Origin of the sequence: Planctomicrobium aquicomposti (assembly GCF_051466325.1) — a bacterium.
In the GTDB taxonomy this organism is placed as follows: Bacteria; Planctomycetota; Planctomycetia; order Planctomycetales; family Planctomycetaceae; genus Planctomicrobium.
Window position 1 is genome coordinate 2,683,601 of the sequence record NZ_CP195792.1, and the last position, 57,671, is coordinate 2,741,271.

Below are 57,671 nucleotides of genomic sequence, written 5' to 3' on the forward strand. Positions count from 1 at the left end.
CCCCTGCTTTCGGAGCGATGGGCAACCCGTTTGCCGCGAGCTTCAGGTTGACATATCTCAACAACTCAGAACGTTGCAGAGCCAACTGGGAAGGATCTTGTGACTGCTGGAAGCCGAGAGAAAGCTGAAGGTCCATGTCGTGCGTTGGGCTCAAGGAGGTCCGCAGGTTGAGCGCGGCTTGGGAGGGTGGCAAGCAGTCGCATCATACCTCGCCAGCCATCTGCTCAAAAGCGACCCGGTTTCGGATCCCCTCGAGTTTTTCTGATTAGGAGGATTTGCCCAGAATTTTCAGCGACGCTGCGCGATGGTTTGACGCATCCACCGGTCGGGAATGGGAATGACGCGATCAACTCACACGCGATCCAGAAAGGCTCACGCTGCGGCTTTTGAGATGGCGTTCTTATTCACACGGTTTCGTCGCAGCAAAATGCACCACGGTCCGACGGACGGTCACGGGAAACGTCTGCAGCAGAAGCGCAATCGGTCCGTAGAACAGGAAGGCCATGACACGCAGCGCCCTCTGGCCAAACATGATGTTTCCGTTCCTGATGCGGCGTTCCCCGACTTCAGGAGGAAAACGTTCTTTTATGAACCTGGCTGAGTCGTACGCGTCGTGCAGATCGGTGAAACTGGCAAACGGGTAAATTGCTTCGGCAAGTGGGGCGTCAGCGGAACTCCAGGGCTGTGGTCTGAATTTCGCAATCAGCCACGCCGCGAGCCCTGCGATTCCGGCCAAAATCGGCCAGTACCTCCAGCCTCCCAAGCAGCACCACGTTCCGATTAACAGCAGGCAACATCCTGCACACAGTTGACTGACCGACCAGATCCGGGTCGAAGTTTTTTTGACCACACAATCAGATTGAAGAATCAACAGCAGCCTTTGGAGGAAACCCCAGCCTTGCCGGGAGAGGGCCACTCGATGGTCCACGCAGTCGTCATAGAAATACCAGACGATGCCGGCAACGTATCGAACAACAGGATCAGCGGAACAACGCGATTCGTCGAGTAACTCGTCGAACTCGAAGGCGGTGATTTCGCTTCGAAGAAATCGTTGAATATTGGCGGCGATTTTGAACCGGTCAGGAATTTCCACAGGAATCTCCACAGCAACCTCCGTAGTGTGGAAGTCGTGCTGCGTTTTTCACCTTATTAGACACAGGAAGATCAACATCGTTGACTGTTCCTGCGATGAGTTTCGCCCAACACGACAGGCTCAGTGGATGATCCCACATCTCACGACTTCCATCAATTGAAGTGGCCTCGCTCCGTTGAAAAGTCTTTTTGAACCGGTGTGGCGAATGCACTAAATCCGGATTACGAGTAAGCTGCCGCGCACGAACATCCTGTTGGAAGTCACCCCTCTCTCTCTCTCTCTCTCTCTCTGCGGATTGCGCGGAGGTCTGTGGCGCCGTATTCACATCGTAACAGCCCTCAGAAGTTCACGCAGGAGCAACTCCTCACGTGCCTGATTCTGCGGGCTTAACTCAAAACCACCTACCGGGGATTGATTGAGTTCCTGGAAGTCTCCGAGGCATTGCAGGTGCGGATCGGGCTCAAGTCGTTGCCGCATTATTCCACGCTCAAGAAGTTTGCCGACCGCTCCAGCGTGCTGGAGATCGTCGACGTGATGCTGCATGAACTGGTCCAGAAGTTTGCCCTGGACGAGGAAGAAGCGGCCCTGGATTCCACCGGCAAGGAGACCAGTTCAGCGAGTACCCACCTTCAGTCTTGTAGCGGAAAACAGCGGACGAAATACGTAAAACTCTCCAACTGCGTGCTGGTGGGGTTGTTGCTTCCCAGTGGACTGGCATTGAGCTGGGCGCCGGGAAACGACAAGGCCGAAGCTCCCAATGTGCTGGCCAAGGCCGCCACGAGTTCGCAGCCCAAACGGCTGTTTGCCGATGCCGACTACGATGCGGAATGGGTGCATCGGTGCTGCCGTGAGGACTGGCAAGTGGAAAGTTCATCAAACCCGCAGTGCATCGCACGGATGGGCGCCTCGATGGAACCTACCGCTCGCAGATGCCCCAGGCCACGTTGCAGGAAAAGAATTACGGAAAGCGGTGGTTGGTGGAATCATTCCTGAGTGGCCTGAAGCGCACGACCGGAGCGACACTCTCCGCCCGCGACAACCGGAGCCTGTTCATGGAAGCCGCCATCAAAGTCCGGGCTTACGTCCTCCGGCGTTAGGTTAAATCCAATAAACCAGATACCTTTCAACAGAGGAACCTCTCATCTCTTTTTCCAATTATGGATTCTTTTTCCAGTTCATCTCAGCTGCGGGCCGGTCTGTTGAGATGACGTGGGAAACCGAAAGGCACCGTCCGACAGCTTGCCAGACGGTGCCTTCAGAACCCAGGGATGAGTTTGCCGTACGAATAGCAGCCTTGCCGCTTCGACCGCACTCACCGCGACCGGGATTAACTGGAGCAGCCACGGATCAGGAGGAAGAGCAGGACGGATCCGATGAGGGAGACGACAATCGACCCGAGGCAGCCCGCCCGATTGGAATAGAACGCAAACATTCAAGTCGACTCCTGTCAGATTTCCGGATGTCGATCACGAAGGCAAATCACGTGCCGTTGCGACGCCCCCCCGTTGGTGCGAGCGAATCCGAAACGACTGAGGCCTTGATTGTCGGCTCAGGGACCAGATGGGAGCCAACCCGCCCATCTCTGCCAACTGAGGATCCCGTGACTCCACCAGCCCTACCAATCGACCTCTTTGTTTGGAAACAAGCATCTTGACGGACTGACACTCTGCAAGAACATAGGGCTTGTGCGATTGGAAAGAGTCAACTGCCGCGGAGAGGCAAACGCCTGCTGCGGCCTGGTCCCTCGAAACACATGGCCAGGCAGATGCGTGCTGCGGAACAGATTGAAGGGGGATCTCGGAAATAAGAGATCTCCGGAAAAAGCGGCAGAAAGCCTCGCCGGGGACACGGTGAACAGGAAGGAGGCTGGTGGAGAGAGCCAAGGGCGAAAGAAGAAGTCCTCTTAAAACCAGTTACCTTTCATTTCTTCCACCTTCAGCGAAAGACACCCGTGAAAAAAGCATCGAACCGCAAACGGTCCGCGAAATCCCCCGTCAAACCCTTGAATGCAAAGACCGAGCAACTCGCACAACAGTTCGAGTCGGACGACGGTGGTTATCTTTCCACGAACCAGGGGCTGCCGATCAATGATAATCAGAACTCGCTGAAGGCTGGTGAGCGCGGCCCGTCGTTGCTGGAAGATTTTATCCTACGGGAAAAGATCACACACTTTGATCATGAGCGCATCCCGGAGCGGATCGTCCACGCACGCGGGAGCGGGGCACATGGTGTGTTTCAGGTGTACAAGTCGATGGCCAAGTACACCCGGGCAGGCTTTCTCCAGGATCCGGACAGGCAGACTCCGGTCTTCGTGCGATTTTCCACCGTGGCTGGATCGCGTGGCTCTACCGATCTGGCCCGGGATGTACGTGGTTTCGCGGTGAAGTTTTATACCGACGAGGGGAACTTTGATCTGGTCGGAAACAACATGCCGGTATTCTTCATCCAGGACGCGATGAAGTTTCCCGATCTGATTCACGCCGTTAAACCCGAGCCGCACAACGAGATTCCGCAGGCGGCGTCGGCTCATGACACTTTCTGGGACTTCATCTCTCTCACGCCGGAGTCCGCCCACATGATCATGTGGGTCATGTCCGACCGGGCGATTCCCCGCAGTTACCGCATGATGGAGGGATTTGGGGTTCATACTTTCCGGCTGATCAACCAGAAAGGTGAGTCGCACTTCGTAAAGTTCCATTGGAAGCCGCTTCTCGGAATTCATTCGGTGCTGTGGGACGAAGCCTTGCGGATCTCCGGCTGCGATCCGGATTTTCACCGCCGAGACCTGTGGGAGGCGATTGAAAACGGCGACTTCCCGGAATGGGAACTGGGAGTGCAAATTGTGCCGGAAAAGGACGAGAACAAGTTCGATTTCGATCTGCTCGATCCCACGAAGCTCATTCCGGAAGAACTGGTGCCGGTGGAGCGGGTCGGCAAGCTGACCCTCAACCGCAATCCGGACAACTTCTTCGCTGAGGTCGAACAAGTCGCTTTTCATCCGGGGCATCTGGTTCCGGGAATCGATTTCACCAACGATCCGCTGCTGCAGGGACGACTGTTTTCCTATACCGATACGCAATTAATCCGGCTGGGCGGTCCGAACTTTCACGAGATTCCGATCAACCGTCCGATTGCACCGTTGCACAATCATCAGCGCGACGGCTACATGCGGCAGATGATTAACCCCGGCCGCGTGGCCTACGAACCGAACTCCCTGAACGGCAATGCGCCGTTGCAGGCACCCGCCAGCGCGGGGGGCTTTGTCAGCTATGCGGAGCGGATTGACGGGGCCAAGCTGCGAGCGAAGAGTCCGAGTTTCGCGGACCATTTCAGCCAGGCGGCGATGTTCTTTCACAGCCAGGCTCCGCATGAGCAGAAGCACATCGTGAACGCACTCCAGTTCGAACTGGGAAAGTGCGAGACACCCCACATCCGCGAGCGGATGCTGTTCATTCTTTCGCAAATTGATCCGGGGCTGGCCGAAGACGTGTCTGAGGGGCTGGGAATGCCCGTGCCGACCAAGGTGGAGGGACCGATTAATCAGGCGATTCCCGCAGATGCGAAGGCGGGTGAACAACAGCCCAGGAAGTTCACCGGCGAACCGGTCATCTCACCGGCGCTCAGTCTTGCGAACTCACTTACCGGGGGGATCGAGACCCGGAAAGTGGCGGCATTGGTGGCGAACGGCTTTGATGAAGCTTCCCTCAACGCGATGAAAAAGTCTCTGACCGCCGCGGGAGCGATGCTCAAGGTGATTGCTCCACACGGAGGGACCGTCACAGGAGCGGGAGGGACGGAAGTGCAAGTCGACTTCGCCCTGCCGACGACCGCTTCAGTGCTGTTTGACGCGGTCTACGTTCCGGGGGGCGATGCCAGCGTCAAAGCTCTCCTGGCGCTTCCCAAGGCGATCGAGTTTGTGGAGGAGGCATTTAAACATTGTAAGCCGGTTGCCGCCACGGGGGCGGGGGTCGAGTTCCTGCAGAAGACCCGTGTTTTAATCGAGGGGCATGATGCCGGCGGCGTCATCGTGGGTCCTGACAACCGAGCTGGAAAGGTTGCTGCCGAATTCATCGCCCAGCTGAGCCAGCATCGCATCTGGGACCGCGAAGATCTCGTGAACTGATCACTCGGACGGTCGCAAGTGTCGCCGGCTCCTCTGGCTGTGTTCTACGAAAGCGCCGCATCATGAGGCGCGCCGTACCAAGGCCAACGCAGACAATCGGTAGTCGGGCGGCGGCTTCATCATGACAGGGGAACGTCATACCGACCGAGCGGGGCACGGCACAGTAGCGAGCGTTCGTTCCAAGAACGTCTCTTCGTCCACAACATCTGAACCAGCCAATCGCGCGCAGGCTCCCGACACGCGGCACATCCGCGTGGCTGGTCAGAAATTCTGGCATTCGTACCGCCTCCGCAGGTAGGACGTCCCCTGTGCCCCGCATCACTCGACGGATTCGGTATCCAAAGTATTACTTGGCCGGGGAAGAAATGACGTCGACCGGCTTCCCCCTCCTCTGGCTTCCCGCACCGGCCAGAACCACCAGAGCCCGTTCACTCACTCCCGCAACGACTTCGCAGTCAACTCCCACGCCGTGGCCCACTCCGACTGGCCGGTGGTGAATGCGACCGTGCACATCGAGGCAGCAGAAATTCTGCTCAGACCGGTGCAGACGGTGTGGCCAAGGCTATCAGGGCGTAGAGTGGATGGAAAATCAGAGAAATTCGGCTATTGTCGCAAGCGGTCATCTGAAGGGCCTCGAGATCTCCGTTCGTCAACGTTTGATGACGAGCTTGCGAGGGTCACTGCACTCATGGCCACGAAATAACTTCTGGAAAGTGGCACTTCAACGCGCGGTAAGCTGTAATTGTCTTGGGATCTGAAACTGATGAGAAATCCATCTATGCGCGAGCGTTTCTATGTCGGCGTGAGATTGTCTGACTTCAGTCGATTGCTCATCGCGGCTTGCCTCATTACGTCTCTACTTTCCTCGAAGTCCGAAGCAGCGATTCGAATCAATGACGTGGTTTTTGCCACCGTCGATTCGAAGACACTCTCCCTTGACTTGCTGTTACCGGAAAACGTGGTGAAGCCGCCGTTGGTCATCTTCATTCACGGTGGCAGCTGGAGCCAGATGACCCGCAAACAGAATATTGTGCCCTGGCTGGCGGACCATGGGTTCGCCGTTGCCAGCATCGACTACCGGCTGGTTCCGGAAGCGGTTTTTCCCAGTCAGGTGCACGATTGCAAAGCAGCCGTCAGATGGCTTCGTGCTCACGCAGAGGAATACGGTTTTGACGCCACTCGCATTGGGGTGGCGGGGGAATCGGCTGGCGGGCACCTTGCCGTCATGCTCGGTGTCACGGGAGACATCAAGGAGCTTGAGGGGAGTGTCGGGGGGAATCTCAACATGAGTTCCCGCGTCCAGGCCATTGTCGATTACTATGGTCCGACAGATTTCATTCTCCGCTCGGAGAATCAGCCCGAGAAAACAGAGAAGCCGGGCTCTCCAGTCCATCTGTTACTCGGTGGGCCGGTTAAACAGAACGAGGGTTTAGCGAGGTACGCGAGTCCTGCGTTCCACGTGACAGACAATGATGCACCACTTCTGATTTTCCACGGCGACGAGGACAACAAGGTGTTGCTTGATCAGTCGCTGCGAATCGTTGATGAGTATCGCAAGGCGAATCTTGAAGTCACACTCGAGGTCGTCAAAGGAGGACGGCACGGCAGCAAGACCGATGAACCTTACTCCACACCCGTCAATCGCCAGAAAGTCGTTGATTTTCTCAATGCCCGTTTGAGATGAGTTTTTATCGCTCTCCGGCTCCTCACACCATGATGAAACGAAGTGCAACGGTGTCTCTCCGGACTGATTTTCTTTCTGCATCGATGGCACATGGGGCCCCCAGATTGTTGGATGCCGAGCGAACCTGTTATCGCCGATAGAGCATTTTGAATTGTGATTGCCCCGTTCTCGCCACGCGGATGTCAGCACTTCACCCCATGAATCGCTTGCTGCGAGGGCACTGGAAAGAGCAACCTGCTCTAGATCGAGATTCTCGCACATGAATAGAGATCGTTCCCTGCTCTTTGCAGCACTCTGCCTTCAGACGGGAAGGATCGATAGCGACCAGTTCGCGATGGCCTTTCGGGAATACGCTGTCCGATCGGAGCAGTCTCCCGGGGACATCCTTGAGGAACGGGGCTGGATTCAGCCAGCGGACCGTCCGCATCTTGAATACTTGTGCCTGCGATGTCTCGACGACCATGCGGGCGATGCGAATGCGGCTCTGAGCCGCTTGGTCGCCTCAGCCCAGACGTCGGCGCCTGATCTGGCGGGACTTTTATCTGACGCAACCGTGATTCCTTCGTTGCCGGCGAATGAAGTCTCGCAGCCCGACGGGGCGAATGACATTGAAGCGATGGAGCGAAGCTATTCCTATATGAGCGTACATGGCACCGGGGGCATGGGGCGCGTCTGGCGGGCACGCGATCGGCAATTTGGCCGTGAAGTGGCGCTCAAGGAACTGCGCCCGGAACTGGCGGGCAATGGCAAGACGAAGGCGCGCTTCGTTCGGGAGGCGCGGTTAACTGGACGACTCGAGCATCCGGGCATTGTGCCGGTCTACGAACTCGCCGACCGGACGGACACTGGCGGGCCTTTCTACACGATGCGGTTTGTCAGGGGAGGGACACTCACCGAGGCCATTCGCGCCTATCACGCCAGGCGGCGCGACGGGCAAGCAGGACCGCTGGAACTCGTGAGACTGCTGACGGCCTTCGTTTCGGTCTGCAATACCATCGCCTACGCCCACTCCCGTCGGGTTCTCCACCGCGACCTGAAGGGGGATAATGTGGTGCTCGGGGATTTCGGCGAAGTCATCGTCCTCGACTGGGGCCTGGCCAAGCGTCTGGATCACATCGACGAAGAGGACGCCGACGTTCCCGAAGATCTCTGCCTGGAGACTCACGATGCGGGGCTGACGATCCAGGGAGAGATCATGGGCACACCAGCCTACATGGCTCCCGAACAAGCAGAGGGCCGTCTGGAGCAAATCAACGAGCGGACGGATGTGTATGGGCTCGGAGCGATGCTGTATGAAATCCTGACCGGAAAGCCACCCTTCATCGGTTCCAACACCATTGAGGTTCTCCAGAAAGCCATTCGTGGCAATCCTCCGCCGCCCCGGGAGCTGTGCACCGACGTTTCTCCCGCACTCGAGGAGATCTGCCTCAGGGCGCTGGCGAGAGATCCGGCCGACCGCTACGCCCGGGCTGAAGACCTCGCCCAGCAGGTGCTGCACTGGCAAGAGGATCAGCGCCGCCGGGCTGAAGACGCGTTGCGCCGCCAGACCGAAGTCCTGCGTTCGATCCTGAACAGCATGAGTGAGGGGGTCCTCGTGTCCGACGAGACGGGTCGAATCATGCTCGTCAATCCGGCTGCCGAGAACATCTTTGGTTCGATCACCGAAACAACCATCGCCGAGTCGCACAGCGTCGCTGAATTCTATGGGCCGGACCAGGTCACTCGCTTCGAAGTCGGCGACCTGCCCTTGGCCCGGGCCATTCGTGGCGAGGAAGTGAATGATGTCGAGATGTTTATTCGTCTACTTGCGAGCGACAACGGATTCTGGGCCAGCGCCAACGCGCGTCCCCTGAAAGACGAAACCGGCGCACTGCGAGGCGGCGTCGTTGTCTTTCGCGACATCACGGAACGTAAGCGAGTCGAAACGGAACTGATCCGCAGCCGCGAACGATTCGAACTTGCCGTCCAGGGGTCGCAAGACGGCCTCTGGGACTGGGATCCGCAGACGGGCGAGATCTATTACTCCCCGCGCTGGAAGAGCATTCTCGGCTATGAGGACGACGAAATCGAGGCTCGCATCGAGGAATGGGAGAGAAGGATTCATCCCGACGATCGCGAGCGTGTGCTACAAGCGAATCAGGCCCACATCGACGGCATCACTCCGCATTACGATTGTGAGTATCGGCTCCAACACAAGGACGGGACTTACCGTTGGATTCTCGCGCGTGGCGTGGCGCTGCGCGATGCGGACGGGAAGGCATTTCGAATCGCGGGCTCGCACGTCGATATTACGGATCGCAAACAGGCGGAGGAACTCCGCGGCACGTAACACGAAAGCAACTACGCATCCCCTGCAGCCGATTCGAAAAAGATCGACGAAGGTCTTCACACCAACTGAATCAGGTCGTGCTGGCACTCATCTCACCTGACATTTGGATGGGGGAGAAACCAGTGTCCGCTCGTGGTTCCGATTTGAATCCTGAAGGAATCTGCAGAACGACGCAGCGCGAAGTGTTGCCTGAAAAGGAGTGGGTGCGTATCGAGGCACTCCTTCCCGACGGTTACGTAGCCCGGACACTCATTCTGTCGTGAAATGAGTTTTTCCTCGCGACTGTGCGGACTCAAAGAGGAGCAGGAAATGAAGCGTCGACGCCATGAACTGACCGATGCCCAGTGGGAGAAGGTCAAGGACCTGCTCCCGGGCCGACGCCAGCCCGACGCAAAAAATGAGACGCCTACGCCCGGCGGTGTCTGGGACGCAGTCGTGGAGGATTCACCACCAAACTGCACTACGTCGTGAGTGGCTGTGGACGCCTCCTGCATCTGCTCTGACGGCAGGCCAACGAGGAGATGCTCCTCAGGCCAAGGTACTGCTGAACCAGGTGTCTTCCGGAACGCCCCGGCACACCGTGGCGGATGCAGCGTATGACAGTGATGCCCTCCGCAAGCAATCCCGGCAACTGAAAGCCAAGGTTTGTATTCGTCCCAATCCGACCCGCAAGCGGAAGAAGTGCTATGACAAACAGCGCCACAAGCTCCGCGATGTGATTGAACGCTTCTTCAGACGCATCAAGCGCTGTCGCCTATGCGCCACCCATTATGAGAAAAAATCCTGCATTTTTGCCGGCTTCATCAGGCTCGCAGCAGTCGCAGGGCGATTGCGCGATGCTGGGAAATCTGCAAGAATCGGGATGTGATGCTTCAAGCGGTATAATGGCGTTGTGAAGTCTTTTCAGGGAGCACCTTTCGCCCGGAGGTGCCAGATGGTTCACAAATCGTCCGTTCATCTTGCAGATCACGTTTCCGAACTCACCGATCCGCGAAAGCGGGAGCCGACAGATCCGCTCTTAAACATCGTGACGATGGCGCTGTGTGCGGTGATGAGTGGCTGTGAAGATTTTGTCTCCATCGCGCAGGGGGCGAACATGAAGAAAGACTGGCTGGCGAGGTTTCTCAACATGACCTCCGGCGTCCCGTCGCACGATCGATTCAATGCCATCTTCGCGGTTCTCAAGCCCGCTGAGTTTGAGAAGTGTTTGTTGAGCTGGATCACCTCTTTACAGGAGGTCACCGCAGGCCAGATCGTGGCCATCGACGGCAAAACGCTGCGGGGAAGTCACGACAAGGCCAGCAGCAAGTCTGCGATTCACATGGTCAGTGCCTAGGCCAGTGCCAACCACATCAGCCTGGGGCAGGTGGTCGTGGATGAGAAGAGCAATGAGATCACCGCGATCCCCAAACTGCTGGAAATCATTGAGATTTCCGGGTCTCAGGTCACCATCGACGCCCTGGGTTGCCAGGCAGAGATTGCGGAGAAGATCGTCGAGGCGGGTGCGGATTACATGCTGGCGGTGAAAGGCAAGCAGCCGACTCTGCAGGCTAGCATCGAGTCGTTCTTCGTGGATCACATCGCGGATGAACTCGCCCGGGCAAAGGTCAGCCAGCACGAGACAAACGAGAAAGGGCATGGTCGCCAGGAGCAGCGTTCGTACTTAGAACGTGTTTGAAAAATCAGTTTTGAAGCCGAGTGAGGCGTTTGCTCATCAGGTTGATCATGGCGATGTCGGTCACCGTTTCACTCGACTCGGGTGTTCGTTCGTAGTCTCGGGAGTGTCGTCGATAGCGGGCCAGCCAGGCGAAGGTCCGCTCCACAACCCACCTTTTCGGCAAGACCACGAACGTCTTTTGCCCAACTGGCCTGAGGACAACCTGCAAGACCCAACCGAATGTCTGCCGAACCCACATTGGCAGTTCCTTACGCCCATAGGCTGAGTCGGCAAATAAAACCTTCAATCTGGGACAGACCTGCCTCAACTTCATCAACAGAAAGCAGGCTCCGTCGTGATCCTGCCAGTACGCTCCGTGCACGACCAAGGCCACGATCAGGCCCAGCGTGTCGACGGCAATGTGCCGCTTGCGACCTGTGATTTGCTTGGCCCCATCGTATCCCCGCTCGTATCCCCCTTCGGCCGGGCGCACCGACTGGCTGTCGAGAATCGCCGCCGTGGGCTGTGGCTGTTTGCCCATCGCCAGAGGCAGTTCGCGGCGCAGGGCATCGTGCATCCGTTGCCAGACGCCAGCCTGTTTCCATTGCCGGAAGACGCCGTACACCGTGCTCCAGTTGGGAAAGTGCGGCGGCAGCAGTCACCACTGACAGCCGGTGCGGACGACATACGCAATGGCATCGAAGATCCAGCGCCGGGGAATCGGCCTGCGACCACGACGAGAGGGACGTATTTTCTGACGATTTGCCATTGCTGATCCGAGAGATCGCTGGGACGCTTCCACCTGACCACGGCTGCGGCTCCTTCCTTGGATTGCCAGGATGTTCACAAGGGAGCCGTAGCCGTTTTCCTCATTCAAGGCAATTTCAAAACACGTTCTCAGAAAAAAGCGACAAACTGCTGATTCGCCTCAGTGTCCCCGAGGTCAGCAACCTGCTGGCCACACTGCTGCTCATCCGCCCAGTAACGATGGATCAAACACTGCAATTCTCCACGTGGAAATGCCACCATCAGGCCATCTCCAAGGAATCTCACTACAAAGCCAGAGGTTCACCACTCCGAAATCTCCAACTGTAGTACCAACGGACAAAGTGCCGGGAACTTTGCCGCCTTGATTTCGCTTAAACTCATAAGACTTCGTAGATTTTCTTCAAAATTCACCGTCACATTTTACAAGTCTGAGTGGATTACTTCTACAGATAAGTCACCTTGAATTCAACTGTGGCCCCCCAAAGACGTGAACAAGAACTCACTTGAAGCAACAGATTTCCTGAAGAATTTTCTGGTCGTACGTAAGCGACTGGAGGCCTATGTGTCAGCACTTGTGCCCGATCATGCGAATGCTGAGGAGGTGTTTCAGCAGACGAGTCTTGCACTTTGGGAAAGGAGAGAAAAATTTGATTCCGAAAGGGACTACCTTTCTTGGGCCTTTGGAATGGCGAAGGTGGAAGCGAAACGATTCTATCGGCGGCGCGGCCATCCTTGGGCTTCTCTTAGTGACGAAGCAGCAGCCATGCTGGCCCACTCAGTCGAGCGGTCAGGTTTGGAGCTTGATGAGCGACTGAATGCGCTGCGGACATGCCTTTCGCGGCTGTCCCGGAAGGACCGGTGGCTTCTTGAGGAGGTATATGCCGGGAACAAAAAAGGTCGCGACCTGGCTCAGCGGTGGGGGATCACTCCCGCAGCGCTTTACCAGCGTTTGAAGCGCGTCCGTGAAATGCTGCACGAGTGCATCGATCGAGTCCTAATTGCCAGCCACTCCGCATGACTTACCGCCCATTCGGAAAAATGATTGTTGATGGCGAGGCCAGAGAGCTCGTGGCTGCGTGCGCTCAGGGTGTTGCCACCGATCAGCAGTGGCAACGCCTTGAAGAGCTTCTTCGCAGTCGTCCTGACGTTGCGGATTACTACGTCAGTCAAGCTGTGATGAGTCAGCATCTGCGTCGCACTTGGGCAATGTTGCTGCTGAAGTGGCCCAAAGACGTGTCGGAGGGTCGCAGAAACGCTGCGTCGAAGAAGAGAGTGATCCATTTGCGCCGGTGGATTTTTGCCGGTGCAGTCGCTCTGCTGGCTGCGACGCTGATTCCGTTCTCCCTGTCGGATCAGTCCGTTCGAGTGTCCCCCGAGTTTCTTCCTGTCGCCTGGGCAGAAGCAGCGACGGGGGTGAAGCGGCTGCTGCCAGGCGCCCGCTTCCGACAGCTGGATGGACAGGCCACGATCCGATTTAAAGACGGCACCACCGCAAAGCATTCCGGCGAGGTCGACTTGCACGTGATTTCGCCATCAAAAGTCGACCTGCGCCTGGGTCAGCTGGAGGTCGAGGGGGGAAGTCGGGGGCGAGGATTCACTGTCACGACGGAATTAGTTGACGTCTTCGACCTGGGAGCCGTCTTCGGAGTGCAGGTGGATCCTTCCGGTGTCACCCATGTCGCCGTGTTTGAAGGAAGAGTAAATGTCATCCTTCGCGGCGAATTTTCTGAGTCGGACTCCCGCAACCCGATTCTGAATACAGGAGAGGCAATTCGTGTGGAGCCGAGTGGCGAAGTGTCGAGGGTGTTCACGATCTGGCACGACGTCGCTCTTTCCACCTGGTCGACAACCTGGCGAGGGAAGCAGCAACCGGTGATTGCCTCGGTGCAAGAACAGCTCTCGATGGAACTGCGGCCCAGATTCTATTCAATTGTGCCGGGAGGATTCGGAGAAGACGTCAGGGCATTCGTGGATCGGCCCGATCAATGGAATGGGGTCGATGAAGCCGGCCTGCCCCGTGAACTGATTGGGGGCGATTATATTCGCATGTATATGGACGACAGGTATCTCGATCCTCTGCAGATCGTGGTGACATTGAATCGTCCTGCGAACTTATACATTCTCTATCACGATGGCGTCCCCCCCCCCAATGAATGGCTGGTGTCGAATTTCCAGCCGACAGGCTTAAAAGTCGGTCTTGATGAAGGGGATTACTCAGAGGCGAATGCTCCGCCAAGTTTCTCCAGCAAGGATATACAGGAAGTGGGACCGGGGCGTTCAATTGATGATCATTTTTCCGTATGGAAGCGCACGATGCGGGACGACCTTACGGTAACATTAGGATCGGTTCGTCTTGAAGGGCTTAAGGCCGGGTTTGCAATGTACGGTATTGTTGCTGTTCCTCTCGAAGAATGACTGTTCGGTCAGGTTCTCTTTACCCCCTTTTTGGAAAGTGTGACATGTTGCCACCACTTCGAACCTCGGTGTTCAAGCGCCTCCATCGCAGCGGCTTCACGCTCATTGAGCTGCTCGTGGTCATCGCGATTATTGCGGTTCTCATCTCTCTACTACTACCGGCCGTACAACAAGCCCGGGAAGCGGCGCGCAGAACGCAGTGTAAAAATAATCTGAAGCAGATCGCCTTGGCAGCTCACAACTACCACGATACACACGGCACTCTGCCAGGAGCCGCCTTCTGTGCCCTGGAGAAAATCATGAACTGCCATACCTGGCTTGAGTCGCTGTTTCCGTACATCGACCAGTCCACTATTTACAACCAGATTGATTTCACTCTGTCACCGGTTCATGCCACCAATGCGGCAATATTGAATAACCGCCTCTTCCCGGGCCTGGCCTGCCCAACAGATCCCGATGCCGGTCTCTTCCCAAATACTCGAGAACCGGCGTATCTCTTCAGCGGGGGAATGTCTATGGGGCAGAGCTATGGCCCTTCAGGAGGACCATATGGTGGAAAGTATTCGACTGGCCCCGACCTGAGAAGCTGTGTCTATTCGCAAGCGCCCTATGCCTGCGGTATCACGGGGGACTGCAGCTGCAGGAAGGTAAATGGGATTTTTTCCGATCCCGTCAGCCCAGGAATGTTTGCCATTGGATGCAGAGTCTACTCTTTTCGTGATGCAACCGATGGAACGTCAAATACGTTCCTGTTTGGAGAACGCCTGCCCGCTTACCATGCGCAAGTGATGTACTTCTTCCCCACCTTGTACGCACTGGCTCAGACGAACCCACCGCCGAATGCTCATAAGATCTTCGTCCAATGTGATAAAGCGAAGATGTACGACCGGCGAAACGACGCCTGCGTACACATGAACACGGGTTTCGGAAGCCATCACGACGGTGGCGTGCAAATGGCAATGGCAGATGGATCGGTGCGATTCGTCTCCGAAAATATCGACCATCGCACCTGGAACTATCTCGGCAATAAAGCGGACGGGGCGGCGGTCTCAGAATAGATTGCATATGCCAGGACGGGCTGTTAAATCCTTTGGGAATAATCACAAATGTATAACGACATGTCACAGTCTTCGTATAATCATTCGGCATGCTTTTTGGCAACCCTTGCGCTGGCTGGCCTGCTTGCCCTGACTGGCTGCGGCAATAGCGGTATTCCTGAAACCGTTCCAGTTACCGGAGTTATCGTCTACCAGGACAAGCCCGTTCCGAAAGGACTGATTACATTCGAACCTATAGAAATCGAGGAGGGGCGTCCACATCGTACTGCAGTGTCCTTCATTGAAGCCGACGGCAAGTATGCTCTGTCAACCTTTCAAAACAACGATGGTGCAGTACCGGGTAAGTATAAAGTCAGGATCTTGAGTTCAAGGCTTGAGCTGGCACAATACAACACCCCGAAGGATATTGAGTGGTTGATCCCAGAAAAGTATACTCAGGCGAATTTGAGCGACATCGTCATCGACGTTCCAGCCAACGAGAAGGGTCCCGTTATACTTGACATTGTATTAACGGACTAGGTGAAGTGTCATGCGCCGGGAGGTTTTGTCGCCGGCAACTCGCTGGTGTCAGGCCTCCTGGCGAATTGCGCGCTTGCAGATCGTTGTCTTGCGGGCGCGAGTTTGCCATTTTTATAGGTAAAGGATGGCGAATGGGCGATGGGACGTTTTCAAATGGTTCTTTCGGAAATTATTCTTATGAACAAGCCTTCTTTCGGCGTGCGTCTGGATGTGCGGGGCCACTTGTACGGAGTGAGCCCATTGATTGTTGCGGCTTGCGCGCTCACATCGATTCTTTGTCAACGGTCAGAAGCAGCTCATCGCATTAATGACGTGGTTTTTGCTCACGTCTATTCGAAGCCTCTCTATCTTGACCTGGTGTTGCCGGATAATGTCGACAAGGAGAAGCCGCCGTTGGTTGTGTTTATTCATGGTGGCAGTTGGAGTGCGATGACGCGCAGGGACAATGCTGTGATTGTTCCCTGGCTGGCGGATCATGGTTTCGCTGTTGCAACCATCGACTATCGACTGGCTCCGGATGCCATCTTTCCCAGTCAGGTGCATGACTGCAAAGGGGCTATCCGATGGCTGCGCGCCCACGCGGAGGATTATGGTTATGACGCCTCCCGTGTTGGGGTAGCCGGGGAGTCGGCTGGTGGGCATCTCGCCGTCATGCTCGGTGTCACAGGAGGCATTGAGGAACTTGAAGGTGATGTTGGGGGAAATCTCGACAGGAGTTCCCGTGTCCAGGCAGTTGTTGATTATTATGGTCCGATGGATTTCATTCTCAGGTCTCAGAATCAGCCTGAGAAAACTGAAAAACCGGGCTCTCCTGTCCATCTGTTGCTTGGCCAGCCGGTTAATAAGGATCAGGATTTGGCGAGGTTCGCAAGTCCTGCGTTCCATGTGACCGAAGATGATGCGCCGCTCTTAATTTTTCAAGGTGATAAGGACAATAAGGTGCTGCCGGATCAGTCGGAGCGCATCGTGGACGAATATCGTAAGCGGAATCTTGATGTGACACTTGAGATCGTACAGGGGGGAGGTCACGGCAGTACTAAGGAGGTGTCTTACTCTACGCCCGAAATTCATGAGAAGGTCGTTGAATTTCTTAACGCCTATTTGAGATAAGCTGTGAAACCGGTTGGTTGATCCCGTCTTTGGGATGGCTGAGAACGTGTTGTGAAATTCATTTTTGAAGTTTGACGAGCCGCTTGCTCATGAGGTTGTGATCTGCGTCAAATTTCTGTACCAGGTGCTATGAAGGTTTGTTTGGGGAATCTCCGCTGTGCCGGCGGAGTGAGGCCGTAGGCCGAACGCAGCTGGCACAGCGGGCCGCGCCGGGGACCGTCCCCGAGCACTGGGCCGCGTACTCGGCCGGGGTCGCATACCCCAGTGAGCTGTGCGGTCGGTGATGGTTATAATCCTCTCTCCACGCCTCGGTCAGACGCTTTGCTGCCGACAGGCTCTCGAATTCTTCCAGCCCCAGGAACTCGTCTCGCAACCGGCTGTGGAAGCTCTCCGCGTAACCGTTCTCCCAGGGACTTCCCGGAGCAATGGACAGCGACTGGATCTTCAGTCGGCCCAGCCAGCCCCGAATCGCTTTGGACACGAACTCCGGCCCATTGTCGCTACGAATGGCCTGGGGCACGCCCCGCATTGCAAACAACTCCGCCAGCGTGTCGATCACATCTTCGCTGGTCAGGCTCCGGGCCACCTTGAGCGCCAGGCACTCCCGGGTGTACTCATCCACTATGCTCAGCCACTTCAGTGGACTCCCGTTCGCTGTCCGGTCGAACACGAAGTCCCAGCACCACGTGTGGTCCTGGTGCTCGGCCTTCCGGCGCTGGCAGCCGTTCTCGCTGACTCCCAGGCCGCGGCGTTTCCGCCGCTTTCTCGGCACTTTCAGCCCTTCCCGACGCCACAAGCGATACACCCGCGTATCGCTGGCCCGCCACCCTTCGTTCCGCAACAGACTCCCGATCCGGCGGTACCCGAACCGGGGACGACGCCCCACCAGTTCCCGCATCCGTCTGGTCATGGGGCCTTCATCACTCCGAGGCTGTGACTCGTAACGCTGGCTGCTGCGCGGTTGATCAACCACTTCGCAGGCCCTGCGCTCCGACACCTCGAACGTCTGCTGCAGTTCCTTCACAGCGGCTCGCTTTCGAGAAGGGCTTACCAGTTTCCCTGCTGAAGATGCTTCAGCATCCGGTTGTCCAAGGTCAGCTCAGCGACCACTTCCTTGAGATGCTTGTTCTCGTCTTCCAGTTGCTTGAGGCGCCTGGCCTCCTCGGACTTCATTCCGCCGTACTGGTTCTTCCACCGCAGGTACGTCGCCCAACTGATCTCCAGAGCCTGCAGTACCGCAGCTTCGTCCTGGCCGGCGTTCAGCATCGCTTCGGCGTCCCGCAGCTTCTTGACAATCTGCTCGGGCGTATGCCGCTTCCTTCGCTTCGTCGTCATTCAAGGTCTCCTTCGCCCCCTCCGGGGCCGCTGGAAACCTTCATACCATCTGGATCAGGTTTTCAAAGGCAGGCCAGAATCGCCTTTCTTGGATGTTCGTCAAGCGATGCGGTATATCGGGGCAACCACAGACAAGCAAATCTACGGAGCGATTGAGCGGGGACGGCTCGAATCGTTGAAAGCTGGCAAGGAGCTGCGATTCACTACCGAGATGCTGGAAAGGTTCATGCAACGATGATTGCAGCCAAGGGGGATCGAAAATCACACAGGACAAATGAGGTCTGTGCATTGCCGGATGGACGCCGGGTGAAGTTCAGTTTACAGATGCGTGACCGTGACCCGGTGTATCGAGTCTGTTTCACAGGGCCGGACGGCAAACGACTGCAACGGACAACAAAGGAAAAGAATCGGAAGCGAGCAGCCGATGCGGCCGTTTCGATCATTCGCGATGAATTTAGCTCCTAAGATTGCCGGCTACCGTCCTACCTGGGATGAAGCAATGAAGAAACTCAAACGGCACATGGAAGCTGCCAACTTGAGACCGTCAACGATTCGCAGGTATGAGGATGCGTTGACGCCATTTTGCAGTTGGTCCGAAGTGGAAAGCCCAGCCGATGTGACGTCAGAAATGGCGGAACAATACAAGGTGTTCCGCATTGATGCCGGGAAAGCCGTGGCCACTGTTGCCAGTGATTTGAACAATCTCCGGGTTATCTATCGAAAATGGTGGATCAAAACAATTCGCCTGCTGACTGCCAATCCATTTGAGCCGGTCGAACCGCCAAAGCGGGAGAAGTGGAAGCCAAGGGTTCTTTCGGATGAGGAACAGCAGTCATTTCTCGACTGGTTGGAGAAGCGATGGAATGGCTGGCGGATGCCGGTTCTGTTTCTGGAAGTAAAAGCCCGGATCGGAGCGCGGATCACGGAACTGGCATCCGCTGCCCCTGGGGCCTTGCGAGACGGACGCATTTACTTCACGGCTGAAACCACAAAGGGACGTAAACAGCGTGGCTGTCGGCTGCCTGGGGCGTTGTACGAAGAACTGAGGGGAATGGCCGGGAAAGAATTCATCTTCGGAAACTTCTCTGATGAACTTCGAGCTGTCCACCTACGACGCAACCGGCCACAAGCCGCCAAATCGGTCGGTCAGTTCACTCCGGCCAGATTGGTGAACTGGCTTCAGGATCAGAACACCCTGTACCAAGAAAAGACGAAATGCCAGCCGTTCAAACTCCACAACTTTCGGGGAACGGCCATGAGTCGGGCACGGCGGGCCGGCGTTACCTATGACGATGCATCGATTGCATTCGGCTGCCATCCGGAAGCGATGAGACGGCATTACGTCGCTGAGGAAGAGGAATCGATTTCAGACGCCGTGATGAGCCAGATTTGAAAGTGTTGGTGATTTGTTGGTGATGATCCGGTCCGTGGTCCGAAAAAAGAGCCTTGGAGTTGACGTAACTCCAAGGCTCATAAGGTGCCGAAGGTGGGACTCGAACCCACACACCCTTTACGGATACTGGATTTTGAATCCAGCGCGTCTGCCGATTCCGCCACTTCGGCCACTGCATCAACTCTGCGGTGGTAATCTGGGTCTCCCGACGACTTGCCACGGCCTGCATACATGACTGTCCAGAAACGCGAAAGTCATCGTCCTGCCTCGGTGAGCGGACACCTCCCGACTCAACACGATTCCGGGATCCTCGCCACAAGTTATTGGCAAGGAAGGAGTTAATCCGGTAAACCAAACTGGTTCATGCGTGATTTAAGCTGGTGGGGCAATGCCCGCCGGGGCATTGGCAAAGTATCATGAGGGTGGCGAGGAATTGCAAGTGGGCTGGAACTCGCGTCGGCTGTCCGGGGCAAAAATGACAGCGATCAAGCGGTCTGTCCGGTTTGCTCGAAAATGAGGAACGTGCGACGAAATCCGGGGGCGGCGGTGAGAGGTCGAGGCCTTAGGGGGGCAACGTGTTCTCGTCGGCTGCAGTGGGAGTGGGGTGGGTCGTCGACAGACCGTTGCCTCTACTTGGGAGGCTGAATGATCTTGCCGCCCGACTTCAGTTCGAAGTTCGCGACATTGTCTTTGCCACTCTCCACGTGAAATGTGAGTTCGGAATGGTAGTTGTATTCCGCCGGGATGGACTCCGGTCGTAAGGGAGTCACTTTCCCGTTGGAGTGCAACTGCTCCTGACGCCAACTGGAAATGCGGACTTTGTGGGGACCGATTGAGGAGCCGGATCGACGAAGAGTGTGCTGCAGTTCGAATGCTCCGTTGACATCGGTTCTGGCTTCCGAGGGTCGGCCATTCTCCGGAATGAACTCCACAACGGTCCCCTCGGGAACGGGCTGGCCATCCAGGGTGATACGACCGGTCACCTTTTCAAGCGGCTTCTGATGGCAACCGGATCCGAGCAGCAGCATGATCAGTGGCGTTGCAAGTCCAATTTTTCTTGCTCTGTTCATTTCAGGGGCTCGTTGTCACGACTGGGGTGCCGTACTCTGATTGTGTCACAGGCATTTCGGCAATGACGACGTGAGTCTCGTTTGAACACATGGAACTTCATTCTGTCCGTTTACCCCACGTGGAAGTGACCATTTCACCCCACGACAGAATTGCTGCGCTGGCACAGGCAAGGACAACCTGCTCCAGGTTCATGGACCGCTTCTGATTGTTGTCGTCACTTCGCAGGGGGTGAATGCTGTCGCAGCCAATGCGAACGCCTCGCGGCACCGGAGATCCCCCACTGCCGCAAGGCGAAATACTCTGAGCCAGCTGAATCGTTCCTTAAAAATCAGCGACAGTGAGGCCATCGGAGATTGAGAAGAGTCTCTGCCAGAGGCCATACCCAATCCCTCCGTTCGCCTGATCGTAGGCGTTCCCCGTGCTCCACTGCATCTTCGTGTTCTGAATGTTTTCACTGATGAACCGGACGGAACCGTCGCACATGACGAACTGGGCGCCCCCTTCGTGCAGACTGCTGAACGAACCGTCGGCATCATCGTTGACATTGACCTCCTGCGCACGGAAAGGAGGATTCATGGAAATCTCTCCGTAACTCACGCAGCAGCGGGCCTGCGTCCCACCCCACCCCCCTGAGCCACCCGTAGAAAGGTGATTCACGAATCCATACAGCGCACCGTATAGCGAATATTCCCAGCTCGTCTCGCCTCCCATGATGGTGTTGGAAGTTCCATCGGTAATATTCCGGATCGGGTGCCCCCAGTTCTCCAGGAAAGCACCGTTACGTCGATTGGGAGTCGAGCCCAGGTCACCCGTTCCGCTGTAGCCTGAGATGCTCATCTTGTAACTGCAGGTGGCCTGATTCGCCCGATACCCCGGTTGCCCTTCAATTCCCCGGTCATAGTTCGTCGGAATGATATCGGAGGGACAACGTGCCCAGGGAAGTGCGGTTTCTGCAACCTTCGCGTTGGCAAGCGACTGCGGGAAACGGTTGCCTGCCATCGGATAATTGAGGTTGAACTGGTTGTAGATACTGGCCCCGTCGAGGTAGGGAAGCAGCGAAGTCGACCAGCTGAATCCTGTGCCCCGGCTCGCGGTTCCCGGTGCCTGTCCCGTGGAGGGGGCATTCTGATACCCGGGTGCAAACAAGCCATGCACCTCATGGTAATTGTGCATCGCCAGCCCGATCTGTTTGAGGTTGTTCTTGCACTGGCTGCGACGCGCTGCTTCGCGAGCCTGCTGGACGGCAGGTAAAAGCAACGCGATCAGCACAGCAATGATCGCGATGACGACCAAGAGTTCGATCAGTGTAAACGCTCGACGTCGTGCAAACATGGCCAATCCCTCGTTAACGCCTGGAATGGAGCCGATGAAAAAGAATTGAAGGCATCGTCTGAAATGGAAGTGTGCGGTTGCCGGAGAGGACCTTGTGCCGGATGGAGGCTGTCGTGGAAACGTCCGGTGAGGGAAGTTCCCGCAGTCTGATTGTGAGCCGATGACTCTTCGCTGCGCTGCGACAATGAGTTGACGCGGATGTGGACGATGTGTCGGCACCGCGAATAAGAAACAGAACTTGGGGAAGCGGAAGGAGGACGCAAACACTCTGCGGGTCGAACACATCGGGGCGATTGAGACCACTCTGGCGAAACGACGAGAATGTGCAGCGTGCTTCGACCCCACGTGGCAAGTGATCTCAACACGAGGAGTGACACAGGAAGAACGCCCATTTCGGGCGGAGCGGGGGGAGATGATCAAGCGGCCACCTCTCCTGGGACCTCGCTCAGGATGGTTGTCTCCAACAGATTGTCGAATCGACTGCTGGCTCTTCGAGGACAGCATGACGAGAGACTTTCGCGTGTGGCACACCCCCGGGGATATCAATCTACGCTTATGGAATTGAGATTCTTGAGGTTGGCTTTGGACATAAATTCGCCGTGATTTGCCATTTCCTGACAAATTCAGCGAAACGGGAGCAGGTCTCGCCTCACAAAAGCGCCTGTCCTCCCCGCTTCCTGAATTCGGGCCTGCACGTTTCTGCCGCGAGGGAGCGGTGAACTGCTCAATCGAGACGAATGCACCCAGCCACGAGGACGAGACGTCTTCCCTAACGTTCTTCTCTGTCACGAATTGCAGCGAATAACCCACGCCAGGTATGTTCTTCAGCCACCGCTGAAACCGTCAGACCGGCGGCGACGGCGGCCTCAGCCGTCACCGGACTGATTGCTGCCAGACGAACGTGATTCCGGAGCGCAGGCCCGTTGAGGAGCCTCGCGATATTCCGTGCGATGGAAGGACTGCTGAGGGCAATCCAGTTCAACTCTCCGGCCGCCAGCGACTGCATGACCGAATCGGGAAACTGTTCCACATCCCGATGGTGGTAAACAACCACCTGTTCGACATGCGCCCCCGCGGCAGCTAATGCATCCGGAATCACGTCCCGTCCCCGATTGGCTCGGGGCCAGAGAACTCTTTTCCCAGCGACATAGGGTAGCAGAGCAGCCGCAAGAGCCTCGCCACGATAGACTTCCGGAACAAGGTCAGCACGCAAGTGGTAGTGTGCCAATCGCGCAGCTGTCGCCGGACCAATCGCAGCCAGCTTCACCTTTCCCAGACGGCGGTTGTCTCCCCCGGTTTCCCAGAGTCGCTGCAGGACGGCATCCACGCCGTTCACACTTGTGAAGATCAGCCAGTCAAATTCTCCCAGACGCTGCAAGGCGTCGTCGACCAGAGTCCAGTCGTCGACAGGCTGGATTTCGATTGTCGGCATCAACACCGGTTCTGCACCGAGTTGATAGGCCAGAGCTACCGAATCCTCTTCATGCCCCGTCGGCCGCGTGATTCCGATGCTTACCCCGGCGAGTGGGAGCCTTTCGAACCAGTTGATCCGCTCCCGCTGCGTGACACATTCCCCGACGATAATCAGCGAAGGGGGTCGCAATCCGGCAGCGGCTACCGCGTCTGCGATTTCGGCGAGGGGAGCCGTGACAGTACGCTGTCGCGGTGTGCTTCCACGGGAGATGACCGCCGCCGGAGTGGTCGGCGATTTCCCCTGTTCGATCAGCGACTGTGCGATGAGCCCGATCCGATGCAGTCCCATGTAGAACACGAGCGTTCCGGGAAACTTTGCGAGCGCGGTGTAATCGAGTGCGTGTTCCGCTTTTGTCGGATCCTCATGCCCGGTTACGAAAGCGACTGCGGAAGCCATGTCGCGGTGCGTCAGCGAAATTCCGGCATAGACAGGAGCGGCAATGCCTGCGGTGATTCCCGGAACGACTTCAAAAGGAATTCCGGCGTCCGCCAGCGCTGCCGCCTCTTCGCTTCCCCGGCCGAAGATAAAGGGGTCTCCCCCTTTGAGCCGAACAACGGTGCGGCCCGCGCGACCCGCTTCAATCAGCTGACGATTGATCTCCGCCTGATCGAGATGCCGGTTAGCACCGGAGCCTACGCGACAGGTCCGCTCGGCGGCAGCCCGGCTGTAGTGCAATAACGCGGGATTCACCAGTCCGTCATAGAGAACGAGGTCGGCCTCCTGCAGGCAACGCATCCCCTTGATGGTCAGCAGTCCGGGGTCACCCGAGCCTGCCCCAACCAGATAAACCTTGCCAACGGAAGCCATGATACTTTTCTGCTGCGAGCGAACCGCCGGGAATGACTCTCCGACGGTTCCTCAAATGAAACTGATTACGCCTGGGCCTCTTCCCAGCCCGCCTTCATGAATTTCAGGCCGTTGCGGGCCAGGGCTTCTTCGGAAGTGAACATTCGACGCCAGATCCGCGTCGCGGCGGCCACTTCCGGCAGTGCGAGACCGAACGCTTCGATCGTCAGCCAGCCATCGTAGTTGGCCTTTTTCAGCGCGGCGAAGCTGTCTTTCCAGTTGACCTGTCCTTCTCCCGGCGTGGAACGGTCGTTCTCGGAAATGTGGACATGGCAGAGCTGATCCTTGCAGGATTCAACTGCTGCGAAGATGTCCTTCTCTTCGATGTTCGCATGGAATGTGTCGTACATCATTTTGACATGCGAATGCCCCAGTTCGCGGGCAAAGCGGGCGGCGGCGCTCACCGTGTTCATGAGATAGCATTCGAACCGGTTCAGGCATTCAAGCCCGAGTATCACATTCTGAGCGGCAGCATGATCGGCCACGACCGCCAGACCTTCCTGTGACCACTTCCACTCTTCCGCCGTCGGACCAGAACCCGTGAAGGCCCCCAGTGCCGAATGGATCGGGCCGACGAGGTGAGTCGCCCCGCTGGCGGCAGCCATGTCGACCATCTTCTTCAGGTAAGTGACACCCGAGGCCCGCACGCTGGCATCAGGAGAAACGAGGTTGTGTTCCACCGTTCCAGCCGTGACGGACGTGGCTCCCAGTCCCAGTTCCCGCAGCTTCTTGCCGATTTTCTCGGCCCGGGGAAGGTCGTATTCGAAGATCGGCAGCTCGACACCGTCGTAACCCCACTCCTTGATCTTTTCGATGACCGGGAAGTGTTCCTCGTCAACGCGGCCCGTCCACAGCAGCAGATTGATACCGAACTTCATAAAAGCGCGCCCCCCCCCGCCAGGTGAATTACGATCTGAAACAGACCCAGATTGGACCTGAACCGGCCGATGCCGTCAACGAACGGAGAACCTGATTGGGGGAGAACAGGCGCCGACTGGCCGCGTCGCAAGGGGATGGCGCGTCGTGCGATGGCGGATTACGACGATTCCACCGGCCCCAAAGCAGTTGCCCGGCGATTCCCTCGCGGCTTGCATGGCGTGACCCGGCACCGGCGGCTAAAGTTTTTCCTGCTCTGTCACCCTGAAAACGGTCAATCGAACGCGGGATTAGCAATGAATATCGACTGGCAACCGCTGCGTGAGATCATCGATCGCTCTCAGCGGTTCATCATTTCCAGTCATGTCCGTCCGGATGCGGACGCGATCGGTTCGGAAATTGGACTCGCGGGATGGCTGCTGCATCTGGGCAAGCAGGTTCGCATTGTCAACCCCTCGGCGACACCAGAACACCTGCGGTTTCTTGATCCGGACCATCTGGTTCAGAAAATCGGCGGCGAAGTCAGCATCGACTCGGTCTGCGATACCGACGTGCATGTCATCGTCGACACCAGTGCCTGGCAGCAACTGGTCGATGTCGGAAAGGCACTCGAAAAATCGACGGCTACGAAGGTGGTCATCGACCATCATGTCAGCTCCGATTCGCTGGGAGCCCTGGAATTCAAAGACGTCTCCGCTTCCGCAACGGGCGTGCTGATTACGGAACTGATTGAAGCCTGCGGCGGCTCATTTCATGGTGGGATGCCCAACGCGCTCTTCGCAGCAATTGCCACTGACACCGGCTGGTTTCGCTTCCCCAACAGTGATGCACGGACCATGCGGACCGCGGCCCGTCTGATCGACCAGGGAGTCCAACCGCATCTGGTTTACCGTGAACTCTACGAACGGTCGTCACTCGCTAAACTTCGACTGCAGGGGGTCGTGTTGGGACGGGTCGGTCTGGTCTGCCAGGGGCGGTTGGCCCATACACTGATCACCCGTGAAGATTTCCGGATGACGGGAGCTCTGCCGACCGACACCGACGAGCTGGTCAACGCCGGACTGACCATTGAGGGTGTGGAAGCCTCGTTCATTCTCGTGGAACAGGCGGATGGGCGGATCAAGGCCAGCCTCCGCAGCCGGTCAACACTCGACGTTGCGGCGATTGCCGAAAACTTCGGAGGGGGGGGCCACCGGCAGGCAGCGGGGGCCATGCTCCCCGGCCCGATTCTCGAAGCCCAAAAAACGTTGCTCACGGCCTTCGAAAAAGTGCTGGGTTGCGGTATATGATGCTGATTGCACCAGCCTGAACGGCTCCCACCTGAATGCCCCACCCGGTTCCGGATCACGGATCTTCCGGAAATCTCCTGCTTGCAGAGTTCGAGTGATTGTCGTTCCAAAGGGATTTTATGTCTGATTCCAAGTCGTCCCACTCACCGAGTCCTCCGCACCATGTCCCCGCGAATCTGACTCCCCGCCGCAGCTTTCTGATGGAAGCACTCGCCGTGGTGATCGGCGGAGCCATTACGCTGATTCCGGGACTGGCCGGCGCCATCTTCTTTCTCAATCCACTGCTGAAGAGGAAGAAGAAGGCCGACGCGGAAGCGGATGACGGATTCGTGATGGTCGGCACCGTCTCGGCTCTGGAGTCCGGCGGAATCCCCTCCATGTTTCAGGTGGTCGGAGTGAAACAGGACGCCTGGACGACCTATCCCGAAACCGCGCTGGGAGCTGTCTACATCAACCAGCTTCCCGACGGCAAACTCTCCTGCTTCAACGCCAAATGCCCGCATCTGGGCTGTACTGTCGACTACCGCCCGTCGGAGAATGCCTACGTCTGCCCCTGTCACGACAGCTCCTTCAACCTCGAAGGCGAACGGAGCAACGACATTCCTCCTCGCAATATGGATGCGCTGGACGTCCAGGTCCGGAACGAACGGGAGTTGTGGGTCCGGTTCCAGAACTTTCGTCCCGGCATGTCGAAGCAGGAGCCGGTTTAGGCCTCCGCAAGCTTTCCTCGGGAGATGCTCCTGATCGGTCGTTCCTGATTGAAAAGATTGATAGAAACGATCGAGTCCGCAAGCCAGCTGACCGCCTGAGAAAATATCCCACCCCAGACGCGCTGAACACTGTTCCCCGGGCGAACCCCCTCTCTCCTTTTTGATCGTTCGCAAGACATGCAAAGCATTCTGAACTGGCTGGACCACCGCACGGGCTACAAAAACCTTGTTCAGGGGACCCTGTATGAGCCGATTCCCGGCGGAGCACGTTGGCGCTACGTCTGGGGGAGCACCCTGGTCTTTGTGTTCACGGTGCAATTGATCACGGGGGTCTGTCTGTGGATGTCGTATGCACCGAGTGCGACGACCGCCTGGGAAAGCGTTTTCTACATCCAGAACGTCATGACGCTGGGTTGGCTGGTGCGTGGACTGCACCACTTCGCAGCTCAGGCAATGGTGGTGCTGCTGGTGCTGCACCTGATGCAGGTCGTCATCGACGGGGCCTATCGTGCGCCACGTGAGGTCAACTTCTGGCTGGGGCTGATCCTGATGCAGATTGTCCTGTTTCTGGGGTTGACCGGCTACCTGCTTCCCTGGGATCAGAAGGGGTATTACGCGACTCAGGTGGCAACGAATATCATGGGGTCCGCACCGGTGGTCGGCCCGTATCTGCAGACATTGATTCAGGGAGGCGAGCAGTACGGCAACCAGACGCTGACCCGCTTCTTTGCGTTACATGCCGGAATTCTGCCTGCCACGCTGATCGGCTTTCTCGCATTGCATATTTATGTCTTCCGTCGCCATGGAATTCATGCCGTCAAAACAGAAGGTCGCCCGGACGGCCAGTTCTGGCCGGATCAGGTTCTTCGCGATGCGGTCGCCTGCCTGGGAGTTCTCGCTGCGATTCTCGGAGCCACACTGTACTTCCACGGCGCTGAGTTGATGGCCCCTGCCAACCCTGCCGAGTCGTACGCGGCGGCCCGACCCGAATGGTATTACCTGTTTCTCTTCAAGTTCCTGAAGTTTGGATGGGTCAGCCGGGTCGGCGAGCATACCGGGCTCGGCGAAGCCTTCGGAGCGATCGTCGTTCCGGGTGTCCTGATGGGAGTTCTGACACTCGCCCCAATTATCGCTTACCTGCGTCGCGGACATCGGTTCAACGTCGCGTACCTCTGGGTCGTGGTGGGCATTGCCGGCACGCTCACCAGCGTGGCTTACTACGATGACTGGTATTCGAGCAGCGACAGCGGCAAGTCCTTCCGTGAAGCGGTTCGACTTGCCCATCGCGATGCCGAACGAGTCACCGATCTGGCGCTCTCCCCCACGGGAATCCCTCCGCAGGGGGCTGCACAACTTCTGCAGAACGACCCGCTCACCCGCGGTCCCGGAATTTTCAATCAGTACTGTGCGAGTTGCCACCAGCCGGCCGACCCGGTGGCCACATTCACTGAAAAGCCGGTCGCTCCTCCCCTCACGAAAGGGGATGACCGCGAACATGTGCTGTTCGGCTCACGCGACTGGATTCGTTCTGTCTTGACCAATTTCGCCGAGCATTTCGCTCCACTCGAAAATACCCAGGGGGAACGTGCGGAAGCAGCTCAAGCCATTCTGAATGGCAGCATGCGGGACTGGTCTGACACCCATCGCAAGACATTGCTGGACCCGGTTAACGCTGCAGACTTCACCGCACTGGTCGAGTTTCTCTACGCACAGAGCCGCCGACCGGATGCCAAGGCTCCGGATGACGCCGTTGTTCTCCGTGGGAAAGAGATCTTCAAGTCCGGTGAGATGAAACAAGGGTCCGTGGGGGCCTGTGTCGACTGTCACAGCATGCGTGCTCTGACCGTTGTCGATCAGAAAGTCGTCCTTGAGGAGGAGTCTCTCTCCGAAGACCTCTTCCCGGTGCTGACCGGTTACGGGAGTACCGAATGGCTGACGGAGTTCATTTCCGACCCTCAGAAGCACTACGCGGGGGATTCAGGACAGAATGCGATGCCGGCGTTTGGTTCGCAGTTATCTGAACAGCAGCTGCAGATGGTCGCTCGCTGGCTGGCGCAGGATTATTACCTGCCGTCGCTTCCATCTGCCCCCTAGAGCCGGTTGCTCTTCGCAGTGACCGCGCAGCAAGCGTTTCGTCGGATGAAATGCCCAGTTCCGCACGGCGAGAACGGCGACGTCAAAAGCGAAAATGCTGCAGGCTGCGAGGGGAGTCAGGCCAAGTGAAGCTGCAGATCTTCTTCTGGAGATCACGCGGAAGCTGAAGATGGTCGTTGATCGCAGAGGCACTGCGGACGTGGAAGCCCCACTCGTTCGTTTTTCCCACGCGACCGCTTTGCGGAATGTCCGTATTTCGCCGTGGGGGCCGTGATCTCTGTGCGGAAACCTCCCCCATGATGCTGCGGAAATCAAAAGGCGCTGAACTGCGCAAGCCGCAAAGGAAACCGGAAGCAGATCCAAGGGACAGCTAACCGGAGTGGCGACGCTCCGTGCACACTTAAGCGCATCTCGGAGATGTCTGCGAGTCAGGCGGAACACCCGGGACTCAGGCATGGAGGGACGCTGACGTGCAGCGACGCTCTCTCGGAAGCGTAGCAAGAGCCGATTGCCCAGCTCTCGCTACGTGGAGTTTTGCTTTCAATCGATCCAGACCGTGCTGCGCGGTGAGAACGCTTGAGCACCCAACTCTAGAAATTCCCGCGGGACATCCATGCACTGGCGGCGGACGGAACCGAGAAGCGTTGCAGGTGAGCCGGTTCTTCAAGCTTCTCGAACTCGTAGTTCTGCTGTTCGATCGCGGTACCGCTCTTTGCCTGAGGGACTTTCGTCCACTTCGAGTCTTCTTCTGCAGCTTTCTGCGGGGCCACACTCGGTTCAACACGCGGATTCTCAGCCACGACAGCTGACGGATACGGAGCAGGTATCGATGCGGTCTCCGGAATCGGAGTCAGGCTGGTCTGGTACTGGGGCGGTTCCTGAACTGTCTGGTAAGGAACGTCACGATACTGCACGTGCTGCTGAATGGTGGTCTGCGGGACAGACTTGGTGACCAGCTTCGGAACCCACACTTGCTGATAGGAGCCTTCATCGACCGTGACGGACCGGTAGGTAGTCACTGGCACCGAGACGACCTGTGCTTCCCGGCGGATCTGGGTCTGTACTCCGACCACGGGAGCGGCATTCATCCCGCACGGCCCACACGGCGCGGGCATCATGGGAGTCATCGGCATGACAGGAGCTGCCATTCCGCCACACGGGCCGCAAGGAGAGACTGGTGCACAGCCGCAGCCCGAGTACATCGGCATGGGAGCCACATACGTCGGAGGGACCCGGGCACAGGCCCGACGACCACAGGCTTCCGCACTCATCGGCACTGCAGCCACCATCATCAGCCCAGCTACATACGATTTCCGCAGCATGTTCCGCTCCCCTGATCTGCAGTCGAACCTATCTCCACAGGTCTCAGACCGTCGACTCCATGTGTACGGCGCTTCATTGACGACCGCCGCTGCTGCATCTGATCGGCCGAGGGATCCGGAGTGGATGAATCTGAAGAACCGACACCCTGCCGAGTGTCCAAGCTGGAATCGGGATCGCTGCTTAATCGTTAGGAACGTCTCCTCCGGAACTTGAGGGGACTATGAACGCAGGGCTGCGAATTTCTGCAACTGCGTCGAACTCAACGATTCCACCGATCGGGGAATTCACAGTCACCGCGCGAGGGTAATGCGAGCATGTTCATCGGCTCCGCCAGACCCCGCGGAGTTCAGTACTCTTTCATCGACCGGACGCCGACTCGTCAAGGAGAGCAGCCCGCTACATGAGGTAGTCCGGACATTCAAAGTGTGCTGGTCACGAGTTCCGCGAACCAGATGAAGCGGGCGAAATTGCACGTTTTTTTCTCATAACGGGTCGCCCCGCGCCGACAACGCTTGAACCGGCAGAAGGAGCGTCCGCAGTGCGACCGGGATCACTCGCTGTTCCCAATCGCAGGTCCTTGAGCAGCTCCCACCGAGCATCGGTCAGTTCCTGGCGGCGACGCTTCCTTTCCTGCTCCTCCCTGAGTCCACAAAGTCTCAAGGAAAATCAGACTTCACGCCAGATGGCATGTCCGGGCTATCTAGCTCGCCAGATATTCGTCAGTAGAAACAACCTGGGCGTAGGCAAAGGCCAAGGCAGACATCAGTGTGGCGTGTACCTGCGCAGCCGGGATCGTTTCTCCCTGAAACTCCAGGTCACGGGTGGCGCAGGCATCATGGACGACAGTGACTTTGTACCCGAGATCCGATGCAGCCCGGGCCGTGGCATCGATGCACATGTGGCTCATCGCTCCGATGATCACGACTTCCTGAATCCCCTTCTCATCAAGAACTTGTTGCAGCTCCGACTTCAGGAATGAGTTCGGGAAATTCTTTACAATCACCGCTTCGCCCTTCGCCGGAGCGACCGACGGATGAATCTCGACGCCGCTCGTTCCCGGCACGAAAAAGGGAACTCCCGGTGTGGTGAATTCATGTCGAACATTCACCACCAGATCCCCTTGAGCGCGGGCGGCAGCAAGAATTCGGGCTGCGTTCGTCAACGCCTGGTCGAAGTTGACCAGCGGAAGCTTTCCGGAGGGAAGATATTCATTTTGAAGATCGACGACGACGACGGCCCGTTGGGTCATGATTTTTCCTGACACCGCTGAATCGGACGAATGGGAAATTCGTATTCTACCGCTGTCATGATCAGGTGCGAAGTCAGAGGTCGCGGTCTTTTCCGCTCCATTCGGGACTGGGGGCAGGGTCCTCAGTGAAGTCTTCGCGACGCCACCAGGCTTCTGACCTCAGTACCTTACGCGTTTTGAATTCTCCATTCGGGGCACCCACCAGGAGGAAACCTGCCAGGCTCCCCCCGGTCAGCACTTCGTCTGCTGAAGGAGTCACATTCCGCATGGCGAGAACATGACAGAACAGCGTCAGGATCCAGCGAGTTGTCCAGCGGCTTCCCTGAAGCAGCTCGCTGCACAGACATGGGCTTGCAAGCGGCCCACGGGAGTGATGAATGGTGAGCAGCTTGGTTGGGTTCAAGCCCCCTGTCAGTCGGGAACGCCGCGCAGAGACTCACGCAGACGCTGGGGACGTCTGCTGAGTTCGCAACGGACTGAGCCACTTCTTCAGGCAATCACGCACCGGGCCGGGCATGCAGGCGCGGGCCATCTGCATCCAGGCGTAGCGGTTTCCGGGCTGATGACGAACAGCCTGCAGCAGTTGCGTCAATGCCGGAAGGGGCTGGTTCGCATATCGGAGTTCGGTTCCCATCCATGCGTAGGCATCGCTCAGAATCGAATGAATATCCCGTCGCGAAAGGTGGATGAATTCGGAATGCTGACTGAGTTGATTCTGAATGGTCTCGAGAAATGCTGTCGCAAACTCCACCTGGTTCTTGCGGTTGGCCGTGATCTGGTCGGCACAACCAATGCGGTAATCGATGGAGGGGAGATCAAGAAATGCCACAGGGCCGAGCCGGCACGTGTTCAGATGAAACGCGTAATCCTCCCCACCTCGTCGGAACCGCTCGTTAAAAGGTCCTGCTGCGAGTGCACGTTCCCGGCGGAGCAATACAGTGGAGGTGTGGACGAGATTTCCGAACAGCATCTGCGAATAGATCATACCGGAACGAACGGTGACTTTGTCGTTGTGTCCGGGGATACTGACGGCAGCAGAGGGAGCATTATCGGCGAACAGCGACTGGGGACCCAGTTTCCGGTAGGCGCCATACATCTTGCGAAGATACCGATCATGGAGTTGCTGCCCGCGGCTATCAATTGCCGACATGTCGGTCCAGACCATGCCGGATTCCGGTAATGCCTGCAGAGCTGCGACCTGGGCCTCGAGCTTCCACGGATGCCAGATGTCATCCGAATCGAGCAGCGCGATGAACTCTCCCTGTGCGTGCTTCAGACCCGTATTGCGCGCGGAAGAAACACCACCGTTCGGCTGGGAGACGTAGCGGATGCGCCCATCCTGCTGCTGCATCTGCTCAACGAGCGAACGTGTTCCATCCGTGGAACCGTCGTCGATGACAATGGCTTCGAGATAGGGATAAGTTTGCCGCAGAATGCTGTGCAGGCATTCCTCAAGAAAGTGTGCTCGGTTAAAGGTCGGCGTAATGACCGAAACCATCGGAGATGGCGAACTCATCCGTGTTGTCCAACTGTTTGGCACGGCCGCCGGAAATTCGCCCGCTGCCCGCAAAGCGTGATTCCTGAGCCGATTGGTCCAGCTTGTGTCATGCGGGTGAGCTTGAGCAAGAGAAAGTTTCATGAATTCAGAAACTTCTTTACGAAGTCCCTGCAACGTGCGGTCAATCAGCCCTTCGGGCGTTGCGAAAAGACAACGCGTCGATTCAATCGTACCTCATAACAGGCGAAGCAACTCCTGCAGCCGACGAGTTTCCCTTGGGACATTTCCCTCAATCGACTCAGCCGGACATCATGAAGAGGTCATCGACTCGAGGGAGATGAATCCGCTTTGTGGGGTCGCCGCATTTGCAGGTTCAACTCCTGCAGAATTGGCTTCATCGCCTCCAGCTCAGTGTAGTACATCGCGCTGGGATCGATCCCCTGCGTGTCGAGCCATTCAAGCTCACGCTGTATCGCTTCACGTTGTGACATCCAGGGAAGAATCACCAGCCAGAGAACCGCGAGCGGCACCAGCCAGGCTACCAGACGTGCAAACCCCGTTTGCGGTCGTCGCAGATCAGCAGCGTCAATGCCCCGGTCCGTCACGTGATCGTCGCTGGGCTGTCGAATCATGGCTGAACCGATTCACGAAAAACGACGCGGAACATCAGCCAGGCCATCACAAAGGTGAGCAGGAGATTGAGTGTCTGGCCACACAGATACAAGACGAGCGGCTTCCCGCCGCGCAGGTACGGGGAGAGTTCCTTGAAATTGGTCTCCAGTCCGATGCTGACAAAAGCCAGACAGAACAACCAGCCCCGCAATGTTCCGGTGGTCCCGTCGATCATCGAGTCAACGAGTTCCGGCCCGGCAGGAAGGATTGCCGCCAGCAGGGAAAAGATCAACGACGCCGTCACAAACCCGAGAATGAACCGCGGGAACCGTCGCCAGATTTCACTGATGCCCGGCCGCTCTCCCGGCGTCCCGGCTTCCATGTAGCGGGTCCAGTAGACCGCCACTCCGAAGGCGACAAAGCCAATCAGAATGTTCTGAATCATTTTGACCGTTGCAGCAACCTTCAGGGCCTGCTTCCCGACGAATGCGCCTGCGGCGGCGACGGCTCCGGTGGAATCGATTGTCCCCCCCAGCCAGGCGCCGGCCAGAGTTTCATCCATTTCCACCGCTTTGATGAATGCGGGCATCGCAATCATCATGAACACGGTGAAGACCAGTGAGAGACCAATGGCCAGCGAAAGTTCTTCCTTCTTCGCCTTGCACGCGGCCCCCGTGGCGATGGCTGCCGAGACGCCGCAGACCGACATATCTGCGGAGATCACCATATTCAGCGAGGGGGATTCCATCTTCAAAACCTTCTGGCCGAAGATGTAGGTCGTGATCAGAACGACAGGCGTGACCACCCAGGAAACAAAGATCCCCGGCAGTCCCAGCGCCAACAGTCGATTCAGCAGCACTTCCGCTCCAAGAAGCACAAGACCTGTTTTGATGTAGAACTCCGTGCAGACGGCCGGCTTGAGAAACTCGGGAGTGCCGGTGGTGTTGCAGATCACCAGCCCGACCAGTAATGCCCAGAGCGCATATTCCAGGTTGTAAGCCTTGATGACACTTTGCCCGGACATGACATAGGCCAAAGCTGCGAGCAGAAAGACGGCTGGAAACGCACGGAGAAACGCTCCCCCCTGACCGCTTCGCACCTGCATGGCCACCGCGAAGACGACCCCCAGCACGAGGAGCGCGCGCAAGTGTCCCCGGGATCGCGTTGAAGGGAGCGGATTTCTCAGTCGCCGGTCGCACCAGGGAATCGAGAGGGTTCTGCGACCAGGATCCCGGTTTGGAGAGCCATTTCGCCGCCGGGTTCGAGATCTTGATAACCTCGCCGCTGCGAGCCAGCTCGTCAAGATTCGACGGACGGGCCAACCACACGACGAGGAACGCTGCGCAGAGCATGAATACTCCGCACCAGACCGCCCACCAGTCTTCCGACGTCCTCATCAGACTGGGACGTTTTATTGCGGTTGCTCCCTCACTCGAAACTTCCACCGACATGGCCGCAAATCCTCGACTTCGATCCGTTCCTGTTTCGCTCCTGCTCACGGCGTCGACATCACGTCCGTTGGCACCGGGCATTCTCCTGATGCACTATGACTACCTCGTCCGATGAGGAAAACCCTGCAGCGGGAATTGCCGTCTCTGAGAGCGGCTTTGGGGGCCGGAGACTCGTTCCAGTGCCTGCGTCGCCTGCGTTTTCTGAGCTCAGAACCACAGCGATTCGGATGGGGCGACCTTGGATGGAAAGATTTTGCTCGGAGTTCGCACAGGATCAGCGACCATGCGCCGGAATCATCGGACGAGAAAGGAATGCCCCTGTAAAAACTCCAAGTTGCTCGGACCACGACTGAGGGCTTGACTTTCACAGATACACAGACTAGTGTAATGGTGTTGCAGCAAGGAATTCCGATGAAGAAGACACGACGCGAGAAACCCTCGGTCTGTTGCGGCACTTCCGATCTCAAACAGCGACCACTGCTCTCTCCCATCGAGGCAGGGGGGCTGGCGGCTGTCTTCAAAGTTTTGTCAAACGATACCCGACTGAGATTGCTGCACGCTCTTGTGCGTGCGGAGGAGCTCTGCGTCACAGATCTGGCTGCTACCCTCGGAATGAAGCCACAAGGGGTCTCCAACCAGCTTCAGCGCCTCTCCGATCTCGGCATCCTGGCCTCACGTCGCGATGGGAATAACATCCTTTATCGGGTGGTCGACCTGTGCGTTTGCCCGCTGCTGGATCAGGCGATTTGCCTGATGGAAGAGGTCACAGAGCGCCAGCAGCAAGTTCCCGTTCCTCCCCGATACAAAGTGAAAAGTGGAAAAGATGACACTCGATGAGTTCATGACGCTGCTGACTGAAAACCCGGCAGCGCATCTGCAGTTCCTCCTGCCGGATCAATCAGCCGTTCCCGCACACTACCATGTGACAGAGGTCGGGAGGGTACGCAAGGACTTCGTGGATTGTGGCGGCACAACCCGCAAGGTGGAGGCTTGCGTTCTCCAGCTCTGGGTGGCAAACGACACGGACCATCGGCTGACCGCCGAGAAGCTGACGGGGATCCTCAATAAAGGCAGGGGCCTGTTTGAGACAACGATGGTCCCGGTGGAAGTGGAATATGACCAAGGGGTGATCTCGCAGTATCCCCTGGAGCCGATGGAGACCAGTTCGACTCTGCTCGTGTTCCAGCTTGGAACAAAACACACCGCCTGTCTCGCCCCGGAACGCTGCGGGCTCGATCTGCTTCCGGTGATGTCGAAACCGGGAGCTTCCAGCTGTAGCCCGGGGTGTTGTTAGAACATTTTGACTCTTGATGCCCCGGTCCCCGCCACGTGGAAGTCAGCATTTCACCAGACGAAACGCTTGGGGCGCGGACACTGGAAGGAACAGCCCGCCCGGCGTGTCGCGGGGACGAACGGTTCGGTTGCTCGCGGAGGAAGGGGCGATCAAGACGATCCCGCGTGAAGTAGTTCTCTGGCCGATGGGCTTGCCCTCCAACCGCATGAACCTGTTGCCGGTCGTCACGGACAGTCCCTGTCACGACTGAGAGAGCTGCCGAAGGAACAACACCTGAGTCCGTTCTTCAAGGAAGGAAGCTTGTTCTGCAGCCGGAATCATGACTGCTAGTTGTCTGCTTCTTCAGCAACTGCCAGCAGAGCCAGAGTGCCCGGGGGTGATGAAAAAAGCTTTTCCACAGATTTCCTTTGAGCGTAACGGAACGTCGTCCGTCGCGGTGCAGGTAGCCGAACCATTCTCCGAACTCGGGATCGGCGAAATGGCGGAAGCTCCAGTCATGAACCTGCTGATGCCACTGGGCATAGCGGGGTTCCCCGGTGAGGCAGTACGCGTAGAGTGTGGCGATGAGTGCCTCATCGTGGGGCCACCAGAATTTCATGTCATGCCAATATTCCGTAACCGGCTTGTCATGAAGGTCTCGGAAGTAGAAAAGTCCCCCAAACTCATCATCCCAGCCCCGCTTCCACATCCAGTCCAGCATCTGACAGCCGAGCTCGATGAGTTCCGGACGCGACTGGACGTCTCCTTCCCGCAGAATGAACCAGGCCGCTTCGATGGCGTGGCCGGGATTCAAAAGTCGCCCGTCGAAATGATCGACGATTTCTCCCGTTGGTGAGACCGATTCCAGCACGACTTCCAGATCGGGCTTCACGAACAGCTCGCGAATTTCTTGAATTGCCCGTTCAATCTGCTCGGCCAGCAGTGGATGGTCCCCCAGGTTGTCGCGCAGCTCCTGTGCGGTCACAAGCGCGATCATTCTCGAACCGAGTCCGGTCAACGGCCTGACGTCTGTAAACTTCGGTGGCTGCTTCCCCGGTGTGTGGTTCCAGTCCAGGAATTGGCCGAACAGTTCCATCGCTCGACGCCTCCAGCTTTCGTTTCCGGTAGCTTTGCATCCGGCTGCGAAGGCAATCGCCGCAAACGATTCACTGTAGGCATAACGTCGTTTGCGGATCGGTCGACCGTCGGCGGTAAGATGGAAGAACATGCGACCATCCTGATCGAATCCAGAGCGCTCGAGGAACTCGAGTCCCGATTTCCCCCAGGCCAGCCAGTCCGCATTCTGTTCAACCGTATTGAAGAGCGTCAGCAGCATCCAGCTCATGCGGCCTTGAGCCCAGACCGACTTGTCCGTATCAACAAGGCTGCCGTCACGATCGACGCAATGCAGATACCCTCCGTGTGTCTTGTCCACGCAGCGAGGGAACCAGAACGGCACGCAGTCCTCCAGCAGCAGCCGACGATAGGTCTCCGCGAGTTTGCCGCGTCCTTCAGCAGTGAGCAGTGACAGGTCTTGCATGGCACTCCGCCGTTGCAGGGGTGGAAAAGCGGGAACGTAAAGGAACTGGGACTGTTCAGGTTCCTGCCAGGTCCGGCCGGGGACGAATCAGCAGTACGAGCAGAGTTGAAAAAGCCGCCACGACCGCGAACGCTCCGAAGATGACGCTCAGGGGAACGGCCGCATCGCGTGAAGCACCGAAGCCCCAGTCGGCCAGCCCTCCACAGGTGATACTGACCATGTTCATCAGGCCATATCCGAGTGCCCGTTGGCTGGAAGGAACGATCTGACAGAGAATCGGCATGTGGTTGCAGTCGACCAATCCGTAGCCCCATCCGAACAGCAGCAGAAAGCCAATCGCCATGCTCAGAGAAGAGGCTTCGCCGATACCGATGATGGCGGGAATCAGCAGGAGTGATCCGATTGCGCTGACATAGATCCGCCCGCGCTGTGTGCGACGCATCCAGCGATCGGCCAGCCACCCGCCCAGTGCGGCCCCGAGAATGGCGGCCAGTTGCCAGTAGAGTGTCGCCGAGACGCCGGCCTGTCCCTGTCCGATCTGAAACTCCTGCTTCAGAATGGCTGGCATCCAGTCGCGAATGACCCAACCGGCAAGTGCGGGGAGCGAGAAATAGGCTCCCAGCAGCAGGTAAGAGGGATTTGTAAACAGAGCCCGTACGGTCCTCAGAAAGGAGCCGCCAGCCAGTTCACTGCCGGTTTTCGTCTGCTCCGCGGGAGGATCTCGCAAGATGAGTGTGAGTGGAACGGCATAGATCATTCCGAAGATGCCGCAGACTGTAAAAGCCGATCGCCACCCGAGCGCAGGGGCATCTGCGATGTACCCGGCAAAACCCCCTGCGATCACACCGCAATAGATCCCCATCTGATGCAGGCCGATGGCCCGGGAGCGAGTATTTCCCCGGTGATAACCTGCGATCATCGCCAACGCAGCAGGGATGTAGAAGGCCTCGCTGACGCCCATCAGCGAGCGGGCCCACAAGAGTTCCTGATAGGTCTCGACCTGGCCCGTCCACCAAGTGACTGCCGACCACACAAAGAGACTGCCGCAGATCGCCAGCCGTTTGCTGACTCGGTCCGCAAAGTAACCGGCGAGGGGGCTCAGCAGCGCATACACCCACTTGAACTGCCCCAGCATGTAGCCCCAGTTGCCCTCGGAGCCGATATCGGTGATGCTCTCCATGACCGAATATTTCATCGCCGCCAGCATCTGGCGATCGAAGTAATTTAAAAGAGCCACGGGAAACAGCAGGGCGACGTACAGCCAGGCGAGACGCATGTTCGGGGAGCTCACAGGTTCCTCTCTCATGGTCGCTCCTGCGCAGCGTTCGGTGCCCAGCTCCAGACTTCAGGCGAGCGGACCCCCGGACGTCTCTCACCACTCACAACGTACCAGCGTCCCTGCCATTCGACGTTCGGCACGGTCACTCTTGGCGAGGGAATCTCTCCCCCCGAGGTCCAGTGGTTTCGAGCGGTCGAGTACACCAGCGTTCGTGTTGAAAAGCCTGAATGAAGGGAAGGGTGCTGATGCATTTGTGTGCCGTCATCGCCTCCCCAGATGATGATGTCTTCATTAACCGCCGCAGCGGGGGAAGGGGCCGCAGTGACCGCCCGTGGAAGATCGGTGAGCCGAGTCCAGCCGTGATTCCCATTGAACCGGTAGCAATCCCGCAGCGGAGTCCGCACCGGCTTGCCCGTGGAATCGGTACTGAGAGAAACCCCGCCAAACACGTACAAATTTCCCTTTGACGCGGCGGACACCGACAGCATCCGGCCTGCTCCCGGAATCGGAGGAAGAACTTCCCATCTGGACGAGGGGGCGGAGAGATCGAGTCGATACAGTCCCTTTTCGGCAGCGATCGCCAACGGCGACCGGATTCCTCCGACGAGATACAGTGCTCCATCAAGGACTACGCCGCAGGCATTCGACAGCGGGATCGGCAGCGATGGCAGAACATCAATCCGGACTCCATCTCCGCTGACTTCCAGTGAAAAGGTTTCCTGACAGCAGCGGGTCCCGTTCCCGTTCGGCAATGGTGTTTCCCCGCCTGCCACAATCAACCGGTTGTGATGGCTGCCGACCACGCTGTATCCCAGGGCGAACGGAAGTCGCTGGGGCAACTCTCGCCACGCACCGGACGGGGATGTGAGGATGAAGAGCCGGTCGCTCCAGACCTTGGCCCCACCTTCCCACGGAGGAGCGGCCGGAAAATGGGCGCCTCCCCCGGCCAGCAGCATCCCGTGGCTTTCCCCCGCCAGCATCCCGGCCCAGCCGTGGGAATCCGGAACCGAGGCGCTGCGCTTCCAGCTGCCCGATGGGGTCGGTTCCTCAGCGGTTAATCCTGGAAGCGGGACAATCAGAGTCATGAAAAAGCCCGTCATGAAAGCTTTGTGAAGTCGCAGCCTGAATCCTGCTGTCGACCGGATTTGCGGGTGAGCCGTCGGTTGCAGCATGGGAATCCGTTCAGCCCGCGGACCGGGAAACGAGTGAGAGGGACAGTTGGCAGCGACGAGTCAATCGAGTCGATCAACCTGTTCGTTCCACCGCGGTATTTTTTTGAGGCGAATCTGCGGCGGGGACGCCGATTCTCTTATCAATGCGCAGCTCGCTGCCGGCGTATGGAGTTTCCAGACCCCAGTGGGAACGAGGGGCAACGCATGAACGGAACCTGGTTACGTCGCCTTCTGTGACAGGAGGTCGGCGAACTCGCTGTCCTTCAGACGCTGTTCCAGCTGCTGTTTTTCAGTCATCGTCAACGGACGTACTGGTGAGCGGACCGGTCCGACCGGAACGCCGAGCAGCGCCATCACGCATTTCGCGGCGGCGAGGTAACCAAATCCTGCCAGCAGGCGAACCAGTCGAATCGTTCGGTTCTGCTCCGATCGGGCCTGCTCCAGGTTCCCTTGCTCAAACGCACGGATCACATTCAGTGAGATCGACGCAGCAAAATTGAAGGTGCTCCCGACGGCTCCACGGATTCCGAGAACGAGCCCGCTCAGCAGGGCTTCATCGATTCCATAGAGAATGTCGAACTCCCCCTCCGCCTGACGAAGACAGCTTTGCAGTTCGATGGTGTCGGCATTGGTGAATTTGATGCCCGCCAGATTCGGAATGGCGCCGCGGGCCTGCTCCAGAAAATCAGTCGCCGAGAGTGCCACCCCGGTAATGGAAGGGATGTCATAAAAGTAGAACGGCAACTCCGGAGCAGCGGCAGCCACCGGCTGAAAGAAGCGAATCAATTCACCGACGGAAGCCGGCTTGAAATACGAAGGAGCCACAGCCGCGATCCCATGCAGTCGACTGTCCGCTGCTCCTTTTGCCAGAGTGATCGCGTCCTGTTGGCAGTTATGGCCGACATGGGCGATCACATGCATCGGTGTTCCCCTGGCGATCTCCCCCCAGCGGCGTGTGACGGCCAGACGTTCGGGCACGGTCAGCGAATGACTTTCGCCGGTGGTGCCGCAAATGAAACTCGTAGTCACGCCCGAATTCAACAAGCCCGCCAGTTGCAGGGAAACGACATCGAGATGAATCGAACCATCGTCATGAAAAGGAGAATGTGTGGCTGCGATCAGGCCACGAATCATCGGGAAGCGGCTCATGAGCACTCTCAGATCAAGAAAGGTGGAACAATGTGACAAATTGCAGATGGGCAGGTTTCACTCGTAAAGGTGGCGGCGTGAAACGCCCCTTGCAACATCCTTCGCTACTTCGAAGTAAGATGAAAGTCGATCACATTTTCTTTGACGGGTTCTACGTTGGCTGTCAGCGTCGAGTCCGCGTTGTAGCGCTTTGGAAGGATCTCAGGAGTAAAAAAGGACTGCACCGATTCTCCCTGAACGACCTTACCCTGATAGGTCTCGCCCGGCTTCACTTCAACTTCGCCGGCGGTCGTAATGCGTACTCGATGCTGTCCCAGCAGTGCACCGGGTTGACGGGCGGTGTAGGTCAGTTGGTAGCGCCCGTCTGCATCCGTTTCGGCATACGAACTTCTTCCGGATACCGGACTGAACTGAACGATCGCTTTCGGAATCGGCTTGCCATCGAGCGTCACCTGTCCAGAGACTTTGGCAACCTCCACTGTCCCTCCCCTTCCGCAGCCCGTCAGAAATGCGAAGGAGAGCAGCACGCACAACCAGGCATTGCCGATTCGGGGAGCGAAATGCATCAGGACCTCTCATTGCAGGGATGATAGGGCAAGTACAACAGGAAACGGGTGGATGGCAGCCGATACACGTGACCGACAGGGGCGAGAGTCACCCCGAACTTAAAACTCGCCGATCGTTCTTCCATCTTCGCGCTTGCCCAGCGCCTGATAGGTCACGTCCGACATGTGCTCGCTGAGGAAACGGACCGAGCCGTCACACAATGCAAACTGGGCACCGCCGACATGAGGACTGCTGTAGGAATGGCGGACGATATAGCTGTCGGCGATGTTGTTGTTCATGGGATAGGCGACACTTCCCACCACCGCATGTCCTCGCCCCCAGGCCGAACCGGCCGCTGATTCATTATCGTTCACACCAATGTAAACAGCTGCGCCTGGCAGAAAGCGGCTTCCCGGAATTTCATAGGCCCGTTCTCCCAGCATGAATGTCATGCTCGAACCATCGGTAATGTCGCGGAAGGTGGTGCGGCTATTGCGATAGAAGACGCCGTCACCCGGGCAGTTGCCCCACACGCCCAACGTCTGATTCCCGGGACTGGAAATCGGATCGCCGTTATACCCGTAGTTCCCCACATAGTTGGAACGGGCCACTTCCCAGCCATTCCCGACGTTGTGTTCGCTGGTGCCGCGCAGAGTCAACGCGCTGCCGTTATCGGAGGGACAGCGATAGATCGGCAGCGGGATCTGCAGCTTGGGGCGATCGGCATCAGTCAGGAACAGGTCTCGCATTGATTTCAGGCCCGTCTCAAGCTGGTTGTAAACATTCGCCTGATCAATATAGGGGAGAAGAAATGCCCCCCAGCCGTAAGTCCGCTGCCGGGTGGCGGCGACTGCCACGGTCGAGTTCCACACGTAACCAGGTGGAAACACCCCGGCGACATCGTGGTAGTTATGAACCGCCAGCGCGAGTTGTTTCAGATTATTCTGACAGGCATTTCGCCGGGCAGCCTCCCGGGCCTGCTGGACCGCAGGTAGGAGCATCGCGACCAGCACGCCGATAATGGCGATCACCACCAAGAGTTCAATCAACGTAAACCCGGAACGCCGAAATCGCTGGGGCATGGAACAACTCCTCTGGCAGAACACCTGTTGGAATAGACCGAACGGCAAGCAGCGGAGCAGAAGACTCCGCAGATAAGGACTCCCTGAATTCGAGACCGACCACAGCAGGCTCCCGCCTGCCGGCGCTATCATGTCTTCGATCGCCTTTGCAGGTCGATCGTCACGCGTCCAAATCGGACGACGACATTGTTTCCCGCTCCGGGGGAACAAGCCGTACCGGCAACAGAACGTGCCGATCCACACCTTTGTCATTCTGAATCAGCGACTGCAGCAGGACGCCGACCTGATTGAGCTGCTGCACAACGGGCATTTCTGCGCACGCATAGATGTCTTCGCACGGCCCGGAATATTCGGCATCATCAAACACGACATCCAGCTTCGACGAGTCTCTGCCGGCACGAGTCGCCAGCGAGCGGAAGGCTGGAGCGAAGTTTTCGTAACGGAAACGTGACCGGCAGATCGCAGCAGTAATTCCCGGTTCTTGTTCCACCATCGCACGTGCTTCCGCCTTCAGTGCTGCGGCGTCGACCTGCGTACTGCGCATCACACAACGGGCGTCGGAAGCGGCAAGGACCTGGCTGATCCCTTCAAAGAAGCGATTGTCCCCGGGGAGCCAGATATCGTGCATGAGAACGGCGATCTCGCGATGACCTCGCTGAACCAACTGCTCGGCGAGAACCCGCCCCAGTTCACAGTGGTCACTGTCAATCGAAGCCAGCCCGCTCGCCGTTGCAAAGACCCCTCCAAAGACCACGGCCGGAATGCCCAGCTTGGCAATGTAGTCCTGAACGGGACGGTCACAACCGATCAACACCACTCCCTTGGCGACACCGGCCGCAAGCGAAACCCCCAGAGCACTGGCGGCGTCCACTTCGGCACCACTTCCCGGAAGAAGATTGATCTGCACGCCGACACCGGGAAGATGTTCCCGCAGGGCGGCCAGCAATGCGGACTCGTTGATTCCCCGCTTGGCACGTGATGCGGAAATCAGAACGTGAACGACTCCGGGGGAGACCGCTTCCGCCTCCAGTGCCGGCCCCACAAACGTTCCCGCACCCCGCTTGCGAATCAAAAGGTTTCGTTCTGCGAGAACGTTCAGCGCACGATGGGCGGTTCTCAGGTGAATCCCGAACATCTGAGCCACCTGGTCAGTCCCCAGGTACGGTGCGCCGACCGCGAGATTGCGGCCGCGCAAATCTTCTTCGATCTGGCGGGCGATCTGTTGGGCACGGGGCTCGGAGGAGATGTGTGAGCTCATGGAATATGACAATAAACGACAATTGTGACACTTGCAACTGTCATTTTGACGAATTAGCTGATATTGTTACAAAACAGACGGAGGTCGACGCACCGTCCCCGCATCGGGAAGGACAGCGATTCACCTGTAAAGAGCAGTCCTCTATCACGTTGCGCTGTGTGGATCACAGCTGCTGATCAGCAATGACTGTTGTGTCACAACTTTTGCTTCGGGGGTAATGATGTTGCAGGCAGTCCTGAGATTTGTCACATGGGGCCTTCTCGTGTCAGCTTGGGGAGCCAGCGCTGCTCCTGCGGAGGAACTCACGTTTCCTCCCATGTCGGCGTGGTATCGGGGAGGAACCGGATTCCCCGCTCCCGGCATCATGATAGCCGACTGGGAGGATCAGTCAGTCGGAGAGGGAAACCCGCAGCAGGGACTCCAATGCCTCAAAGGAAATCCCCAGACATTGTCTGTCGAGACCCCGAACGGTCCCGTCCGGATTCTGCAGCTGGACGGGACTTCTGTTTTGGGGGCCTCCGCAGGCAAGTGGGGAACGCTTGAGGGAGACCGGACGGTGGTTGTTCTCCTGAGGCTCAAGGGGGAGAGCGACGGATTTCTCTTCGATGGGGCGACTCATTCGGGGATGACCCGGGCCCGCGTGAGGCAAGGAAAGTGGGAAATGGGTTGTCAGCCTTCTCCTCTCACGAATGCAGCGAAGAAGGATGTTGTGACTCTTCCAGCAGTTCCTGGAGTCTGGCAGATCCACGGATTCGTCTTTCAGCCGCAGGCAGATGGATCAACCGCCCTCACCCACTGGGCGGGCGCGAATGAGATCGCGACCGGTTCCTGCTCGGGATCGGCTCCCTTGGCCGGCCTGATTCTGGGGGCCGACGTCCGGCAGGAAAATCGTCTGACAGCGGATATCGCCGAATTGCAGGTCTACCCGCAGGCACTGAGCCGCGAAGAATTTCTACGTGTCAGCCGCAATCTGCACAGTCGTTGGGGGGCCTTAACCGAGCTTCCCGCCTCGGAACAGCTCGCCTCTCCTCTGCGCGATCCACAGGTCTTTCGGACAGTCGTGCGCAAGCAGGGGGACGAGGGAGTGCATACCTATCGCATTCCGGGAATCACCACCACGCGCGAGGGGACATTGCTGTCCGTCTTCGATATCCGCCACGATTCAACCCGCGACCTGCCTGCCAATATCGATGTTGGACTGATGCGGAGTACCGATGGGGGGACAACGTGGGAGCGGATGCAGACCATTATTGATTACGACAAGAACTCGCCGGATTCCGCAGGGAATGGGGTGGGAGACCCTGCCATTCTCGCTGACCTGGAAACGGGTGATGTTTTTGTCGCGGCCGCCTGGGCCCATGGGGATCTCGGATGGGCAAGGTCCGGTGCGGGGCTGGAGGCACATGAGACAGCGCAGCTTGTCATGGTTCGCAGTCGCGATGACGGGAAAACCTGGTCGAAGCCCGTCAGCATCACAAAGACGACGAAGCAGAAGGCATGGAAGATCTTCATTCAGGGGCCGGGATCGGGAATTCAATTGCGTGACGGAACACTCGTGTTCGCCGCCCAGTTCAAAGATGAGCAGAATGTTCCTCACTCGTGTCTGATCTGGAGCGGTGATCATGGTGAAACCTGGCACGTGACCGCCCCCGCGGTCCCCGAGGCACCCCCCAGCTCTGAATCGCAGGTCGCCGAGCTTTCCGATGGATCGCTGCTGTTGACCATGCGGAATGAGCGTCGAAGCGGACAGCGACTTTGGGCACGGTATCAGTGGAAAGGTTCACTGGCAGAAGGGAAGTGGTCGAGTCCGTGGTTTGATCTCCCCGACCCGACCTGTATGGCCAGTCTGATCCGGCATCCTTCTGGCGCTTTGATTTTCTCCAACCCGAATTCCTCAACCCGGCGCATCGGACTGACCGTGCGTGTGAGTGATGACGATGGCAAAACCTGGTCGGATGGGCGTTTGATTGATCCGCGGTTCTGCTCTTACTCGTGCCTGACCGTCCTGAAAAATGGAGACCTTGGACTGCTCTACGAATGCGGCGCTGCGCATGCTGTCGAACAGTTGGCATTTGCCCGCTTTTCCCTCGACTGGCTGCGGGGGACGAACTCCCGTCCCGCTACCTCGCTGCGTCTCTCGCCCGCATTTTCCGACCAGATGGTCTTGCAGTCCGGAGCCCCCATTCCGGTCTGGGGCATCGCGTCGCCCGGTCAGCAGATTGAAGTTTGTTTCGGAACACAGAAAAAGCAGGTTCAATCCGACGCGCAGGGGAAATGGTCCACAACACTCGATCCTCTGCCAGTTTCGAATTCACCCGGCACATTGACGGTGAGTGCAGCAGGTGGCCAGACCGACTCGAGGCTCGTGCTGAACGACATTCTGGTCGGGGATGTGTGGCTGGCTGCCGGGCAGTCGAACATGGACTGGCCGGTCCGCCTCACCGCCGAGCGACAGCAATTGCTCCTGCTTGCGGCGACTTCCGAGATCCGCTTGCTCGAGCGCAAAGGGCCGGGGAGCGCGAATATCGTTTATTCCTCTCGGATGCTTTCAAAGCTGAATCCGGATCATTACTTCTCAGGCCATTGGACACGTGCTGCCGCTGCGGAGGTCGATCAATTTTCTGCTGTTGCGTGGGCCTTCGCCAGTCGGTTGCAGCGGGACCTGCAGCGCCCCATCGGTATCATCGATGTGTCGATTGGGGGGACGCCGACCGAGGCCTGGGTCCCCCGTACGGCATTGGAGGGCAGTCCTGCGGTCCGATCGCTGGTGCAGGGAAGCTGGCTAACCAACCCTGCCGGCGACGCTTGGTGCCAGACGAGGGCGAAGGTGAATTTCAGCGGTGCGCTCGCGAATGGAGAGCCGCTTCCTGGCAGCGACATCGGGCCGTATCACTGCTACCAGCCCGGCTTCCTCTGGGAGGCCGGTGTCGCGCCTCTGGTTCCCTTTCCAATTCGGGGAATCCTGTGGTATCAGGGAGAGTCCAATGCGACCTCCCCTGCCCGGGTCCAACAGCATGCGGACCTGTTTCCGCTGCTCGTCGAGAGTTGGCGCAAGGCATGGAACCAGCCGCAGCTTCCCTTTTACTATGTGCAACTGCCGGGAATCGAGCGGCCTGACTGGCCGGAATTCCGTGACCAGCAGCGCCGACTGCTCGAGCAGATTCCACACTCGGGAATGGTGACCACAATGGATCTGGGACACCCGACCGATGTGCATCCTCGTCGAAAGCAACCGGTCGGTGAGCGGCTGGCACTGCTGGCGTTGAGCCGAACATATGGCCAGCAGCAACTCGATTCCGGTCCGCTGGTGACTGCCGTAACGAAAGAAGGACAGAGCTGCCGCATTCACTTCGAGCACGCCGAGGGGCTGTGCTCAAGCAACGGTGAACCGCTCACTGGATTCGAACTGGCGGGCGACGATGAGATCTTTCATCCGGCACAGGCCGAGTGTGAAGGAACCACCCTGCGAGTCTTCTCCCCGGCCGTAAGTGATCCTCGATCGGTCCGCTATGGCTGGCTCCCCAATCCCCAGCCGCCCCTGAACCTCGTCAACCGAAAGAACCTCCCGGCCTCCCCGTTTCGGTTGGCAATCACTCCGTGATCATCGTCTCGGAGAGGGCGTTCACCTTCCGTCAGCATCAAGGGAAGGTGAACGCAGCTCTCGGGGTCGGATTGCTCGCAAGGCAAAAGAAATCGAGCCGGGACAGTCCGGGCTGTCAGGCGATCAGCCCCGGAACGACAGAGCCGTGAACGTCGGTCAGACGGAAATCACGACCGGCATAGCGATAGGTCAACCGCTGGTGGTCGAACCCCAGCAGGTGCAAAATGGTCGCATGCAGATCGTGAACATGCACCTTGTTCTCGACTGCCTGAAATCCGAACTCATCGGTCGCGCCATACACCGTTCCTCCTTTGGCTCCCCCACCGGCAAGCCACATGGTGAATCCGTAGTGATTGTGGTCGCGACCGTTAATCTTCCCCTGATTGGAGCCTGGCTGCGGGAGTTCGACGGTGGGGGTCCTTCCAAATTCTCCCCCCCAGATGACAAGTGTTTCATCGAGAAGCCCCCGCTGTTTCAGATCGATGAGAAGCGCCGCCATTGCCTGATCGCATTCCTTGGCGAGCTTGCGGTGCAGGGTCTCCAGATCATCATGGTTATCCCAGGGCTGCCCCTGACCGTGCCAGAGCTGCACGTAGCGGACTCCCCGCTCGATCAGCCTGCGGGCCACCAGTGTTTGCCGCGCATGGACTCCACTTCCATAGAGCTCGTGGATGTGAGCCGGTTCAGACTGGATGTCGAAGGCGTCGGTTGCCTCCATCTGCATACGATAAGCGAGTTCCAGTGCATGAATCCGTGATTCGAGGACCGGATCGTTCTGTCGCTGTTCCGCGTGCTGGCGGTTCAGAGCCTGCACGAGATCAAGCTGCTGACGCTGCTGCTCCCGGTCCAACGTGGTATTACGAATGTTCTGGATCAATCTGTCGATGTCCGTATGCCGGGAGTCGACGTAGGTTCCCTGAAACGCGCCGGGGAGAAATGCGGACTGCCAGTTCTCGGCACCTTTGATCGGATAGCCTCCAGGACACATGGCGATAAAGCCGGGGAGGTTTTGATTCTCGTTTCCCAGTCCGTAAGTAATCCACGCGCCCATGCTGGGACGCAGCAATGTCCCATCGCCGCAGTTCATCAACATCAGCGAAGGCTCGTGGTTCGGCACATTCGCATGCATCGAACGGATGACACAGATGTCATCGACACACTGGGCGGTCTTAGAAAACAACTCGCTGACCGGAATGCCGCTTTGACCATACTGCTGGAAACGAAACGGAGAGGGAAACGCAGCGCCGGTTTTTCGCTCGGTCCGAAGGGTACTTCCGTCGGGCAGTTCTTTGCCGGCATATTTTTCGAGTGCCGGTTTGGGGTCAAAGGTGTCGAGATGCGAAGGGCCACCATTGAGGAAAAAGTGAATCACATGCTTGGCCCGCGGCGTGAAATGCGGCACGCGCGGCTGCATCGGATTCTGGCTGGTTGCGGCCTGAATCGGAGTGGAAAGCAATCCGGCCAGCCCGAGTGCCCCCAGTCCGAGACCGGATCGACACAACATCTCGCGCCGGTTCAATGGGATGGAAGCGGGAGTGTGAGAAGGAATCGACATGTCTGAATTCCCGTGGACGTTGAGTGATCGGCCCTGTCAATCGACGAATGTGAACTCGTTGGTGAGCAACAAGGCCTGTGCATACTGCTCGAGCCGACTCAGTTGTGGGTGGGGAACTTCCTGCTCCGACGCTGCGGGAGCCACGAGAAACGAGAGGCCGAGTTCCTTTTCAGTGGGCTCGGGAGTGCGACCAAATACGAGTCGGTACAGACTTTCGACCTGCTGCGCGGGCTCAACGGCCTGCGTCACCTCCTCGCGCCTGGCCAATGCGCGGGCCTGTTCCGCCACAAATGGAGAATTCATGCCGAACAGGGCCTGCTGTGGGGACATGGTCTGAGGACGCTGGGCGGTGGTGGCGTCGGGATTGGTGAAATCGAATGTTCGCAACGTCCCCGGAAGGTCCTGTCGGTCAATCCTTCCATAGATCGTGCGACGATGTGGAAACGGCTCCTGGAACAGATCGACGGCCCGACCTCCTGAAGTGAAATCCAACTGGCCAGCCACCGCCAGCAATGAGTCCCGATACGGCTCGAACTCCAGACGGCGGCGATTCATCCTCCAGAGGAGTTTGTTTTCCGGGTCGATCTGAAATGCGGTCTCACGGTGTGCACTCGACTGCCGGAAGGCGGCGGATAACAGGATCTCACGATGAAGAGACTTGATGGACCAACCCTGCTCCTGAAATCGCCGCGCCAGATCATCCAGCAATGCAGGATGGCTCGGGGGTTCGCCACGCGAACCGAAGTCGCTGGGGGTGGAGACCAGTCCCCGTCCGAAATGGTGCATCCAGACCCGATTGACAATCACGCGTGCAGTCAGGGGATTTGCCGGGTGAATAATCGCCTGTGCCAGCTCCAGACGTCCACTCCCCCGCGTGAATGGTCGATGCTCGCCCGACTGCAGCGCCTGCAGAAACTGTCTGGGAACTTCAGCCCCCGGACGACCCGGATTGCCACGTTGCAGGATCTTCGTTGGCCTGGGTTCGGGTGTGTCGTTCAGGACCATTGCCCGGATCGGGCTCCCCTCGGCAGAGAACTGATACGCCGCCGCTGCTTTTGTCACTTTGGCGATCTTGGAATTCGATTGTCGGTCAAAGAGAGGACGACCTTCTTCCAGAGTCAGCAGCACAGGGCTCCCCTCGGAGTTCAGCACCTGCCAGAGTGCGTGCGCGGGGCTGGCGGGATCAGCGGAGGGGAGAGTTTTCGAGTCCGAAGAAGAAGACTTTGCGGTGCTGGCGTTTGAAGAGGAATTGCCTTCCTGCGTGGTGCCTCCATGTTCCATCAGCAGCCGACCGTAAACCCGCGCCACCTCCTCCATGCTGGAAGGGGGATCGGCCCGCAGTGCCGCGGTGACCAGCGGATGACCGGAGCGCGCAGCGGGTGTCCCCACGAACTGCTCAAGCACTTCCGGGGCACGGGCTGTGAATTCGTCGGCATTGAGTTCGGCCAGGGCATGCCAGGGCGCAAAAACTTCGTCGCCTGAGCCTTCTGCCTGCGTCAAAAAACGCTGCCAGGCTTTCAGGACCAGTGGTGCCAGATCCCCCAGTTCAGCGGACCCTTTCTTCAGCGACGACAGATCTTTCCCCTTCAGCCTGACCAGACCGACCAGATAGTCGGGGGTCTGCTTTCGCAGAATATTGTGCAGCCTTACCAGTTCCCGTTGCTCAGCTTCAGGAATTTTCGCCCGGAGTCGGGCGAGTTCGGCCTCATACTTCGTCACCGTCTCCGACTCTTCCGGCTGTGCGATGATCGGCGGTTCCGCGGGCTCGACCGAGTTTTCGAACACGCCAAACAGGGAATAATAGTCTGCGGTCGGAATGGGATCGTATTTGTGATCGTGGCAGCGGGCACAGGCGACGGTGAGTCCGAGCAACCCGCGCGTCACCACATCGATCCGGTCATCGATGATGTCTTCTTTCTTGTTGCTGAATCGACGACCGAGCGTCAGAAAGCCCATCGCAGCGAGGGAGCGGTCGTCGGTTCTCTCGAGCTGATCGGCAGCCAGCTGCTCGAGAATAAAACGATCGAAAGGGAGATCCTCGTTGAACGCCCGAATCACATAATCGCGGTAGGTGAACGCAAAGTGATAATTCGGATCGTCGGTGAAAACATAGCCTTTGGTGTCGGCATAGCGCGCCACATCCAGCCAGTGTCGCCCCCAGCGTTCGCCGTAACGGGGAGAAGACAACAGGCGCTCGATCACGCGGGACTCAGCTTGCGGGGAAAGATCCTGTTCAAAAGCAGCGAATTCTTCTGCTGTCGGCGGCAGACCAACCAGGTCGTAGGTCACGCGCCGGAGCCAGGTCGCTCGATCCGCTGGCGGATTCGGAGTGAGCCCCGCTTCATCGAGACTCGCGAGGATGTAGCGGTCAAGAGGCGTCCGAACCCAAGCTTCATCGGAGACAGCCGGAGGAGCGGACTTGTTTAACGGTTGCAATGCCCAGAAGGTGGAGCGAGCCTCTTCAAGACCTTTGGGCGAAGCAAAGTATTCGAGCCCATGTTCCGTCGGTTCGACTGACAACGGAAAAGGGGCTCCATGCTCGATCCAAGTCGTGAGCGTCGCGATCTCGTTTTCAGGCATCTTGCCGCTGGGGGGCATCTGAATATCGTCGTCGGAATAGCGAATCACTTCCCACAGACGACTTTTTTGCGGGCTCCCCGGCATGACGACCGGATCGTCTTCACGTGGGCGAAAGACCGCTTCACGCGAGTCGAGACGAATTCCCCCTTCCTGTTTCTGTGCCCCATGACATCCCAGGCAGCGCGCTGCCAGAATTGGACGCACATGCTGTTCGAAGAACTGCTCTTCCGCCGCCGCTGTCTTCGCCTCGGGCGAGCCATTCGATGCCTGACCAGACATCGGGAGCGCCACGCAGAATCCAATTCCGAAGAGGAGTTGTCGCAGGGACAGCCGGTTCTGCATCAGTACAACTCATAGGAGGGCGAGGAGGAGGAAAGCAGCGGAGGGAATCCATGGTGACAGATCCGCAGTGGGCTGGTCAAGAAATTCCGCCGCCGGCTTGAAAAAACTACCCCACCTCGCACTGGGTCATCGTTCCCCTGACTGCGATTGTCCCGTCCCGGGACGAATCGCTGCGTTCATCAACTGCCTCCACGCCTGCTGCTGCCGAATTCCCTGCTGCGCGTCGACCGGCGGAGTGAAGAGTGAGCTGTTGAAGTCATGATAGATCTTCCGGCCGGCGGCAGGCTCATACGCGGGGTTCGGAGCGTTCAGATGAGCCCCAACCGAGGTCCGCCAGCTCACGAATTGCTGATGCAGCGACTCTGCACGGGCAGGCTGCTCTCCCGCGAGATTCTTCCGCTCCCCAGGATCCTGCGAGAGGTCATAAAGTTCCAGCGAGTTGTCGTCGTAGTATTCAATCAGTTTCCAGTGGCCGTCTCGCAGGGCCCCAGCCGGTCGACTCCCCTGATTGGTGTAGTGGGGAAAGTGAAAGGGAAACTGTCGAGGAGCAGGCTCGATTCCTTTTAACAGGAGCGGGGCGATGCTGATGCCGTCCAATTCTTCGGAGACAATTCCTCCGCAAAGTTCCATGAGGGTGGCGGTCAGATCCTGATTCACGATCGGCGTCTCGACCACCGCCGGAGCAAATCGACCGGGCCAGCTGAAGATGCAGGGAACGCGCAGTCCCCCTTCGTAGAGGTATCCCTTACCCGCCCGGTAGGGAGAATTGTGCGTCGGCAGATCCTTCCCTTCAAAAACATGCAGGCCCCCGTTGTCCGACATGAAGATGACAATTGTCTTGTCGAGCAACTGTTGCTCTTTCAACGACTGCAGCAGCATCCCGACCGTGTCGTCCAGAGTTTCCAGCATTGCAGCATAGACGGGATTGAAAGCTCCCTGGTATTTCTCGATCAGTTCCGCGCGGGCTGCCAGACGAATATGCGGAGTATGGTGGGCCACATAACAGAAGAACGGCCGGCGAGGGTGCCGTTCCATGAACTCGATCGCTGCTCGCGTGATGGCATATTCATTTTTGCCCCCTTCCGTTGCTGAGGGGACGGAATCTCCTCCGGTCTGCAGCACCGTCCCGAATCCCTGCCGTTCGGGAGTGAAGGGGGCATTCCCGAGGTGCCATTTGCCGAACAGCCCGGTTGCATAACCCAGCTGTTCAAACCGCTCCGCAAGGGTGATTTCTTCCAGCGGGAGTTGCTGTCGGATGACGACCTGCAACAGCTTTTGCGTGTGAGCATCCGGCCTTCCCGGCAGATAAGTCGTGAGGTTGAGACGGGCGGGAGATTTGCCAGTCATCAAAGCGGCGCGCGAGGCCGAACAGATTGAGAGCCCGCAATAGGCGCTGTTGAATCGAACGCCTGAAGCGGCAAGCTGGTCGAGATGGGGCGTCTGATGTTCTGTGCGTCCGTAACAGCCTAGATCATTGATGCCGAGGTCGTCCGCCAGAATCAGCAGGACGTTGGGAGGGGTCGCTTCTACCCCTCGGGCCTGTAGAAAAAACAGAAATGCAGTGAGCAAAACGCGTATTCTCATAACCTGTTGTTCTGCCAAAGAGGTGAAGGAAACGGGCATCCACATTCTGGAAGGGCCGGTCTCGATTGTCGACGGCTGCAGACGGACAACAGCAGGTTGGCCTGATGAGTAAACGTGCAGCATATGTCCCGACTCATCAGCGTTGTCCCTCAGTGCGCAGAGCAGGAAGCGGTCGACAACCAAACGGCTGCGACACTCGGCTCTGTCGAGGACGCCTGCCGACGGAACCCCGGCGAGAGAATGAACGAACGCCGATCGATTTGTCGATCCCTTTGGCAGCTGACGCCCAGGCGATCATCAATTCATCGACCATCTGCGAGAGCAGGTTGCTCTTTCCAGTGTCCGCGCAGCAAGCGTTTCGTGGGATGAACTGCTCAGTTCCGCGTGACAAGAACGGGTCGATCAAAAAAAATGCCCTAATAAGGTGTTAATGGTTTTCATTGCGGGAGCTGCTGCCGCTGTTGAATCCGCTCCGGCAATCCGAAGTATTGCCGGTACCATTCCTGTTCCACAGGGCGCGGCGGTGTGGTGGGAAGCCCCGGTGGCAAAAGCGTCTCTGACCATTCCTGCAAACGCCTTTTCAGGTCGGCCGCCACATGAGGCGCTTCGGCAATGCGGTTGGCCTGCTCGGCATGGTCTTCGGAGAGGTCGAAGAGATATTCAGCTGCTGTTCCAACTTGAATGTACTTCCATTTGCCCGAGCGGATGGCGGACTGGGTGAAGAATCGCCAGTACAGATGTTCGTGTGGCTCGCCTGTGTTCTCGCCGGTCAGGTAAGAGATGAGATTGACCCCATCGAGTTCGGGCGCACTCGGCAATTTCGCCAGAGCGATTGCAGTGGCGGCAATATCGAGCGAACTGACGGGCCGCTGTTCGACCCGGCCCGCCGGCAGAGTCCCCGGCCAGCTCCAGATAAAGGGGACGCGAATCCCCCCTTCGCTGAGCATCCCTTTCTCGCCGATCCAGGGCAGGTTTTCCGAGCCGTCCCACAGGCCTGTCGAGTCTTCAATCGGCTCGTCCTGTTTCCCGTGCAATGGTGCACCATTGTCGCTGAGAAAGACAACCAGCGTTTTTTCACCAATCTGATGCGTGCGGAGTGCGGCTTGAATTTTCCCGACTCCGTCGTCGATGGCCGAAATCATTGCCAGAGCGTACCGTCGACGGACCGCTTGATACTCCGGGAAGCGATCGAGATACGGCTGCGGTGCTTCCAAGGGAACATGTGGAGCGAAATATCCGACGTAGAGAAAGAAAGGGTGCTCGTGATTGCGGCGAATAAAGGCTTCGGCCGCTTCCGTCTGCACATCAATCCGGAATCGCGGGTCAATCAACACCTTTCCTTCCGGAGCCAACGTTCGGCCTTGAAGATCAAAGTTGGCATGGTAGCGCCGCAGATGCCCATTAAAAAACTGGTCGAATCCCTGGGCTGCAGGCTGGTAAGGCTCCAGCAGATGCTCCGGGAGCTTTACTGGAGTTGTTCCTGCCACATTCAGCCCCTGCTGTTGAGCCCAATGGACAGAGTTTCTGTTGGGATCGAGATGCCACTTGCCGACCATGCCACAGGCATAGCCCGCCGGTCGTAACCGTTCCGCCAGCGTGACAGCTTCACCGGGGAGGGGCATCTCGCTATTGCTGTCGATTCCGAAGCGCTGCTGGTAGACACCCGTTAAAATACCTGCTCGGGATGGGGAGCACTGAGGAGCGGAAACGTATCCCGCAGTGCAGCGAACTCCCCCACGGGCCAATTCATCCAGATGAGGAGTTCGCACGTCGGCGATCGCACCCTGAATTCCGACATCTGCGTATCCCATATCGTCGGTCAAAATCACGACGATATTGGGGCGGTCGTCCGCTGCTGACAGACTCCCCTGCAGGCCAGGATGAATGACGGAACCGAGAGCACCGATGAAAATCCATCGCCTGAAACCTGACATGCAATCGCCTCGCGCTGCGGGACAGTGAGAAGCCGGGACCCGGATCTCTCAGCGGCTACTTGGGCTTCTGTTTCGGCTTCGCATCGCTAGGGAGCGTGACGAGTTCCAGATTGATCTCATTTCTCCCCGCTTCGATCGTGACCGGAATGGACCCCTGCCGGTGATAGCGTGCCGGGATGATTTCAGCGATTGCCTTGTCATCGGCGGTAATGTCGGCTGTTGAGACCCGCACCTGATGTGTCCCGACCAAAGCGCCGCTGCGCGCGGTGCTGAACCGCAACACATACCGTCCCTCTTCGTCCGATCGGCAGGTGGACGGGCGGCCCGCGCCATCCGGAGTAAATGTAATGTAGGCATTCGGAACCGGCTTGCCATCGAGCGTCACCCGACCGGTCACATCGCCTAGCTCGACATCATCCCTCCGGCATCCACTGCTGATGAGAACTGCAATCGCCACTAACCGCAGCAGGCGGCCACGATTCCGATCACTCATGACTCGCAACCTTGCTTGAAACAACCCAGAGGAAAATTCAGACAGGGAACCAGAGGTTGGATTCCTCGACGGCATGTTTTGAAACAGCTCAGCGCTCGAGTCAGAGTTGCCGTCCATCCGGGATCACAGGCTGCGGACGATCGATCGGCCGACTCCCGTCACTCGAAACGGTGGTCGTTCGCAATCACTGGGAGCGCAGACTGGACCAGCATTAGAACTCGCCAATGACAATCCCGTCTTCCCGACTCAGGAGATACTCGTACACACTGTCGAGCACGGTGAGCGCATAATTGACATCCGGCTTCTGATCGATGTTCTCGCTCAGAAATCGGACGCTGCCGTCGGCCAGCGCGACATGCACTCCCCCTTCGTGCAGACTGGAAACTCCCATCATGCAACTGTTGTTCATGGTCGAGTTACTGGCATCCGGAGAGTTGATCATCCCCTTTCCCTGGAATACGACACTCTGAAAGCGGTTGGTATTGCCGATGGCCGTGCTGCGGGTCCCGTAGATCACCCCTGCCGCACATTGAACGCCAGCGATATCGTACCCGCGCTCGCTCAGAAGGATCGTGTTGGAGAGTCCGTCGGTCACGTTGCGGAAGCTGATCGAACTGTTCCAGTAGAAGAAGCCGTTTCCGGGACGTCGCAACGAAGGGGCGATGTTCCCCGTTCCGACAGCGCCGGAAGTAAAGTTCCCCACATAATTTGAAGTGGCGACCTGATGGGTGGTGATATTGTCATCCATGACCCGTACGTCGTTCAGTTCGGGCCCGATATCAGAGGGACAGCGGAAGGCCCGCAGTGGCTGCTGCATCGCGGCGCGCTTGGTAGGGTTTTGCAATGCTAAAATCATGTCCGCCTGTGGCTGCAGCAGATTATAAATGCTCGTCTGTTCCATCATCGGGAGAATGGCCGTCGGCCATCCGTACCTGGAAGGGAATCTCGGACTGGCATCTACCAGATTCAGGATC

At 57.9% G+C, this 57,671-nt stretch carries 45 protein-coding genes, 1 tRNA gene and 3 pseudogenes (2 of these 49 running past the window's edge); 22 read left to right on the forward strand and 27 right to left on the reverse strand.

Going from position 1 to position 57,671, the window contains the following annotated elements:
* Both SH664x_RS10385 and SH664x_RS10390 read right to left on the reverse strand, forming a co-directional pair.
* Nucleotides 1–136, reverse strand: partial view of a hypothetical protein gene (locus tag SH664x_RS10385; protein ID WP_437200748.1) — the start only. It extends 3,362 nt beyond the left edge of the window; 136 of the gene's 3,498 nt are visible here — the first part of the coding sequence; its start codon is at nt 134–136; the stop codon falls past the left edge of the window.
* Between the two features lie 264 nt (nt 137–400).
* The gene (locus SH664x_RS10390) at nt 401–1,105 is read right to left on the reverse strand and encodes a hypothetical protein (RefSeq protein ID WP_437200749.1); all 705 of its coding nucleotides are present in this window, start codon (nt 1,103–1,105) and stop codon (nt 401–403) included.
* Nucleotides 1,106–1,504: 399 nt separating this feature from the next.
* Here SH664x_RS10390 and SH664x_RS10395 point away from each other — a divergent pair, with 399 nt between their 5' ends.
* The 7 genes and pseudogenes from SH664x_RS10395 to SH664x_RS10425 form a co-directional block, all read left to right on the forward strand.
* Nucleotides 1,505–2,086 (forward strand): hypothetical protein, encoded by a 582-nt coding sequence (locus SH664x_RS10395; RefSeq protein WP_437200750.1) that lies wholly within the window; start codon nt 1,505–1,507, stop codon nt 2,084–2,086.
* Entirely contained in the window at nt 2,068–2,190 is a 123-nt protein-coding gene (locus SH664x_RS10400; RefSeq protein ID WP_437200751.1) for a hypothetical protein, read from the forward strand. The genes SH664x_RS10395 and SH664x_RS10400 overlap by 19 nt, the downstream gene beginning before the upstream one ends.
* A gap of 854 nt (nt 2,191–3,044) precedes the next feature.
* Nucleotides 3,045–5,216 carry a catalase gene (locus SH664x_RS10405; RefSeq protein ID WP_437200752.1) on the forward strand — a complete coding sequence of 724 codons (2,172 nt, stop codon included), beginning with the start codon at nt 3,045–3,047 and terminating at the stop codon, nt 5,214–5,216.
* A 763-nt stretch (nt 5,217–5,979) separates the two neighbouring features.
* A complete protein-coding gene (locus tag SH664x_RS10410) occupies nt 5,980–6,900 on the forward strand; it encodes an alpha/beta hydrolase fold domain-containing protein (protein ID WP_437200753.1) in 921 nt (306 codons plus the stop codon).
* Nucleotides 6,901–7,159: 259 nt separating this feature from the next.
* On the forward strand, nt 7,160–9,229 hold the full coding sequence (locus tag SH664x_RS10415; RefSeq protein WP_437200754.1) for a protein kinase domain-containing protein: 2,070 nt from the start codon (nt 7,160–7,162) through the stop codon (nt 9,227–9,229).
* Nucleotides 9,230–9,626: 397 nt separating this feature from the next.
* Nucleotides 9,627–10,097, forward strand: a complete 471-nt coding sequence (locus SH664x_RS10420) for a transposase (protein ID WP_437200755.1) — start codon at nt 9,627–9,629, stop codon at nt 10,095–10,097.
* 66 nt (nt 10,098–10,163) lie between these two features.
* Nucleotides 10,164–10,892: pseudogene (locus tag SH664x_RS10425) on the forward strand (ISAs1 family transposase); the annotation flags it as partial.
* Nucleotides 10,893–10,911: 19 nt separating this feature from the next.
* Here SH664x_RS10425 and SH664x_RS10430 read toward each other — a convergent pair.
* Nucleotides 10,912–11,696: pseudogene (locus tag SH664x_RS10430) on the reverse strand (IS5 family transposase).
* Nucleotides 11,697–12,141: 445 nt separating this feature from the next.
* Between SH664x_RS10430 and SH664x_RS10435 the strand changes: the two are divergent.
* The 5 genes from SH664x_RS10435 to SH664x_RS10455 all read left to right on the forward strand — a co-directional run bounded on the left by SH664x_RS10435 (nt 12,142) and on the right by SH664x_RS10455 (nt 16,756).
* A complete protein-coding gene (locus SH664x_RS10435) occupies nt 12,142–12,672 on the forward strand; it encodes a sigma-70 family RNA polymerase sigma factor (RefSeq protein WP_437200756.1) in 531 nt (176 codons plus the stop codon).
* Complete coding sequence (locus tag SH664x_RS10440; protein ID WP_437200757.1) at nt 12,669–14,069, forward strand: hypothetical protein; 1,401 nt, start codon at nt 12,669–12,671, stop codon at nt 14,067–14,069. The genes SH664x_RS10435 and SH664x_RS10440 overlap by 4 nt, the downstream gene beginning before the upstream one ends.
* A 44-nt stretch (nt 14,070–14,113) precedes the next feature.
* Nucleotides 14,114–15,127 (forward strand): DUF1559 family PulG-like putative transporter, encoded by a 1,014-nt coding sequence (locus SH664x_RS10445; RefSeq protein WP_437200758.1) that lies wholly within the window; start codon nt 14,114–14,116, stop codon nt 15,125–15,127.
* A gap of 48 nt (nt 15,128–15,175) precedes the next feature.
* Nucleotides 15,176–15,646: a hypothetical protein gene (locus tag SH664x_RS10450; protein ID WP_437200759.1), complete on the forward strand. Its 471-nt coding sequence runs from the start codon at nt 15,176–15,178 to the stop codon at nt 15,644–15,646.
* A 138-nt stretch (nt 15,647–15,784) separates the two neighbouring features.
* Nucleotides 15,785–16,756, forward strand: a complete 972-nt coding sequence (locus SH664x_RS10455) for an alpha/beta hydrolase fold domain-containing protein (protein WP_437200760.1) — start codon at nt 15,785–15,787, stop codon at nt 16,754–16,756.
* A 235-nt stretch (nt 16,757–16,991) separates the two neighbouring features.
* Here the strand turns inward: SH664x_RS10455 and SH664x_RS10460 are convergent.
* Nucleotides 16,992–18,091: pseudogene (locus SH664x_RS10460) on the reverse strand (IS3 family transposase); the annotation flags it as partial.
* Between the two features lie 88 nt (nt 18,092–18,179).
* Here SH664x_RS10460 and SH664x_RS10465 point away from each other — a divergent pair.
* Together SH664x_RS10465 and SH664x_RS10470 are read left to right on the forward strand one after the other, a co-directional pair.
* Nucleotides 18,180–18,329 (forward strand): hypothetical protein, encoded by a 150-nt coding sequence (locus tag SH664x_RS10465; protein ID WP_437200761.1) that lies wholly within the window; start codon nt 18,180–18,182, stop codon nt 18,327–18,329.
* A 210-nt stretch (nt 18,330–18,539) separates the two neighbouring features.
* Nucleotides 18,540–19,484 (forward strand): tyrosine-type recombinase/integrase, encoded by a 945-nt coding sequence (locus SH664x_RS10470; RefSeq protein ID WP_437200762.1) that lies wholly within the window; start codon nt 18,540–18,542, stop codon nt 19,482–19,484.
* An 85-nt stretch (nt 19,485–19,569) separates the two neighbouring features.
* Here SH664x_RS10470 and SH664x_RS10475 read toward each other — a convergent pair.
* The 5 genes from SH664x_RS10475 to SH664x_RS10495 all read right to left on the reverse strand — a co-directional run bounded on the left by SH664x_RS10475 (nt 19,570) and on the right by SH664x_RS10495 (nt 25,085).
* Nucleotides 19,570–19,654, reverse strand: a tRNA-Leu gene (locus tag SH664x_RS10475).
* Between the two features lie 459 nt (nt 19,655–20,113).
* Nucleotides 20,114–20,554 carry a hypothetical protein gene (locus SH664x_RS10480; RefSeq protein ID WP_437200763.1) on the reverse strand — a complete coding sequence of 147 codons (441 nt, stop codon included), beginning with the start codon at nt 20,552–20,554 and terminating at the stop codon, nt 20,114–20,116.
* Nucleotides 20,555–20,876: 322 nt separating this feature from the next.
* A complete protein-coding gene (locus SH664x_RS10485) occupies nt 20,877–21,887 on the reverse strand; it encodes a DUF1559 family PulG-like putative transporter (protein WP_437200764.1) in 1,011 nt (336 codons plus the stop codon).
* Nucleotides 21,888–22,656: 769 nt separating this feature from the next.
* Entirely contained in the window at nt 22,657–24,168 is a 1,512-nt protein-coding gene (gene cobA, locus SH664x_RS10490) for a uroporphyrinogen-III C-methyltransferase (RefSeq protein ID WP_437200765.1), read from the reverse strand.
* A 65-nt stretch (nt 24,169–24,233) separates the two neighbouring features.
* Nucleotides 24,234–25,085, reverse strand: a complete 852-nt coding sequence (locus SH664x_RS10495) for a sugar phosphate isomerase/epimerase family protein (RefSeq protein WP_437200766.1) — start codon at nt 25,083–25,085, stop codon at nt 24,234–24,236.
* A gap of 294 nt (nt 25,086–25,379) precedes the next feature.
* Here SH664x_RS10495 and SH664x_RS10500 point away from each other — a divergent pair, with 294 nt between their 5' ends.
* The 3 genes from SH664x_RS10500 to SH664x_RS10510 all read left to right on the forward strand — a co-directional run bounded on the left by SH664x_RS10500 (nt 25,380) and on the right by SH664x_RS10510 (nt 29,176).
* On the forward strand, nt 25,380–26,372 hold the full coding sequence (locus tag SH664x_RS10500) for a DHH family phosphoesterase (RefSeq protein WP_437200767.1): 993 nt from the start codon (nt 25,380–25,382) through the stop codon (nt 26,370–26,372).
* A 119-nt stretch (nt 26,373–26,491) separates the two neighbouring features.
* The gene (locus SH664x_RS10505; protein WP_437200768.1) at nt 26,492–27,082 is read left to right on the forward strand and encodes a ubiquinol-cytochrome c reductase iron-sulfur subunit; all 591 of its coding nucleotides are present in this window, start codon (nt 26,492–26,494) and stop codon (nt 27,080–27,082) included.
* Between the two features lie 177 nt (nt 27,083–27,259).
* On the forward strand, nt 27,260–29,176 hold the full coding sequence (locus SH664x_RS10510; RefSeq protein ID WP_437200769.1) for a cytochrome b N-terminal domain-containing protein: 1,917 nt from the start codon (nt 27,260–27,262) through the stop codon (nt 29,174–29,176).
* Between the two features lie 590 nt (nt 29,177–29,766).
* On the opposite strand, the gene SH664x_RS10515 is transcribed toward SH664x_RS10510, so the two are convergent.
* From SH664x_RS10515 to SH664x_RS10535, 5 genes are all read right to left on the reverse strand, one after another.
* Entirely contained in the window at nt 29,767–30,498 is a 732-nt protein-coding gene (locus SH664x_RS10515; protein WP_437200770.1) for a hypothetical protein, read from the reverse strand.
* 701 nt (nt 30,499–31,199) lie between these two features.
* Complete coding sequence (locus tag SH664x_RS10520; protein ID WP_437200771.1) at nt 31,200–31,748, reverse strand: cysteine hydrolase family protein; 549 nt, start codon at nt 31,746–31,748, stop codon at nt 31,200–31,202.
* A 436-nt stretch (nt 31,749–32,184) separates the two neighbouring features.
* Complete coding sequence (locus SH664x_RS10525; protein ID WP_437200772.1) at nt 32,185–33,264, reverse strand: glycosyltransferase family 2 protein; 1,080 nt, start codon at nt 33,262–33,264, stop codon at nt 32,185–32,187.
* A 302-nt stretch (nt 33,265–33,566) separates the two neighbouring features.
* Entirely contained in the window at nt 33,567–33,878 is a 312-nt protein-coding gene (locus SH664x_RS10530; protein WP_437200773.1) for a hypothetical protein, read from the reverse strand.
* Nucleotides 33,875–35,005, reverse strand: coding sequence for a YeiH family protein (locus tag SH664x_RS10535; RefSeq protein ID WP_437200774.1), 1,131 nt, complete (start codon nt 35,003–35,005; stop codon nt 33,875–33,877). The genes SH664x_RS10530 and SH664x_RS10535 overlap by 4 nt, the downstream gene beginning before the upstream one ends.
* Before the next feature lie 203 nt (nt 35,006–35,208).
* Between SH664x_RS10535 and SH664x_RS10540 the strand changes: the two genes are divergently transcribed.
* From SH664x_RS10540 to SH664x_RS10555, 4 genes are all read left to right on the forward strand, one after another.
* Nucleotides 35,209–35,424, forward strand: coding sequence for a hypothetical protein (locus tag SH664x_RS10540; protein ID WP_437200775.1), 216 nt, complete (start codon nt 35,209–35,211; stop codon nt 35,422–35,424).
* A gap of 296 nt (nt 35,425–35,720) precedes the next feature.
* Complete coding sequence (locus SH664x_RS10545) at nt 35,721–36,146, forward strand: ArsR/SmtB family transcription factor (protein WP_437200776.1); 426 nt, start codon at nt 35,721–35,723, stop codon at nt 36,144–36,146.
* Nucleotides 36,133–36,603 (forward strand): DUF6428 family protein, encoded by a 471-nt coding sequence (locus tag SH664x_RS10550; RefSeq protein WP_437200777.1) that lies wholly within the window; start codon nt 36,133–36,135, stop codon nt 36,601–36,603. The genes SH664x_RS10545 and SH664x_RS10550 overlap by 14 nt, the downstream gene beginning before the upstream one ends.
* 103 nt (nt 36,604–36,706) lie before the next feature.
* Nucleotides 36,707–36,853: a hypothetical protein gene (locus tag SH664x_RS10555; RefSeq protein WP_437200778.1), complete on the forward strand. Its 147-nt coding sequence runs from the start codon at nt 36,707–36,709 to the stop codon at nt 36,851–36,853.
* Nucleotides 36,854–36,889: 36 nt separating this feature from the next.
* Here the strand turns inward: SH664x_RS10555 and SH664x_RS10560 are convergent, their stop codons facing one another.
* From SH664x_RS10560 to SH664x_RS10590, 7 genes are all read right to left on the reverse strand, one after another.
* On the reverse strand, nt 36,890–38,122 hold the full coding sequence (locus tag SH664x_RS10560; RefSeq protein ID WP_437200779.1) for an AGE family epimerase/isomerase: 1,233 nt from the start codon (nt 38,120–38,122) through the stop codon (nt 36,890–36,892).
* A gap of 55 nt (nt 38,123–38,177) precedes the next feature.
* Nucleotides 38,178–39,428 carry an MFS transporter gene (locus SH664x_RS10565; RefSeq protein WP_437200780.1) on the reverse strand — a complete coding sequence of 417 codons (1,251 nt, stop codon included), beginning with the start codon at nt 39,426–39,428 and terminating at the stop codon, nt 38,178–38,180.
* Nucleotides 39,425–40,486: a hypothetical protein gene (locus SH664x_RS10570; protein WP_437200781.1), complete on the reverse strand. Its 1,062-nt coding sequence runs from the start codon at nt 40,484–40,486 to the stop codon at nt 39,425–39,427. Before SH664x_RS10570 ends, SH664x_RS10565 begins: the two co-directional genes overlap by 4 nt.
* A 306-nt stretch (nt 40,487–40,792) precedes the next feature.
* Nucleotides 40,793–41,722 carry a dihydrodipicolinate synthase family protein gene (locus SH664x_RS10575; RefSeq protein ID WP_437200782.1) on the reverse strand — a complete coding sequence of 310 codons (930 nt, stop codon included), beginning with the start codon at nt 41,720–41,722 and terminating at the stop codon, nt 40,793–40,795.
* 104 nt (nt 41,723–41,826) lie between these two features.
* Complete coding sequence (locus SH664x_RS10580; RefSeq protein WP_437200783.1) at nt 41,827–42,288, reverse strand: hypothetical protein; 462 nt, start codon at nt 42,286–42,288, stop codon at nt 41,827–41,829.
* Between the two features lie 99 nt (nt 42,289–42,387).
* Complete coding sequence (locus SH664x_RS10585; protein ID WP_437200784.1) at nt 42,388–43,350, reverse strand: DUF1559 family PulG-like putative transporter; 963 nt, start codon at nt 43,348–43,350, stop codon at nt 42,388–42,390.
* Between the two features lie 160 nt (nt 43,351–43,510).
* Nucleotides 43,511–44,608: a GntR family transcriptional regulator gene (locus SH664x_RS10590; protein ID WP_437200785.1), complete on the reverse strand. Its 1,098-nt coding sequence runs from the start codon at nt 44,606–44,608 to the stop codon at nt 43,511–43,513.
* A gap of 262 nt (nt 44,609–44,870) precedes the next feature.
* Here SH664x_RS10590 and SH664x_RS10595 point away from each other — a divergent pair, with 262 nt between their 5' ends.
* On the forward strand, nt 44,871–48,209 hold the full coding sequence (locus SH664x_RS10595) for an exo-alpha-sialidase (RefSeq protein WP_437200786.1): 3,339 nt from the start codon (nt 44,871–44,873) through the stop codon (nt 48,207–48,209).
* Between the two features lie 115 nt (nt 48,210–48,324).
* Here SH664x_RS10595 and SH664x_RS10600 read toward each other — a convergent pair whose 3' ends face one another.
* The 6 genes from SH664x_RS10600 to SH664x_RS10625 form a co-directional block, all read right to left on the reverse strand.
* The gene (locus SH664x_RS10600; RefSeq protein WP_437200787.1) at nt 48,325–49,764 is read right to left on the reverse strand and encodes a DUF1501 domain-containing protein; all 1,440 of its coding nucleotides are present in this window, start codon (nt 49,762–49,764) and stop codon (nt 48,325–48,327) included.
* Between the two features lie 36 nt (nt 49,765–49,800).
* A complete protein-coding gene (locus SH664x_RS10605; protein ID WP_437200788.1) occupies nt 49,801–52,686 on the reverse strand; it encodes a DUF1553 domain-containing protein in 2,886 nt (961 codons plus the stop codon).
* A 126-nt stretch (nt 52,687–52,812) separates the two neighbouring features.
* Nucleotides 52,813–54,270: a sulfatase gene (locus tag SH664x_RS10610; protein ID WP_437200789.1), complete on the reverse strand. Its 1,458-nt coding sequence runs from the start codon at nt 54,268–54,270 to the stop codon at nt 52,813–52,815.
* Nucleotides 54,271–54,707: 437 nt separating this feature from the next.
* A complete protein-coding gene (locus tag SH664x_RS10615) occupies nt 54,708–56,204 on the reverse strand; it encodes a sulfatase family protein (RefSeq protein ID WP_437200790.1) in 1,497 nt (498 codons plus the stop codon).
* A gap of 55 nt (nt 56,205–56,259) precedes the next feature.
* Nucleotides 56,260–56,697 carry a carboxypeptidase-like regulatory domain-containing protein gene (locus SH664x_RS10620; protein ID WP_437200791.1) on the reverse strand — a complete coding sequence of 146 codons (438 nt, stop codon included), beginning with the start codon at nt 56,695–56,697 and terminating at the stop codon, nt 56,260–56,262.
* Nucleotides 56,698–56,908: 211 nt separating this feature from the next.
* Nucleotides 56,909–57,671, reverse strand: the 3' portion of a protein-coding gene (locus tag SH664x_RS10625) for a DUF1559 family PulG-like putative transporter (protein WP_437200792.1). The gene runs 236 nt beyond the window's last position; 763 of the gene's 999 nt are visible here — the last part of the coding sequence; the start codon falls outside the window, past its right edge; the stop codon is at nt 56,909–56,911.

Coding starts and splice junctions, on each gene's coding strand:
- SH664x_RS10510 (WP_437200769.1), top strand. CDS start 27,260: ATGCAAAGCATTCTGAACTGGCTGGACCACCGCACGGGCTACAAAAAC.
- SH664x_RS10485 (WP_437200764.1), bottom strand. CDS start 21,887: ATGTTTGCACGACGTCGAGCGTTTACACTGATCGAACTCTTGGTCGTC.
- SH664x_RS10590 (WP_437200785.1), bottom strand. CDS start 44,608: ATGAGCTCACACATCTCCTCCGAGCCCCGTGCCCAACAGATCGCCCGC.
- SH664x_RS10540 (WP_437200775.1), top strand. CDS start 35,209: ATGAATACTCCGCACCAGACCGCCCACCAGTCTTCCGACGTCCTCATC.
- SH664x_RS10525 (WP_437200772.1), bottom strand. CDS start 33,264: ATGAGTTCGCCATCTCCGATGGTTTCGGTCATTACGCCGACCTTTAAC.
- SH664x_RS10550 (WP_437200777.1), top strand. CDS start 36,133: ATGACACTCGATGAGTTCATGACGCTGCTGACTGAAAACCCGGCAGCG.
- SH664x_RS10620 (WP_437200791.1), bottom strand. CDS start 56,697: ATGAGTGATCGGAATCGTGGCCGCCTGCTGCGGTTAGTGGCGATTGCA.
- SH664x_RS10600 (WP_437200787.1), bottom strand. CDS start 49,764: ATGTCGATTCCTTCTCACACTCCCGCTTCCATCCCATTGAACCGGCGC.
- SH664x_RS10505 (WP_437200768.1), top strand. CDS start 26,492: ATGTCTGATTCCAAGTCGTCCCACTCACCGAGTCCTCCGCACCATGTC.
- SH664x_RS10605 (WP_437200788.1), bottom strand. CDS start 52,686: ATGCAGAACCGGCTGTCCCTGCGACAACTCCTCTTCGGAATTGGATTC.
- SH664x_RS10520 (WP_437200771.1), bottom strand. CDS start 31,748: ATGACCCAACGGGCCGTCGTCGTCGTCGATCTTCAAAATGAATATCTT.
- SH664x_RS10545 (WP_437200776.1), top strand. CDS start 35,721: ATGAAGAAGACACGACGCGAGAAACCCTCGGTCTGTTGCGGCACTTCC.
- SH664x_RS10585 (WP_437200784.1), bottom strand. CDS start 43,350: ATGCCCCAGCGATTTCGGCGTTCCGGGTTTACGTTGATTGAACTCTTG.
- SH664x_RS10480 (WP_437200763.1), bottom strand. CDS start 20,554: ATGAACAGAGCAAGAAAAATTGGACTTGCAACGCCACTGATCATGCTG.
- SH664x_RS10415 (WP_437200754.1), top strand. CDS start 7,160: ATGAATAGAGATCGTTCCCTGCTCTTTGCAGCACTCTGCCTTCAGACG.
- SH664x_RS10445 (WP_437200758.1), top strand. CDS start 14,114: ATGTTGCCACCACTTCGAACCTCGGTGTTCAAGCGCCTCCATCGCAGC.
- SH664x_RS10560 (WP_437200779.1), bottom strand. CDS start 38,122: ATGCAAGACCTGTCACTGCTCACTGCTGAAGGACGCGGCAAACTCGCG.
- cobA (WP_437200765.1), bottom strand. CDS start 24,168: ATGGCTTCCGTTGGCAAGGTTTATCTGGTTGGGGCAGGCTCGGGTGAC.
- SH664x_RS10440 (WP_437200757.1), top strand. CDS start 12,669: ATGACTTACCGCCCATTCGGAAAAATGATTGTTGATGGCGAGGCCAGA.
- SH664x_RS10455 (WP_437200760.1), top strand. CDS start 15,785: ATGGGACGTTTTCAAATGGTTCTTTCGGAAATTATTCTTATGAACAAG.
- SH664x_RS10470 (WP_437200762.1), top strand. CDS start 18,540: ATGAATTTAGCTCCTAAGATTGCCGGCTACCGTCCTACCTGGGATGAA.
- SH664x_RS10530 (WP_437200773.1), bottom strand. CDS start 33,878: ATGATTCGACAGCCCAGCGACGATCACGTGACGGACCGGGGCATTGAC.
- SH664x_RS10500 (WP_437200767.1), top strand. CDS start 25,380: ATGAATATCGACTGGCAACCGCTGCGTGAGATCATCGATCGCTCTCAG.
- SH664x_RS10565 (WP_437200780.1), bottom strand. CDS start 39,428: ATGAGAGAGGAACCTGTGAGCTCCCCGAACATGCGTCTCGCCTGGCTG.
- SH664x_RS10450 (WP_437200759.1), top strand. CDS start 15,176: ATGTATAACGACATGTCACAGTCTTCGTATAATCATTCGGCATGCTTT.
- SH664x_RS10515 (WP_437200770.1), bottom strand. CDS start 30,498: ATGCTGCGGAAATCGTATGTAGCTGGGCTGATGATGGTGGCTGCAGTG.
- SH664x_RS10580 (WP_437200783.1), bottom strand. CDS start 42,288: ATGCATTTCGCTCCCCGAATCGGCAATGCCTGGTTGTGCGTGCTGCTC.
- SH664x_RS10615 (WP_437200790.1), bottom strand. CDS start 56,204: ATGTCAGGTTTCAGGCGATGGATTTTCATCGGTGCTCTCGGTTCCGTC.
- SH664x_RS10420 (WP_437200755.1), top strand. CDS start 9,627: ATGAGACGCCTACGCCCGGCGGTGTCTGGGACGCAGTCGTGGAGGATT.
- SH664x_RS10570 (WP_437200781.1), bottom strand. CDS start 40,486: ATGACTCTGATTGTCCCGCTTCCAGGATTAACCGCTGAGGAACCGACC.
- SH664x_RS10495 (WP_437200766.1), bottom strand. CDS start 25,085: ATGAAGTTCGGTATCAATCTGCTGCTGTGGACGGGCCGCGTTGACGAG.
- SH664x_RS10575 (WP_437200782.1), bottom strand. CDS start 41,722: ATGAGCCGCTTCCCGATGATTCGTGGCCTGATCGCAGCCACACATTCT.
- SH664x_RS10410 (WP_437200753.1), top strand. CDS start 5,980: ATGAGAAATCCATCTATGCGCGAGCGTTTCTATGTCGGCGTGAGATTG.
- SH664x_RS10610 (WP_437200789.1), bottom strand. CDS start 54,270: ATGAGAATACGCGTTTTGCTCACTGCATTTCTGTTTTTTCTACAGGCC.